Source organism: Bradyrhizobium genosp. SA-3 (assembly GCF_004212635.1).
In the GTDB taxonomy this organism is placed as follows: Bacteria; Pseudomonadota; Alphaproteobacteria; order Rhizobiales; family Xanthobacteraceae; genus Bradyrhizobium.
Map to the genome: position 1 here is coordinate 1 of NZ_PSRT01000036.1, position 57,671 is coordinate 57,671.

A 57,671-nucleotide genomic window follows, 5' to 3' on the forward strand; every position below is an offset into this window, starting at 1 on the left:
GCTCGCGGCCATGGCGGCGCCCGCAGTCTGGCGAGCGCGGCGCGAGCCCGGCGCGCAATTCCTGCTGGCCTGGCTGGTCCCGTCCTGGATCGTGTTCGAGGCCGTGCTGACCAAGCTGCCGCACTATGTGCTGCCGCTGTACCCCGCGATCGCGATCCTCACCGCGGGGGCAGTGGAGCGGCGTGTGCTGTCGCGGTCCTGGCTGATGCGCGGCTCGGCCTGGTGGTTCGCGATCCCCGCGGCCGCCTCGATCATCGCGGTGGTCGGCGCGGTGATGCTGACGCGCCAGCCGGCCTTCGTCGCCTGGCCGTTCATCGCGGCGTCGCTGATCTTCGGCCTGTTCGCCTGGTGGCTCTACGACAACAATCGCGCCGAGCGCTCGTTGCTCAACGCGCTGGTCGCCGCGCTGATGCTGGCGGTGACGGTCTACGGCATCGTGCTGCCGTCGCTGACCCCGCTGTTTCCGAGCATCGAGATCGCGCGCGCGCTTCGCAACGTCGCCTGCGTCGGACCGAAGGCGGCTGCTGCCGGCTATCACGAGCCGAGCCTCGTCTTCCTGACGGGCACGCAGACGCTGCTCACCGACGGCTCGGGCGCGGCCGATTTCCTGCGGCAGGGCAGCTGTCGCTTCGCGCTGATCGAGCAACGCTCGGAGCGTAGCTTCGTGCAGCGCGCCGAGGCGATCGGGCTGCGCTACAAGGTCGGTACGCGCATCGAGGGCTATAATTTCTCGCAAGGGCGCGCGATCGCGATCTCGATCTTCCGCTCGGAAGGCACCGAATAGATGCGGGCCCCGAACGACATTGGGCCGCCTGCAGGCTATCCCGCGCAATTGCTCGCCGTGTCCTGGCATGCGCTGGCGCAGCTCGTGCGCACGCCCTCGCATTCGCGCCGCGCCGAGGCCGCACGGAGGCTGGCGCGGCATTCGCTCTGGATCAGTGCAGCGGGCGCAGCCCTGATCATCGTGCTGATGGTCGCGTTCGATCTGCCCGAGATCCAGCTGATGCCGGCTCGCGGCACGCCAAGCCTGTGGCCAATCCGCATCCTCACCGATTTCGGCAAGGACGAGTATGTGCTGTCGGTGCTGGGGGCTGCGCTTGTGGCTCTGGCATTCGTTGCGGCAGGGCTTCATGGAACCCGCCGCGCGCTGCTCCTCGGCTTCGGCACGCGGCTGCAATTCATGTTTCTGTCTGTTGCCGTCTCAGCATTCGTCGCCGAGATCCTGAAATATCTCATCGGACGCGGACGTCCGTTCGTCGGCGGACAGGCCAATCCGTTCAACTTCATTCCGTTCGAGGGGACGGGGGCTTACGCCAGCCTGCCGTCGGGCCATGCAGTGGCAGCGTTCGCCTTGGCGTTTGCAGTGTCAGCATTGTGGCCGCGCCTGCGCGTGTTCATGTTCACTTACGCAATCGTGATCCTCTTGACGCGCTTGGTGCTGCTCGCGCATCACCCGAGCGACGTCGTGGCCGGCGCCATGGTCGGCACGGTCGGCGCCTTGGCCGTCCGCTATTGGTTCGCGGCTCGAAGGCTGGGCTTTGCCATCCGCGCCGACGGCACGATCGTGCCCCTTCCAGGGGCGGTATCGAGCCGTCTCAAAAGGGTTGCCCACGGGGCATCCGCCCCATAAAAGCGGCTGCCTGCCGGGATGCCGGTTCCTTGGAGGCAGGCCAATTCCAACCACGAGCCTTGATTTGTCGACGTCCCAGCCATCGGTTTCCATCGTCGTTCCCGTGCGCAACGAAGCCGACAACATCGCGCCCTTGATCGAGGAGATCACGGCGGCGCTCGATGGCCGCTGGGCCTATGAGATCATCTACGTCAACGACGGCTCGACGGATGCGACCGGCGAGCGGCTTGCCGGCATCATGAAGCAGCGGGGCAATCTGCGTCAGCTCCGCCATGCGAGATCGGGCGGCCAATCGGCAGCCGTGCGCAGCGGCGTGCGTGCGGCGCGCGGGGTGATCGTCGCCACGCTCGACGGCGACGGCCAGAACAATCCGGCGTTCCTGCCGGACCTGATCGCGGCGGTCGACAAGGGAGCGGGGCGCGTCGGGCTCGCCGCCGGCCAGCGGATCGGGCGCAAGGACACCGGCTTCAAGAAGTTTCAGTCGCGCGTGGCGAACGGCGTTCGCAACGCGATCCTGAAGGATGGCACGCGCGACACTGGCTGCGGCCTGAAGGCGTTCCGGCGCGACGTCTTCCTGATGCTGCCCTATTTCGACGGCCTGCATCGCTTCCTGCCGGCGCTGGTCCGCCGCGAAGGCTACGACATTGCCTATGTCGACGTGATCGACCGGCCGCGCCGTTCCGGCGTGTCGAATTACGGCTTCTTCGACCGGCTGTGGATCGGCATCATGGATCTCGCCGGCGTGTGGTGGCTGATCCGCCGCAAGAAGACGACGCCAGATGTGACCGAGGTGAACGCATGATCATCCAATACGGTCAGGCGCTGAGCAACTATCTCTACGACGTCTTCGTCGCCAAATTCGATTTCTGGCTCGCGTTCGGCCTCGTCGCGCAATTGTTCTTCACCGCGCGCTTCCTGGTGCAGTGGATCGCGAGCGAACGCGCCGGCAACAGCGTGGTGCCGATGGCGTTCTGGTTCTGCTCCATGGGCGGCGGGCTGATGACGCTGGTCTACGGCGTCGTGAAGCGCGAGCCGGTCATCATCCTCGGACAGGCGCTCGCGACCATCATCTATATCCGCAACATCATGCTGATCGTGAAGAACCGCGGCAGCGCCTCGAAGACGCTGGACCGCTGAGCGGAGGCGCTAGCGCGGCAGCGCCGACGCCGCGCCTGACGCGGGCAGGGCGGCTTGATCGGCCTCGTGCCGGCGATAGGGTTCGCCGGCCGCGTCCAGCACGGAGTAGGCGACCGAGCAGATATGTGAGTGGATGCGGCGCAGATCGCGCAGCACATCCAGATGCAGCGACGTGGTCTCGATGGTCTCGGGGCGGCCCTCGCGCAGCCGATCCAGATGGCGCTCGACGGCGGCAAGCTCGGTGTTGCGGAGCGCCGTCTTCTCCACCAGCAGCTTGCGCGCCTCATTGGCGTCGCCCGACATGAAGACGCCGAAGGCGATCCGCAGCGAATCCATCGTGCGCTTGTGGAAAGCGGCGAGCTCCTCGGCCCCCTCGGCCGAGAACTGGAAGCGCCGCTTGATCTTCTTGGTGGCGAGCTCGCTCAGGCTCTTGTCGATGATATCGCCGATATGCTCGAGGTTGATGGCGAAGGAGATGATCTCCATCGCGCGCCGTCCTTCGCTCTCGTCGAGGCTGCCCCGCATGAGTTTCGTCACGTAGAGCTTGATGGCCTCGTCGAGACCGTCGACGAGATTGTCCGTCTTAGAGACCTGGTCGACCAGCGCACGGTCGCCGGTCATCATCGCGGCCATCACCTTGCGCAGCATGACCTCGACGAGGTCGCCCATGCGCAAGGTCTCGCGGGCGGCGTCGGCGAGCGCCAGTGACGGCGTCTCCAGCGCGGTCTCGTCGAGATAGCGCGGGCGGGCCGGATCGGCCTCCTTGACGCGATCCGGCAGCAGCCGGGTCAACAGGCGCGACATGATATCGAGTAGACCGATGAAGAGGACGGCGGTGCCGACGTTGAAGGCGATGTGGAAGGCCGCTGTCATCCGGGCAAGATCGGGCTGCCAGGTGTGCAGGTGCTCGGCGATCACGCCCAGGAAGGGCAGGACCAGGGCAATCCCGATCACGCGGTTGACGAGATTGCCGACCGGCAGGCGGTAGCTCGCGGGGTCGTCGCGCCTGGCGCCCTCGAACACGGGATTGATGGCGCTGCCGAGATTGGCCCCGAGCACCAGCGCGAGGGCCGCGTAAGGCGTCACGAACTGCGAATAGGCCAGCGACATGATCAACAGGACGCCGGCGACGCTCGAATGCACCGCCCAGGTGACGAGAGCCGCGATGACGATGCACAGAATGGGATCGCCTGTTATGGCCGACATCACGACGCGGACGCCGGGCGCGTTCTCCGCCGGCGCCAGCGTGTCGAGCAGAATGTGCAGCGAGAGCAGCATCAGGCCGAGGCCGATGCAGACACGGCCGATGTCCTTGATCCGCGATCGCGGGCCTGAGCGGAAGGCGACGAGCCCGAGCACGAACAGCACCGGCGCAACGGCTGCGATGTTGAACGACAGCACCTGCACGATCAGCGTCGTGCCGACATTGGCCCCGAGCATGATGGCGAGCGCGGCGGCGAGGCTGACGAGACCCTCGGCGGCGAACGAGCTGGTGATCAGCGCGGTCGCCGTGCTGCTCTGGAGCAGGGCAGTGAGCCCGATGCCGGCGGCGAAGGCGCTAAGGCGGTTACTCAGCGCCTTGCCGAGCAGACGCCGCAGGTCGGGACCGAAGGCGCGCAAGATCCCGCTGTGGACCATGTGCAGGCCCCACAACAACAGCGCAACGCCGCCCATGAGATCGAGCAGAACCAACGTTCCCATGCTCCATGTCCGGATTGGAGTCGACTGGTGAGGCTAGCGCCAAACGGCACCGGATCAAATCATTTGTTGGCGCGTCGCCGTTAACGTTTACGGCGCGTGCACGTTCCCGCGGCGCGCGATTGCGCGTCCGCCGGCGCGCTGCCGCGTGCTCGGGCACGATGCCCTGTGAGCAGGCTCACATTGCCGCCTTGAGAGCAGCGAAGCCGCGAACGAGATCGGCCTTGAGGTCGTCGACGCTCTCGAGCCCGATGTGCAGACGCAGAGTCGGACCGCCCGGCGCCCATTTGGTCGCGGTACGGTAGCTGTCGCAGTCGAAGGGAATCACGAGGCTCTCGAAGCCGCCCCAGGAGAAGCCCATGCCGAACAGCTTGAGCGTGTCGAGCATGGTGTCGACCGCCTTCTGCGGCGCCGGCTTCAGCACGATGCTGAACAGGCCGGACGCGCCGGTGAAGTCACGCTTCCAGATCGCATGGCCGGGATCGGTTTCCAGTGCCGGATGCAGCACGCGCGCGACTTCGGGTCTGGCGGCGAGCCAGCGCGCCATGTCGAGCCCCGAACGATGATGCTGCGCCAGCCGCACCGACAGCGTGCGCAGGCCGCGCAGTGCCAGGAAGACGTCGTCGGGGCCGGCACAGACGCCGAGCAGGCGGATGCCTTCGGCGACCATCGGCCAAGCCTTGGCGTTGGCCGAGATAGTGCCGAACATGATGTCGGAATGACCGCCGATATATTTGGTGGCCGCCTGCATGCTGATGTCGACGCCCTGTTCGAGGGAGCGGTGATAGAGCGGCGTCGCCCAGGTGTTGTCGTCGATGACGAGCGCGCCGCGACCATGGGCGACCCCGGCGATGGCGCGGATGTCGGGCATCTCGAACGACTGCGAGCCTGGCGCCTCCACCAGGACGGCACGGGTGTTGGGCTTGAACAGCTTATCGATGCCGTCGCCGATCAGCGGATCGAAATAGGTGGTCTCGATGCCATAGCGGGTGAGCATGCCGTTGCAGAAATTGCGCGAGGGCCGATAGACGTTGTCGCAGACCAGGAGATGGTCGCCGGCCTTCAGCACCGAGAGCAGGGTGGTCGAGATCGCCGACAGTCCCGACGGCACGATGCCGACGCCGGCGCATTGCGGCCCCTCCAGCGCCATCAGCGTCTCCTGGAAGGCCTTCGTGGTGGGGGAACCGTGGCGGCCATACGTGAACTCGCCGCGATGGGCGTGCAGGTCCTCGGCGGTCGGATAGAGCACGGTCGAGCCGTGAAATACCGGCGGATTGACGAACCCCTTCTGCGCCTTGGTGTCGCGGCCGGAGGTGACCAGCCGGGTCTCGGCATGCTGCTGGGAGGGGTGCGAGGAATCCATGCGTCTGCTTTCAAAACCGCGTTTCCGGCGGGCGCGTCGCGCCCGCGGGCTGACCGAAAGGCCGCTGTCGTTAATAACAGAACACAGAAGAGTCCCGTCAACCCCTTGACCCGGCACGCCAGTCGTTCTGTGATGCGCAGGTGCTATTCAGTCGCCGCATGTTGAGGGGCCTGCCGCGACCTTCGATCCATCGCCTGACCGGACTTTGCGCCACAGCCATCACGGCGGGCGCCTTTCGGCGGGGATGAAGGTATGGCCTCCCGGGATCGGTGGGTGTTCGGCTAGGTTTTCGAGCATGAGTCTTGCAAGGCTAGCCTTGGTACGATTAGCCCTGGCAGAGATGACCCCAAAGACAACGTTCCCGACCTTGAGACGATTTTGAAAGGCCCAAAGCCCATGAAACGCGTAACCCTGGCTCTCACTCTGGCTCTCGCCGCCGGCCTCACCGCGCAGGCCGCCGATGCGCAAACGCTCAAGACCGTCAAGGACCGCGGCATGCTGTCCTGCGGCGTCAGCCAGGGTCTGCCGGGCTTCTCATCGCCCGACGACAAGGGCAACTGGACCGGGCTTGACGTCGACGTCTGCCGCGCCATCGCCGGGGCGATCTTCAACGATCCGACCAAGGTCAAATACGTGCCGCTGTCCGCCAAGGACCGCTTCACGGCGCTGCAATCCGGCGAGATCGACGTGCTCTCGCGCAACACCACCTGGACCATCTCGCGCGACACCTCGCTCGGCGCCAACTTCACCGGCGTGACCTATTATGACGGGCAGGGCTTCATGGTGAAGAAGTCGCTCAAGGTGAATTCGGCGCTCGAGCTCAACAGCGCATCGGTCTGCGTGCAGACCGGCACCACCACCGAGCAAAATCTCGCCGACTACTTCAAGGCCAACAACATGAAGTACGAGGTGATCGCGTTCGGCACCAACGACGAAACGGTCAAGGCCTATGAAGCCGGCCGCTGCGACGTCTTCACCACCGACCAGTCGGGCCTGTACGCCAATCGCCTCAAGCTCGCCAATCCCAACGACCACATGGTGCTCCCCGAAATCATCTCGAAGGAGCCGCTCGGGCCGATGGTGCGCCACGGCGACGACCAGTGGTTCGACATCGTGAAATGGACGCTGTTTGCGATGATCACGGCTGAAGAGCTCGGCGTGACCTCGAAGAACGTCGACGAGAAGGCGAAGCTGGAAAGCCCGGAGCTGAAGCGAGTGCTCGGCAGCGACGGTAATTTCGGCGAACAGCTCGGCCTGACCAAGGACTGGGTGGTACGGATCGTGAAGGCGGTCGGCAATTATGGCGAGGTGTTCGACCGCAACGTCGGCTCGGGCTCGCCGCTGGCCATCAACCGCGGTCTCAACAATCTCTGGAACAAGGGCGGTCTCCAGTACGCGCCGCCGATCCGCTGATCACCCTGATCCGCAGCTCGCGGCGATGAGCACCGAGGCCCGTAAACCGCCGCCCCAGATCGCGCTGAAGATCAGGCGCGTGCTGGGCGGCAAGGCAGGCTGGAACGGCATTGCCGTCCAGTTTGCCTTCGCGGCGATCCTGGGCTGGATCGGCTACGAGATCGTCTCCAACGCCCGCGCCAACCTCGAAAACCAGCACATCGCCGCCGGCTTCGGCTTCCTCCGCAACAATGCCGGCTTCGACGTCAATCAGACCCTGATCCCCTACACCGGCTCGGACACCTTCCTGCGCGTGTTCGTGGTCGGGCTCCTGAATACGCTCGTGGTCTCGGTGGTCGGCATCGTCTTCGCCACCGTGATCGGCTTCATCGTCGCGCTGTGCCGGCTGTCGCCGAACTGGCTCTTGTCGCGCGTCGGCGAGATCTATGTCGAGATCATCCGCAACCTGCCGCTGCTGTTCCAGATCCTGTTCTGGTACCTCGCGGTGCTGGCGGCGTTGCCCAATCCGCGGCAGAGCATTTCGCTGCTCGGCATTGCCTTCCTCAGCAACCGGGGCCTCGTCGTTCCCAGCCCGATCGGCGAGAGCGGCTTCGAGCCGTTCCTGGCGATGCTGGCGCTCGGCATCGTCGCGGCGCTGGCCTTGCGCATCTATGCGCGGCGCGCGCTGTTTCAGGAGGGGCGGATGATCCGGATCTGGCCCTATGTGCTGGGTCTGCTGTTCGGGCTGCCGCTCGCCACCATCTTGGCGTTCGGTTTGCCTTTCACCTTCGAGCTGCCGCAGCTCAAAGGGTTCAATTTCGCCGGCGGCTCACGAATCATCCCGGAATTCGTGGCGCTGACCTTGGCGCTATCGACCTATACCGCCGCTTTCATCGCCGAGATCGTGCGCGCCGGCATCCTGTCCGTCCACAAGGGGCAGATGGAGGCGGGGTCCTCGCTGGGCCTGAGCCGCGGCACCACGCTCCGGCTGATCGTCGTGCCGCAGGCCATGCGCGTCATCGTGCCGCCGCTGACCAACCAATATCTCAACCTCACGAAAAATTCCTCGCTGGCAGTCGCGATCGGCTATCCTGACCTGGTGTCGGTATTCGCCGGCACCTCGCTGAGCCAGACCGGGCAGGCGATCGAGATCATCGCCATGACGATGGGCGTCTACCTCCTGATCTCCCTCGTCACCAGCGCGATCATGAGCGTCTACGGTTGGCGCGTCAGCCGGAGCCTCGGCGCATGAGCGATATTGCGACGTCCGCCTTCGTCCGTCGGGACCTGGTCGCCGAGCGTCCCGCGCCGGTCAAGACCACGGGCTTCATCGGCGTGATGCGCACCCGCCTGTTCAACTCGCCGACCAACATCCTGCTCACGATCGTGGGCGCCTTGCTGCTCTGGTTCACCATCGTTCCCTCCGTCAAGTTCCTGATGGTCGATGCGGTCTGGACCGGCAAGGATCGCACGGCTTGCCTTGCCGAGAACGCCGGTTTTGCGGTCGGCGCCTGCTGGCCCTACATCCAGGCCAAGCTTCCGCAACTGATCTACGGCTTCTATCCCGAGGCCGAGCGCTGGCGGGTCAATCTCACGTTCGTCTTGGCGGTGGTCCTGCTGGCGCCGATGCTCATTCCCAGGCTGCCCGCGAAGGGGCTGAATGCCAGCCTGTTCTTCATCGCCCTTCCGGTGGTGGCATTCTTCCTGTTGCACGGCGGCGGCATCAAGGGATTTGGCCTGAGCTGGACCGCCGGCCTGCTGCAACTGTTCGACGAGAGCATCATCGGTGCCGGGCAGGCGCTGCTCAATCTCAGCAAGACGTCCGCCATCGCACCGCTGCTGTGGGCCGTCGGGAGCCTCATCGTGCTGGTCGGCACAGCGATCTCCTGGCTGATCTTTCCGCTCACCTGGCTGCTCGATCATATCCAGGAGACGGGGCAGCCGGTCTGGGCCGATTTCGCCATCACGGCCGCGATTGTCTGCCTGATCGCCTTCGTTCTTGGCGGCGGCATTCGCACCGGGGGGCGGGCACTGGCATCCAGCATCGCCACCTTCATTGGCATCGCGATCGTCATCAAGCTGATGGGCCTCGACCGTGGGGGATTGCCGGTTGTGGCAACCAATCTCTGGGGTGGCCTTGTGGTGACGCTGGTGGTCTCCGTCACCGGCATCGTCACCTCGCTGCCGATCGGTGTCGCGCTGGCGCTCGGCCGCCGTTCCACCATTCCGCTGATCCGGATTTTTTCGATCGCCTTCATCGAGTTCTGGCGCGGCGTGCCGCTGATCACCGTGCTGTTCTTCGCAACCTATATGCTGCCTTTGTTCCTGCCCGGCAATTTCACCGTCGATGGCCTCGTGCGCGCCCTGATCGGGATTGCGCTGTTCACGGGCGCCTATCAGGCCGAGAACGTCCGCGGCGGCTTGGCCGCGATTCCGCGCGGGCAGGGCGAGGCGGCCGCGGCCCTGGGGCTATCCTGGTGGAAGACGACCTCGCTGATCGTGTTGCCGCAGGCGCTGCGCCACGTCATTCCGAACCTCGTCAACAGCTTCATCTCGCTGTTCAAGGACACCTCGCTGGTCTCGATCGTGGCGCTGTTCGATCTTCTCGGCTCGCTCCGCGCCTCGTTCTCGGATCCGAAATGGTCGACGCCGTCGACCGCGTTCACCGGATTTGCCTTTGCCGGCGTCATCTATTTCATCTTCTGCTTTGGAATGTCGCGCTACTCGCTGTTCGTCGAGCACCGCCTCAACGCTCACCGCCGCAACTGATGGAGCTCACCATGTCCGACCCCATCGTCAAGATTTCCGGCCTCAACAAATGGTACGGCGACTTTCACGTCCTGCGCGACATCGACTTGGAGGTCCATAAGGGCGAGCGCATCGTGATCTGCGGGCCGTCGGGCTCGGGCAAGTCGACGCTGATCCGCTGCATCAACGCGCTGGAGGAATTCCAGGAGGGCGAGATCGTCGTCGACGGCATCGAGCTCGGGCCGAACCTCAAGCATATCGATGCGGTGCGACGCGAAGTCGGCATGGTGTTTCAGAGCTTCAATCTGTTCCCGCATCTCACGGTCCTCGATAATTGCACGCTGGCGCCGATCTGGGTGCGCAACATCCCCAAGAAGGATGCCGAGGAGGCCGCCATGAAATTCCTGGAGCGGGTCAAGATCCCGCACCAGGCCAACAAGTTTCCCGGCCAGATGTCCGGCGGGCAGCAGCAGCGCGTCGCGATCGCCCGTGCGCTGACCATGAACCCTAAAGTGATGCTGTTCGACGAGCCGACCTCGGCGCTCGACCCCGAAATGGTCAAGGAGGTGCTCGACACCATGGTCGATCTCGCCGAGGAGGGCATGACCATGCTGGTCGTCACCCACGAGATGGGCTTTGCCCGCGAGGTCGCCAACCGCGTCGTGTTCATGGACGCCGGCCAGATCATCGAGGCCAACACGCCGAAAGAGTTCTTCGCCGCCCCGCAGCACGCCCGCACCAAGCTTTTCCTGAGCCAGATCCTGCGCTGAGCCCCGGGAAATCCCGGGGGCGTCCCCGCTCCAGCTGATCGGCCGGCCCCGGCCGCGAATCAGTTAGACTCTTTCCGGGCAATCCTCCGGAGAGACACCTTGCAGAGCAGCGGCGGCGCGCGCGCATTCCAGAACGCGCGATTGCAGAAGAAATTGATGAAGCAGGCGGATGCCATCCTCGCCGCCGCGGCCGCCGCGTATGGCCAGGGCAGATTTGCCGAGACCGAGGCGCTCTGCCGTGAGATCCTGAAAGCAATTCCGGATCATGTCGACGCCATGCACCTGTTCGGCATGTGCGCGCATGACGGCCGGCGCCTGGAGGAGGCGCAACAATTGCTTGAGCGCGTGATCGAGCTCGATCCGCGCCTGCACGATGCCCATAACAATCTCGCCACCGTGCATTTCGACCTTGGTAACTACGAAGAGGCGCGGCGGTGTCAGGAGAGGGCCATCGCGCTGAAGCCGAATTTCGCGGTGGCGCTGACCAACCTCGGCAATACGCTGATGCATTTAGGGCTGTACGGACAGGCGCTCGAGCTGCACGAACGCGCCATCAAGTTGAAGCCGGATTATGCCGATGCGTTCTGCAATCGCGGCATGGTCGAGATCTTGCTGGGACAAGTCACTCGCGCCAAGGAAAGTTTCGATCGCGCCCTGCTGTTTCAGCCGCGTCACGCCGAGGCCATCGTCGGCAGCGGCATGGTCAGCATGGAGCTGCGGCACCACGAGGAGGCGGCAGCCAAGTTTGCCATGGCGCTCGCGATCAAGCCCGGCGCGCCGAGGATCCTGGCCCAACGCGGGCGCCTCAGTTACGAGCTGCAGCGCCTGGAGCCCGCGCTTGCGGATTTCGAGGCGGCGCTTGCAATTTCGCCCAAGCTCGAACTGGCGCTCCGGGGCAAGGCGCAGGCCTGCCTCGTCATGGGAAAGACCGCGCAGGCGATGGCGGCCGCGACGACCTTGATCGAGCGAAATCCGCGCTCCGAGATGGGGTTGGCGCTGATGGGCTTCGCTTATTCGAACCAGGGCGACATGGACTCCGCGATCGAATATCTCGATCGTGCGCTGGCGATCCGACCGGACTATGGGGATGCGATCAGGGGCAAGATCTTCTTGCAGGACTATCGCGCCGAGGCCGATTTCGTGGTCCAGCAGGCGGTCCGACGAGACTGGTGGGACTTGATCGGCTCCAAGCTGCCGCGAAGGGAGCTGCCGAAGCGGCCGCTTGATCCGGAAAAGCGGATCGTGGTCAGCTATGTTGCTGCCGAATTCCGGCAACACTCGGCCGGGCTCACCCTGCTGCCGGTGCTGCGCCATCATGATCACGCCAGATTTGAAATCATCTGCTACTACTCTTGGCCGGGAGAGGACGAGTACACCGCCAAGTTCAAGCAAATGGCGGACGTCTGGGTCGACGCCTGGCAGCTGTCGGACGACGAACTCGCCGATCGCATTCAGGCCGACAATGTCGACATCCTCATCGACGTTTCGGGCCACACGACGGGTAACAGGCTGCAGGTCTTCGCGCGGAAGCCGGCCCCCATCCAGGCCACGGGCTTCGGACACGCGACGGGCACGGGCATGCAGACCATGGACTATGTGCTCGCGGATCCCATTTTCATTCCGCCATCGGTTCGGCATTTGTTTGCCGAAAAAATCCACGATCTGCCGTGCCTGATCACGATGGAGCCCGTCTCGGATCTGGCGCCTTCCGAGCTGCCGATGCTCCGCAACGGCTACGTCACCTTCGGCGTGTTCAACCGCATCTACAAGATATCGGACGATGCGATCCGTGTGTGGTCGCGCTTGATGCGAGAGCTGCCGGGATCGAAGATCATCCTCAAGCATGGTTTGCTCGATGACCAATTGCTGCGCGATAGCCTAGTCGCGCGCTTCGTGGCGCAGGGCGTTGCCGAGGAGAACATCACCTGCCTGGGCACCACCTCGCGCAACGACCATCTGGCGGCTTTTGCCAAGGTCGACATTTCCCTCGATACGTTCCCGCAAAATGGCGGCATCAGCACCTGGGAATCGCTCTACAAGGGTGTTCCGGTGGTGGCCAAGCTCGGCAACGGGGCGTCGTCGCGTGCCGGCGCCTCCATCGTGGCCGCCGTCGGCCTCGGCGACTGGGTCGCCGAGGATGACGAGGGCTATATCGAGATCGCTCGCAAATTTGCGACGCAGCCCGATCATCTCGCGAAGTTGCGCGCGGAGCTGCCGGCGCAGATTGCAGCCTCGCCCGCCGGCAATGTCGAGATCTACACGCGTGAGCTCGAGGCGGGTTACCGCCAGTTCTGGCGCGATTATTGTGCCGCTGCCTCGGAATGCGGCGAGGTGGCGTAGGCAAGTCGGTTGCGCCCCGGGGCGTTACTGGTCCAGCTGACGGGGCGGCTTCGGCCACGAATCAGTTAGACTCGCTCCGGGCCATCCTCCGGAGAGACACCTTGCAGAGCAGCGGCGCCGGCGCGCGCGCGTTCCAGAACGCGCGATTGCAGAAGAAATTGAAGAAGCAGGCGGACGCCATCATCTCCGTCGCGGCGAGCGCCCATGGCCAGGGACGATATGCGGAGACCGAGGCGCTCTGCCGTCAGGTCCTGCAAGCCGTTCCCGATCATTTCGATGCCACGCATCTGCTTGGCCTGTGCATGCATCATGGTGGCCGTCTGGTGGAAGCGCAACCGCTGCTCGAGCGCGCGATCGCGATCGATCCGCGTTCGCACGAAGCCCATAACAATCTCGCGACCGTGCACTCCGGTCTCGGGCGATTTGAGGCCGCCCGCGCATGTCAGGAGAAGGCGATCGCGCTGAAGCCGAATTTTCCGCAGGCCCTGACCAGCCTCGGTAATACCCTGTTGCATCTGAACCTGCCCGAAGAGGCGATCGAAGCGTACGACCGCGCCATTCGCCTGAAGCCGGACCATGCCGATGCGCTTTGCAATCGTGGCTTGGCTGAACTGACGCTGCGCCAGTTTGACCGCGCCAAGCAAAGCTTCGAGCGCGCGTTGGTGTTTCAGGCGCGGCACGTGGAAGCGCTCGTCGGCAAAGGTGTGGTCAGTATCGAGCTCAAGCACTACGATGAGGCGGAAGCCGCACTCGGCGCGGCGCTGACGATCAGGCCCAATTCGGCGAAGGCCCTGGCACACCGCGGACGGCTCCATCTCGAGCTGTCGCGCTCAGAGCGGGCGGCAGCGGATTTTGATGCAGCGCTGGCGCTTTCGCCCAGGCTCGAAGTGGCCTTGCAGGGAAACGCGCAGGTCGCGCTTGCTATGGGGAACACGGCGCAGGCGATTGCGGCCGTCAAGACCTTGCTCGAGGAAAATCCGCGCTCCGCGATCGCGATGACGCTGCTGAGCGCCTGTTTTGCAAACCAGGGAGAGATCGCAGCCGCGATCGAACATCTCGACGCCGCGCTGGCAATCGCGCCGGACCATGCGGACCTGATCGCGCGGAAGATCCACTTTCTGGACTTTCTTTCCGACGCCGATTTCGCGGTCCAGCAGGCCGCGCGAAAATATTGGTGGGAGGCGATCGGCGCCAGGTTGCCGCAACGGAAGCTCTCACCCCCGCAGCTCGATCCTGAGCGGCGGATCGTGATCGGCTATGTCGCTGCCGAGTTCTGGTACCATTCGGCGGCGTTTGGCCTGCTGCCGGTGCTGCGCCATCATGATCACACCAAATTCGAGATCGTCTGCTATTCGTGCTCGCCGTTGCGAGACGAGATGACGGCCGAATTCAAGTCGTTGGCGGACGTCTGGGTCGACGCTTGGCAGCTTTCGGACGACGAGCTGGCCGATCGTATCCAGGCCGACAAGGTCGATATCCTGATCGACGTGTCCGGGCATTCGACCGGCAACAGGCTCCCTGTATTCGCCCGCAGGCCGGCTCCCATCCAGGTCACGGGCTTCGGGCACGCGACCGGTACGGGCCTTCAGACCATGGACTACGTGCTCGCTGACCCGGTCTTCATTCCGCAATCGGCGCGCCATCTGCTCGCCGAAAAGGTTCACGATCTGCCGTGCCTGATCACGACCGATCCCATTCTGGATGTGCCGCCTTCGGAGCTTCCCATGCTCCGCAACGGCTATGTCACCTTCGGTGTGTTCAACCGCATCTACAAGATCTCGGGCCAGGCGATCCAAGTGTGGGCGAAAGTGATGCGCGAGGTGACCGGATCGAAGATCATCATCAAGCATACTTTGCTCGATGATTCCTTGCTGCGCGACAGTCTGATCGCGCGGTTCGTGGCGCAGGGCATCGCCGAAGAGAACGTCATCTGCATGGGCTCGACCCCACGCCACGAGCACCTGTTAGCCTTCGCGCAGGTCGACATCTCCCTCGATACGTTCCCGCAAAACGGCGGCGTCAGCACCTGGGAATCCCTCTATGCGGGCGTTCCGGTCGTCGCCAAGCTCGGCAACGGCGCCTCGTCGCGCGCCGGTGGCGCCATCGTGGCTGCCGTCGGGCTCAACGACTGGGTCGCCGAGGACGACGAGGGCTACGCCGCAATCGCGTGCAAATATGCGGCGCAGCCTGCACATCTGGCGAAGTTGCGCGCGGAGTTGCCGGCTCGGATCGCAGCTTCGCCGGCCGGCAATGTCGAGATCTACACGCGCAGGGTCGAGGCCGGCTATCGCCAGTTCTGGCACGACTATTGTGCTCCAGCCTCAAGAGGCGGCGAGGTCGCGTAAACAGCCGGCAGCGCAGGCCCCTTGGGCGCGCGCTTTCCGGACGTGAGGAATCTTACGGCAGTCAGACGAACGGCGGCTTGATGTTGCTGCGCTTCTCCAGCCACTCGGGCACGGGAAGGTTCTTGGCGCGCATGAAGTCCGCGTTGAACAGCTTCGACTGATAGCGGCTGCCGGAATCGCAGAGCACGGTGACGATCGTCTTGCCGGGCCCGAGTTGCTTCGCAAGGCGTATCGCGCCGACGATATTGATGCCGGTCGAGCCGCCGAGGCACAGGCCTTCGTGCTGGAGCAGCTCGTAGATCGCGCTGACGGCTTCGGCGTCGGGAATGAGATAGGCGTCATCGACCTTGGCCGTCTCGACGATCGCGGTCGCGCGGTTGAGGCCGATGCCTTCGGTGATCGAACCGCCGGGCGTCGCCTTGGGATCGCCGGTCCTGAAATATTCGTACATGCCGGCGCCGTGCGGATCGGCGCAGGCGATGCGGATGTTCTTGTTCTTCTCTTTGAGATAGCGGCTGACGCCGGCGAGCGTGCCGCCGCTGCCGACCGAGCAGACGAAGCCGTCGACCTTGCCGCCGGTCTGCTCCCAGATCTCGGGTCCTGTGGATTCGTAATGCGCCTTGGCATTGTCGAGGTTGTTCCACTGGTCGGCGAAGAGCACGCCATTGGGTTCGGTCTTGCGCAGCTCATCGGCGAGGCGCCGGCCGACATGCTGGTAGCTGTTGGGATTGGCATAGGGCAGGGCCGGCACCTCGATCAGCTCGGCGCCGCACAGCTTCAAGAAATCCTTCTTCTCCTGGCTCTGCGTCTCCGGGATCACGATCAGCGTGCGGTAGCCGCGCGCGCTCGCAACGACCGCAAGCCCGATGCCGGTGTTGCCGGCGGTTGCTTCGACCACGAGACCACCGGGCTTCAGCTCGCCGCGCTTCTCAGCCTCCAGGATCATCCATTTGCCGGCCCGGTCCTTCACCGACTGGCCGGGATTCATGAACTCGGCCTTGCCCAGGATGGTGCAGCCGGTCAATTCCGAGGCGCGCTTGAGCTTGATGAGCGGGGTGTTGCCGATGGCTTCGACAACGTCATTCTTGATGGTCATATCGGGGGAAATCACTGGCAAAGGGTTGATCAGCTTGGCCAGAACCTAGTGCTTGCAAGGCAAAAGGGGAAGGCTTTTGCGCTGCGGCGAAACCGGTCGAAGCCTCCGCCGCGGCAGGGATATTTATGAGAGCACAGACCCGGCGATGATCTGCGGGCCGCGAGGCGGGATATCGGTGGGAGAATATGGGCGATCTTCGTCGGAGCACGGAAGATATCGATCGTCGTGGGCGGTCCTCGCGACAATCTTCGCCTTCGGCGGCACGTCTCGATGCCGAGATGGGTGGAAGGCGCCTGGAGGCTGAAGGCATATCTGCGTGAGCGGGGGCGCGTTCGTGTTCGGCAATTGACGATCTCGTGAGAGTGGTCCGGCCGGACCTTAAGACCGAGCGGAAGTCGCGTGGGTGCTGATAAGCCGTGCGACAGGATCGAGCCGCGCCGGTGTTGCGGCAATATCACATGAAATCTTAGTAAGCTTGAGCGCGTGTCAGCGCGGCGTTGAAATGCAAGAAGCCGCTGCAAGACAGGGACATCTTGCATTTGCGCGGTCTCCACGTCCGTCTGTTCCGGCGCGCCTCTCGCACCTGCGGGACTGTCCCGCAGTTCCGCGCCCGGCTAATATGGTCTCAGGTTCCGCAGAAAGCATCACAGCTGTGAACGAGTTGTCCAACGCCCCCCGACTGCGCCGCCGCGAATCGGTTAATCCGGCTTCGCGGTGGCGGCTCGATCTGCCCGGCGGGGGGTGGATGTGACACAAGTTGTTCCTGCGATCGCCATGCGGCGGTCTCCGGGGTCTGCGTCCAGGACGCGGCACGCGGCGCGCTGGCTTGCGGCGCTGTGCCTCGCGGCCAGTTCGGGCGCTTGCGTGCTGACGCAGGATCTTCCCGATCCCGCGCTCGATGTTCCCACGCAGTACAAATACGCCGGCAAAGGGGATGCGCCGCCGCCGCTGGATTGGTGGCGCGGTTTCCGCTCCGCGGAGCTGACGCAGCTGATGCAGGAGGCGCAGACCGTCAACCTCGACATCGCCGCTGCGGTCGCGCGCATCGTCCAGGCCGACGCCCAGGCGCGGCAGGCGGGCGCGGCGCTGCTGCCGAGCCTGTCCACGGCCGGATCGGAAACCTATTCACGTACCTCGGGCTCGAGCGCCTCGGGCCTGTCCATCGGCGGACGCGAGGTCGTCAACTATTCGGCCTCGCTGAGCGCGAGCTACCAGCTCGACTTCTGGGGCCAGAACCGCGATGCGCTGCAAACGGCCGAGGAGACGGCGAACGCCAACCGCTTCGATCGCGACACGGTCGCGCTGACGACGCTGGCGGCCGTCGCCAATGCCTATTTCCAGGTGCTGGCCTCGCAGGACCGCATCAGGACCTCTCAGCGCAACATCGCGAGCGCGCAACGCATCCTCGATGCGGTCAAGGAGCGGCGTAAGGCCGGTACCGGAAGCGATCTTGACGTCGCCCAGCAGGAGAGCGTGGTCGCGAACCAGAAGGCCTTGGTGCCGCCGCTGCGCCAGACGCTCGACCAGAACATCAACGCGCTGGCTGTGTTGGTATCGCGCCCGCCGGAGAGCGTGCGCGTGCTCGGCGGCTCGCTGGACCGGATCGCGATCCCGCGCGTCACGCCCGGCCTGCCGTCCGAGATCCTGACGCAGCGGCCGGACATCCGCCGGCAGGAGGCGCAGCTCGCCTCGGCCACCGCGAACATCGGCAATGCCCGCGCGCAGTTCTTTCCGACGATCCAGCTGACCGGCAATGGCGGCTATCAGAGCTCGGCGCTGGTCTCGCTGTTCCAGCCGCATGCCGCTTTCTTCCAGCTCGTCGGCAGCGCCACGCAGCCGATCTTCGACGGCGGCAGGATCCTCGGCAATTTCGAACTTGCCAAGGCGCGGCAGGACGAACTGCTCCAGACCTACCGCAAGACCATCGTCCAGGCCTTTGCCGATGTCGACAACGCGCTGTTCTCGATCAAGCAGACCACGATCAAGCTGCAATTGCAGCGCGATGTCGTCACCGCCTCGCGCCGCGCCTTCGATCTCTCCGAGCAGCAATTGCGCGCCGGCACTGCCGACATCGTGACCGTGCTCAACACCCAACTGACCCTGTTCCAGGCGGAAGACGCGCTATCGCAGGCCCAACTCGCACGGCTTCTCGCCATCGTCAGCCTGTACCAGGCGCTCGGCGGTGGTTGGGAGCCGAGGATGGAGAAACCGGTCAATGCTCTTTAAGCCGGAGGCGAAGCAAGGCGCGAAGGAGGGGACGGCGAAAAAATCGCGCGGCCGCGGCCTGGTCATGACCCTGATCACGCTCGCGATCCTCGGCGGCCTTGGTTATCTCGGCTGGACCGTCACGCATCAGCAGCAGGCGAATAACCGCAACCAGCGGCCCGATCTGCCGGTGCCCGTGCTGGCGGCGAGCCCGCGCGTCCAGGACGTGCCGGTTTATCTCGACGGCGTCGGTGCGATCCGAGCGCTCAATACCGTGACCGTGCGCTCGCAGGTGGATGGCAAGCTGATCGCGGTCAATTTCACCGAAGGTCAGGACGTCAAGAAGGGCGACGTGCTCGGCGAGATCGATCCGGCGATTTATCAGGCGCAGTACGATCAGGCTGTGGCCAAGAAGGCGCAGGACCAAGCCCAGCTCGCCAACCAGCGCATTGACCTTGCGCGCTACGAGCAGCTCGCCGCCACCAATGCCGGCTCGAAGCAGCAGGCCGACACGCAGCGGGCCCTGGTGGCGCAGACCGAGGCGCTGATAAAGGCGGATCAGGCCGCGATCGACAATGCCGCGGCGACGCTGAGCTACACCAAGATCGTGGCGCCGCTCTCGGGCCGCGTCGGCCTGCGCCAGGTCGACCAGGGCAACATCATCCACGCCTCCGACACCACCGGCCTCGTCGTCATCACGCAGTTGCAGCCTATCGCGGTGTGGTTCAGCCTGCCACAGCAGCAGATCATGCGGGTCAACGCCGCGGCGGCGAAGGGGGCGCTCGCCGTCGACGTGTTCGGCAATGACGGCATCACGGTGATCGATACCGGCAAGCTCACCGGCATCGACAACCAGGTCGACCAGACCACCGGCACGCTCAAGCTCAAGGCCGAATTCCCCAACGCCAGTTACCAGCTCTGGCCGGGCCAGTTCGTCAATGTCCGTCTCAAAGTCGAGACCTTGACGCAGGCGCTGGTGGTGCCGACCTCTGCGGTGCAGCGCGGCCCGATTGGCACGTTCAGCTATGTCATCGGCGAGGACAACATCGTCTCGGCCAAGCCCGTGACGGTGACGCAGCAGAACGAGCATGACGCGGTCATCGCCAGCGGGCTGTCGCCGAGCGACAGGGTCGTCACCACGGGTTTTGCCAATTTGTCCGACGGCTCCAAGGTGACCGTCGGCCGCGACGACCAGACCCCCTCGGCCGATCTTGCCCCGCGCAAGCGCTCGCGCGGACCGGACGCTCAGAAGAAGGATGGCGCCAAAGAAGGCCAGAAGGATGGGCAAGGCAAGGACGGCGAGTTCCGCGCCAAGCGCAAGAGCAGCGAGGGCGACCAGAAGGGACAGACCGGACCGGCACCGGGGCCGGGGGCATCGGGAAGTGGAGCCAAGCAGCCATGATCCCGACAACAGCCGCCTGAAGCGGCAGGCGTGTAACCCATGGGTGTCTCCGAACCCTTCATCCGACGACCGATCGCAACCTCGCTGCTCGGCATCGCGCTGCTGATCGGCGGCGCGCTCGGCTACTTCGCGCTGCCGGTCTCGGCGCTGCCGCAGGTCGATTTCCCGACCGTGCAGGTGACGACGCAGCTTCCGGGTGCGAGCCCCGACGTGATCGCCTCGCTGATCACCGCGCCGCTGGAGCGGCAGCTCGGCCAGATCCCGTCGCTGTCGGCGATGAATTCGACGAGCTCGTTCGGCGTCAGCCAGATCTCGCTCCAGTTCGACCTCAACCGCGACATCGACGGCGCGACCCAGGACGTGCAGGCCGCGATCAACGCGGCGGCCGGCGTACTGCCCAAGACGCTGCCTTATCCGCCGACTTACGCCAAGGTGAATCCGGCGGACGCGCCGGTGATGACGCTGGCGCTGCGGTCGGACACGATCTCGCTGCGCGCGATGAGCGATATCGCCGACACCATTCTGGCGCAACGCTTGAGCCAGATCTCCGGCGTCGGACGGGTCTCGGTGCTCGGCGGGCTGAAGCCGGCCGTGCGCATCCAGGCCGACCTGGCGCGGCTGGCCGCCTACGGCATCGCCATGGAGGACCTGCGCACCGCGATCGCCAATGCCAACGTCTCGGGGCCGAAAGGTTCGCTCGACGGCGCGCAGCAATCGTACATCATCGCGGCCAATGACCAGATCGCCGCCGCGGACGCCTACAAGCCTGTTATCATCGCCTACCGCAACGGCTCGCCCGTCACCATCGCCGACGTCGCCCAGATCGTCGATGGTCTGGAGAACGACCGCACCGGCGGCTGGTACCAGGGCACGCCGGCCGTCATCATTGACATCCAGCGCCAGCCCGGCGCCAACGTCATCGACGTCGTCAGCCAGATCCGCGCGGAAATTCCCAAGGTTCAGCGCGCGATTCCGGCCGGCGTGAACCTCACCATCGTCTCCGACCGCACCGTCACCATCCGTGCCTCGGTCCATGACGTCCAGTTCACGCTGATCCTGAGCGTCGTGCTGGTGACCCTGGTGGTGCTGTTGTTCCTGCGTTCGCTGCGCGCCACGCTGATCGCCGGCGTGGCCCTGCCGTTGTCGCTGATCACGAGCTTCGGCATCATGTATTTTGCCGGCTTCAGCCTCGACAATCTGTCGCTGATGGCGCTCACGATCGGCACCGGCTTCGTCGTCGACGACGCCATCGTCATGATCGAGAACATCGTCCGCCACATGGAGAATGGCGAGAGTGCGATGGAAGCCTCGCTCACGGGCGCGAGCGAAATCGGCTTCACCGTGATCTCGCTGACGGTGTCGCTGATCGCGGTTTTCATCCCGCTCTTGTTCATGTCGGGCCTCGTCGGGCGCATGTTCCGCGAATTCGCGTTGACGCTGACCATCGCGGTCGTGACCTCGGCGGTGGTCTCGCTCACGCTGACGCCGATGATGTGCTCGCGGCTGCTCAAGCACGCCCATGAGGAGCTGGCGGTGCCGGGATTGGCCGCGATCAGCCGCTTCATCGACCGCACCGTCGAGTTCTATCACCGGACGCTTTTGTGGGTGCTTGAGCGTCAGCGCGCCACGCTGGTCGTAACCTTCGCCACGCTGGTTGCGACCCTCGTCCTCTATGTCGTCGCGCCAAAAGGCTTCCTGCCGCTTCAGGACACCGCCTCGATCACGGCCGTGACGGAAGCTGGACCCGACGTGTCGTTCGCGGAGATGCAGAAGCGGCAGGCCGAGGCGGCCGCTGCCATCAAGGCCGACCCCGACGTCGTCGGCGTGGTCTCAGTCATCGGCGCCGGCTCGGTGAACCCGACCACCAATGTCGGGCGCCTCGTCATGACCTTGAGACCGCGCGGCGAACGGCGTGACGATGTCGCGGCCGTCGTGATCCGCCTGAAGGAGAGGGTATCAGGCATCCCCGGCATGACCGTTTATTTCCAGCCGGTGCAGGACGTGCAGATCTCGACCCAGTCGAGCCGCTCGCAATATCAGTACACGCTGACCGGCACCGATGCGACGCTGGTCTCGGAATGGGCCGGCAAGCTGGTGGCGGAGATGCGGCGTGACCCGCTGTTCCGCGACGTCTCTTCGGAGGCGCAGGAAGGCGGGCTGCGGGCACAGCTCGATGTCGACCGTACCCGCGCCGGACAGCTCGGCGTGAGTCTGCAAGGAATTACCGACACGCTGAACGACGCCTTCGCGCAGCGGCAGATCTCGACCATCTACGGCCAGGCCAACCAGTACCGCGTCGTGCTGGAGGCGCTGCCGATGTACCAGCGCGATCCCTCGATCCTGTCGAAGCTCTATCTGCCGGGCGCCGCGAGCAGCATCGTCGGCGCGCCGAGTGCCCAGGTGCCGCTGTCGGCCGTGGCGACGCTGAAGCGCACCACGGCGCCGCTTGCGATTTCGCACCAGGCGCAATTCCCCTCCGTGTCCCTCAGCTTCAACCTCGCGCCCGGCGCGGCGCTCGGCGATGCCGTCGAGGCGGTCAAGACGATCGAAACCCGCATCGGCATGCCCAACAGCATCGTCGGCGTCTATGCCGGCGATGCCGCCGAATTCGCCAAGGCGCTCGCCGGCCAGCCCTGGCTGCTGCTCGCCGCCGTGATCACGATCTACATCGTGCTGGGTGTGCTCTATGAGAGCTACATCCACCCGATCACGATCCTGTCGACGCTGCCCTCGGCCGGCGTCGGCGCCATCCTGGCCCTGGTCCTGTGCGGGCAGGATCTCTCGGTGATCGGCCTGATCGGCATCATCCTGCTGATGGGTATCGTCAAGAAGAACGCGATCATGATGATCGACTTCGCGCTCGAGGCCGAGCGCGGGCAGGGGATGTCGCCGAACGAGGCGATCGTGCAGGCTTGTCTCTTGCGCTTCCGCCCGATCATGATGACGACACTGGCGGCCCTGTTCGGCGCATTGCCGCTGGCGATCGAGAGCGGCACCGGCGCCGAGCTGCGCTTCCCGCTTGGCATCTCCATCATCGGCGGCCTGCTGCTGAGCCAGTTGCTCACGCTCTACACCACGCCCGTGATCTATCTTGCACTCGATCGCATCAACCGCCGCCTCGAACAGGCGCTGCCGCCGGCCGAATCCGGCGGCCCGCCGGTCGCGGGCGCGACCGAGGGGATGCAGTGATGGCATCGATCTCGGAGCCCTTCATCCGCCGCCCGGTTGCGACCACGCTGCTGTCGATCGGGTTGTTCCTGCTGGGTGTCGTCGCCTACGAGTTCCTCCCGGTTGCCTCGGTCCCGAATGTCGACTTTCCCGCCATCTTCGTCTCGGCCAGCCGCCCCGGCGCCGATCCGTCCGTGATGGCCGCAACGGTGGCCTCGCCACTGGAGCGGCGGCTCGGGGAGATCGCCGGCATCAACCAGATCACGTCCACGAGCTCGCTCGGCACGACCAACATCCAGCTCCAGTTCGACATCGGCCGCAACATCGACAAGGCCGCCCGCGACGTGCAGGCGGCCATCAACGCCTCGCTCATCGATCTGCCGAGCGACCTACCGACACTGCCACGCTTCCGCAAAGCCAACACCGCCGGCGCGCCCGTCTTCGTGCTGGCGCTGACCTCGAAGACGCTGTCGGCCAGCGCGATCTACGACGTCGCCGATACGGTCATCGCCCAGCGCATCTCGCAAGTGCCTGGCGTCGGCGACGTCACGGTCTCCGGCGCCGATCAGCCGGCCGTGCGGGTACAGCTCAATCCAGTCGCGCTGTCGAACGCAGGCATCGCCACCGACGACGTCAGGACCGCGATCATCAATGCCAATCCGCTTGGTCCCGTCGGCATCTTCAACGGCGAGCGCCAGAGCGAGACTCTGGCGCTCAATCGACAGATGCGCACGGCGAAAGAGTTTCGCGACATCGTCATCAAAAGCTCGAACGGCAATTTCGTGCGGCTCTCCGACGTCGCCGATATCGAGGATTCCGTCCGCAACGCCCGCTCGATCGCCTGGTTCAACAAGCAGCCGGCGGTGCTGATCCAGATCACCAAGCAGGGCGATGCCAACGTGATCGATACCGTGGATCGCGTGAAGGCGTTGATCCCGGCATTGAAACAGTGGATCCCGGCCGGCGTCGAGATATCCACCCTGGTCGATCGCACCGGCACGATCCGCGCCAGTGTCCTGGACATGCAATGGACCTTGCTGGCGACCGCGTTCCTCGTCATGATCGTGGTGTTCGTGTTCCTGCGGCGGCTGACGCCGACGATCGCGGCGGGCATCTCGGTGCCGCTGGCCTTGGCCGGTACCTGTGCCGGCATGTGGATTGCGGGCTTTTCGATCGACAATCTGTCGCTGATGGCGCTGGCGATCTCCGTCGGCTTCGTGGTCGACGACGCCATCGTCATGATCGAGAACATGTTCCGCAATCTCGAGCACGGCATGCGGCCGTTCCGAGCGGCGCAGGAGGGCGCGAAGCAGATCGGCTTCACCGTGGTCTCGATCAGCCTGTCGCTGATCGCGGCGTTCACGCCGCTGATCTTCATGGACGGCATCGTCGGCCGGCTGCTCCGCGAATTCTCGTTGACGCTGACCTTCGCGATCCTGATCTCGACGCTGGTGTCGCTCACGGTCACGCCGATGATCTGCGCCCACTACATCCGGCAAACCACGTCCGGCACCGCGACTTTGTTCGATCGCCTGATCGAGGGCTCGCTGTCACGGATCGTCGCCTTCTACACCCGCACCCTGCGCACCGTGCTGGAATTCCCGCTGCTGACGCTGCTGGTGTTCTTCGCCACCATCGGCCTCACGGTGACGCTCTACATCAAGGTTCCCAAAGGCTATTTCCCGACCGACGATTCCGGCTTCGTGATCGGGGCGACGCGCGCCTCGGCCGACATCTCGTTTCAGTCGATGCTCGGCCTGCAGCAGCGGCTCGCCGAGATCGTGATGCAGGATCCGGCCGTCGCCGGCATCGGCTCGACCGTCGGCAGCGGCGGGGGCCCCGGAGCGGCGACCTCGAACCGCGGCACCATGTTCATCAGCCTGAAGCCGCCGGAGGAGCGCGACCACATCTCGACGCAGGTCGTGATCGACCGTCTCAGGCGCGCATTGTATCCCGTGCCCGGCATCCGCCTCTTCATGTTCGCCGCCCAGGACGTGCGCGCCGGCGGGCGACAGAGCGATTCCGACTACCAGTACACGCTGACCAGCACCGATCTCGGCCTGCTGCAGAAATGGGCGCCGATCGTGGCCAAACGCATGGAGAGCGTCGAAGGCATCACCGACATTTCCAGCGATCGCGATCCCGGCGGGCTTCAGCTGACCTTGTCGATCGACCGCCAGAAGGCCTCGGCGCTCGGCGTGAGGGTGCAGGACATCGACAATGCGCTGAACAACGCTTTCGCGCAGCGGCAGATCGGAATTATTTACACCCAGCGCAACCAGTACATGACCGTGCTGGAGATCGACCCGAAATTCCAGGTCGATCCCTCCAACCTCGATCGCATCTATGTCGCCGGCGCGGGCGACGCGCAGGTACCGCTGTCCGCCGTGGTCCATGCAACGCGTGGGCTCGCTGCGCTCGCGGTCTATCACTCGCAGTCGTTCCCCTCGACGACTGTGTCGTTCAACCTCTTGCCCGACGTGCCGCTCCAGGCCGCGACGCAAAACATCCAGCGTGCGGTCGAGGAATTGCACATGCCGGAAGGCATCCGCGGCAGCTTTGACGGCAATGCCGGCGATTTCGCCAAGACCAGCGGCCGCCAGCCACTCTTGATCCTCGGCGCGCTGGTCGCGATGTATATCGTGCTCGGCGTGCTTTATGAGAGCCTCGCCCATCCGCTCACGATCATCTCGACGCTGCCTTCGGCCGGCCTCGGCGCGCTGCTTGCGCTTCAATTGACCAATACGCCGCTGACGGTGATCGCCTTCGTCGGCATCATCCTGCTGATCGGCATCGTCAAGAAGAACGGCATCATGATGGTGGACTTCGCGCTCGATGCCGAGCGCCAGCGCGGGCTGTCCTCGGCGGAGGCGATCTTCGAGGCCTGCCAGGCGCGCTTCCGCCCGATCCTGATGACGACGATGGCGGCGCTGTTCGCCGGCATTCCGCTGGTGGTCGCGACCGGCCCCGGCACGGAACTGCGGCGTCCGCTCGGCATCACCATCATCGGCGGCCTGTTCGTCTCGCAGATCCTGACGCTCTACACGACGCCGGTGATCTACCTTCTGATCGACCGTCTGCGGCGGCGAACCGCGCCGCGCCCGCTGGCCACGCCGGCGGAATAGGTTGTTGAAGCGCCGCATCGAGCGTATAGCGGCGCCATGTCCAACGCGCCCGACACCGCCGCCGCGCCGGCCGAGCCGATCCCCGAATGCCCGCACTGCCAGAAGCCGATGCCGCTGTGCATCTGCGACAGCGTCACGCCCATTGAAAATCGGCTGTCGCTCCTGATCCTCCAGCACCCGCAGGAGCAGGACAGGGCGCTCGGCACCGCGCGGCTGCTCGCGAAGCATTTCGCAGATGCCACTGTGCGGGTCGGCCTGTCCTGGCCGAGCCTGTCCAAGGCGTTGGGGCGCCCGGTCGAGAATGCCGCGCGCTGGGCCGTGCTCTATCTCGGCTCGGCCCGCGCGGCCGATCTCGACGCCGAGGGCGAGATCGTCGCGCTCAACCGCAAGGGCGAGGTCGCGGAGAACCAGCGCGCGATCCTCGGCAAGCTCGAAGGCGTGGTGCTGCTCGATGGCACCTGGAGCCAGGCCAAGGCGCTGTGGTGGCGCAATCCCTGGATGCTGAAATGCCAGCGCGTGATCCTGAACCCGGCGCACCCCTCGCGCTACGGGCGCCTGCGTAAGGAGCCACGCCGCGACGGCCTCTCGACCATCGAGGCGGCGGCGACGATCCTCGCGGGCCTCGAGCGGCGTCCTGATATCGCCGACACCCTGCACGCCAGTTTTGAGCGACTGTTGACCCGCTACCGTGAGGTACAGGCCGAGATGCCGGAATTGGCGCCCAGACCTGCCCCGAAGCGCGGCCGCCGCGACTTCCGGCGTCGCAAACGAGCCTGACAGGCTGGAGCAAAAGCATAGCGCTCGAGGGCTCCATCAAGGCGTTGGAAGTCGCCTGGAAAGTGGGGCGAAGGCGGTTGCCTAAAGCCTTCATCCCCTATATTGCTCCGGCCTTACGGGGCCACGTGGCGGAGTGGTTACGCAACGGTCTGCAAAACCGTGTACACCAGTTCAATTCTGGTCGTGGCCTCCATCAAGCCTCTGATTCTTCAGCTTAAAATTCACTTCGGCTCAGGTTCCGCGAGCATCGCGTTCGATCTGCTCGCGCCGGATTTGCCCGGGGCCCGGCGGAAACCCGCGATTCAGGCCCGTTGGCATAGAGTTCGCATCGGTTGGGCGGAATATCCGATCAACCGAGCGCTGGAGAAGCCGTGGGCGACATCGTCCGATTTGTCCCGAAATCCGAGCTGGAGCGGGCTCGCCTCATTCGCGAGGCGCGCGCGATCTATGACAGCATCTTTCCGCCGGCCGCACCCGACCGGGTGCCGCAGGACGGCGAGGAGCGCGTCAAGACTTGATCATCGCTGTGCCGGGTTTTTGCGGCGAGCGCCTCCGGTAAAACGCCCGCGAGGCGGGCGCTTCCATTCGCAGCGAAGGTGGGCTCAGCAGGCTGCGTACCAGCCGTCCGGAAAGGGCAGCAGGGGCCAGGCGCCCTCGTTGTCATTGGCGGCTTTGGGCGTTGCAGCGTACGACCACGAGCGGGGCACGAATTCCTCCTCCGGCATGGGCGCGAAATCTTCGTGGATCATGACGTCCCGGACAGCATCCAGCAGCAAGTTGAATTCGGCTTCGCTCATCACACCCTCGCAGAACGCGGATGGCGCAATGTCGCAAAGCCGGTTTGTTTCCCGATTGATCCGATCGTTCGCATTTTAACGATCCGGCGATCGGGTCCCGATTGGTTAGCGATTCCTGAAAATTCGCTTGGGAACTCTAGATTCCTCCGCCTTGCGAGCAGTGTGAATAAAATCACATCCTCGCAGCTTTATTTCCCGCACCGTCTGTCGCGACACCGGCCAACGCAGCCGGGGGCAGGGCAGAACGGGAGAGCAGTCATGGAGGCGAGGTTCTTGCGGTTTGCAGGTGTGAAGAGCCGGGCGCGCCGTGCCTCGACCGTCGGGCTGTTTCTGACGCTGTTTGCCTCCGCCGCCCATGCGCAGGGAACGCCGGAGCAACGCCGGGCCTGCACGCCCGACGTCTACCGCCTCTGCGCCGGCGAAATTCCCAACATCCGTGCCATCACCGCGTGCCTGCGGCGCAACCGGGCCAGCCTGAGCGAAGCCTGCCGCAGCGTGTTCGACCAGGCCGGGTAGCCTCTGTGGATTTGTGCGCAGCAAGTGGCTTGCGCGCCACGCAAATCCGCCGATCCGTGTCTGTGAATATGCTGCGGGCAAGCTGTTGATTAATGGTGAGCGCGCTCAACGGACGCGACGCCAAGTCTGGCGGTTCGGAATCCCGTGACGCGAGGCCAGAGTCCCCCGGATTCGCGTTCCATCCGGCCTACAAGCCTTGGTGTTGCCCGACAGGCAAAACACGCCACTATTTGGTCAATCGTGATCGGCGAAAATATTCGCCTTTACAGAATTTCTGATTTGGCGCATTGTCGCGCCACCTCATCCCAGTCAGAGGGGCGTATCGCGATCGTCACGAAACGCGGGATGGGCCGTGGTGGACGCTGGCAGCACCGGCGCGATGAGGCAATCGCAGGGCGGGAGACCGTGAGCGATCGCCACGCGCAAACGACCGGTGCGACCAGCGTGCGGCAAAACCGTGTCGTCCTGACGCCCGGGGCCTGTGCGTCAAGTCTTGCGGTGATGCGTTTCGTCCAACCGGGCGCGCGCATCAGCGATCTGCAAGGCGACGGGGGCAATAGTGCATCGCTCCCCGGGGAGAGCTCGGCATAAGCCGTCAAACCACTGCGCAGGGAAGGCCGGGTTGTTTCCGGCTCCACCTGTATGCCGCTGTGCAGATTCTTGTAGCACACGCTTTCGCACAGTGGACCGCGGGTGCCCAGCCGGCACCCGGTCTTCCCTGCGCCCTCTGACAAAAGAGGGTGTCGAGATGGAGCATGACTCGGGTGAGAAGAGCCGCGAGGACGCGTAGGTGTGTCTGCGACAGAGATTTGCGTTGGTAGAGAGAGCTGTTGCGTCCAACTCCGTCACTGCGAGCGAAAGCGAAGCAATCCAGAATCCCTCCGCGGAAAGACTCTGGATTGCTTCGTCGCAAGAGCTCCTCGCAATGACGTGGAGAGAGCGGTGTGCCTCAACCTCAGTCTCGTGCCCCGGACGCTGCGCAGCACCAGGCGTCATCGAGCGGCGCTCGTGGCCTGGGACCGGCTCTGCGCTGCAACGCCTTTGGCGTTGCCGCTTGTCCGGGACACGAGAGTGGCGGGGGTCGATCATGGGTTTGCCGAACGCTCCCCGCATTTCGCCTCAAATTGCAACTCTTGCGTGCAGGAAGTCTTGATCCGCTGTGATCTAGAGGTGATCGCCCGGCTTGAACGCGGGCCCGGACCACGGCGACTAACCGATAGAGTGCACAGGGATCAGCGGACCGTGATTGAGACTCCTCTTCCTAAAGTACCAAAATAGTGCTTTAGTGCTTTCCATGAGCCCGTCGCCCCGAAACGCTCCGTCTGCGCTGCGTTACAGGCTTGCCCCTGATCCGGCCGCCAGGGCCGCGCTGGAGGCGACGTTCCAGGCTTATGACCACATGATGGAGATGCTCGACGAGGTCGCGCGGAGCCATAACGTCGGTTCCAACGTGGTCCTGCTCCATGCCCATGCCTATGAGCCGATCCGTAAACAGACCGCGCTGCCCTCACGCCTGGTGACGCTGGGCCTGCGCGACCGTGCCGACTATCGCGCGGCGCAGGGCCGCCGCCTGCCGCTCGACGACAAGCTCGCCAAGATCAAGGGCCCGGCCACCATTTCGATTGCAACCGTGCAAGGCCGCTTCAGCGTGCCGTTCGACTATGCCGGCTACGCCGAAGGCTGGGGGCGGAGCGTGCCCGCGCACCTGATCCGCACCGACGACGGTTTCGAAGTTCACTACGGCGTCACGCCGAACATTCTGCCAGAGGAGGAGAACGCTATGGATACCATCGCTGCCGCCCCCGACAATTTCCTGTCCCGGGTCGGGCGTCTGATCGCCGGGATTGCCTATGACGCGATCGAGCAGGCGGAGGGCAAGAACAAGCTCAAAGTGGTTGGCCAAGCCATCCGCGAGATCGAGCGCGCCGAATGCGAGGCGCGCGATGCGCTCGCGGCCGCGCGCGCCGAGGAATACCGCCTCAACGCGCGCCGCACCGAGATCGAGCGCGAGATGGCCGACCTCGCGCCTAAAATCGAAGGGGCGATCACGGACGGGCGCGACGATCTCGCGCGCGCCGGCATCGCGCGGCAGATGGATCTGGAGGCGCAGTTCGAGGTGCTCTCGCGCGCCATCGACGAGAACAACGAGAAGATCGAGCAATGCGTGACGTCGCTGCGCGCCGTGCTCTCGGCGCTCCAAGACGCCGAGCAGCGCCGCGCCGATCTCGAAAAGAGCGAGGCCGTCGCAGGCCAGCAGGCGTCGGCATCACCCCGCAAGCAGGGCGGCGGTTATGCGGCCGCGAAGGCGCTGCGCGCGGGCAGGGCGGTGGCACGGGTCACCGGCGTGCCGCCGGGCATCCCGTATTCGAGCGACATCGACGAGCTCAGCACGTTGCATCGCGACAAGGAAATTGCAGCGAGGCTGGCCCGGTTGAAGTCGCGCTCCTGAGTGCCGTGTCATGAGCGCTCTGCTCGAACACGTCATGTCGCCGGAGGTCAGGCCGTTCGCGATCGCGGCGGCCATGATCGTCATCGTCGGCTCGATCGAGGTGGTCTCGATGCTGGTCGGGGCTTCGCTCAGCGAAATGCTCGGCACCAACATCGATTTCGGCCACCCCAGCGACAATGGCGTGATCAACGCGATCTCATGGATCAATGTCGGTGGCGTGCCGCTGCTGATCTTCCTGCTGCTGTTGCTCGGCGCCTTCTCCATCACAGGCTTCCTGATCCAGGACGTCGCGCGGATGGTGGCCGGTCCGTTGCCGGCGACGGTCGCCTCGATCGGGGCGGTGGCCGTATCGGTTCCGTTGGTCCGCGGCGCCAGCCGTGCGATCGCGCGGGTCATTCCCAAGGACGAGAGCTACGCCGTCGGCCTCGGCGATCTGGTCGGCCGGGTTGGTGAGGTCGTCGTCGGTCCGCTCGACCAGGGGCCGCCGGGCCGCGTCAGCGTCGCCGACGTCCACGGCAATCGTCACTTCGTCTGGGCCGTCGCAGCACCTTCATCATCGCCCCTGCCGCAGGGAACCATGGTTCTGCTGGTCGATCGCGATGGCACCCGCTTCGTGGCGGTCAAGGCCGACGATGAACTCAAACCCTCCAAGCCCACTCTAAGCAGCTAGCACGCCATTATCGGAGAAAGTCATGTTCGACATTGCAGTCCCGGCCATGATCGGCGTCGCGCTGATCGTCGTCCTGGGGATCGTCTTCACCATTCTCTACAAGCGCGCCACCCGCGACGAGGCCTTCGTGCGCACCGGCCTCGGCGGCAAGAAGGTCGTGCTCGACGGCGGCGCCACGATCCTGCCGATCTTCCACTCCTATGCCAGCGTCAATCTGAAGACGCTGCGGCTCACCGTCGAGCGCAAGGAGCGGGAATCCCTCATCACCAAGGACCGCCTGCGCGTCGATATCGTCGCCGAGTTCTACGTACGCGTCCGTCCCGACGAGGAGAGCATCGCGCTTGCAAGCCAGACGCTGGGCGCGCTGACCAACGATGCCGAGGCGCTGCGCAACCAGGTCGAGGCGAAATTCGTCGACGGCCTGCGCTCGGTGGCCGCGACCATGACCATCCTGGAGCTCCAGGAGAAGCGCTCGGACTTCGTCAAGCACGTGCAGTCCACGGTCGAGTCCGATGTGAAATCGAACGGCCTCGAGCTGGAGTCGGTATCCCTGACGAAGCTGGACCAGACCGACGTCAAGTTCTTCAACCCGGAAAACTTCTTCGACGCCGAAGGTCTCACCCAGCTCAAGACCATTACCGAGACCCGCCGCCGCGACCGCAACGCCATCGTTCGCGACAACGAGGTGGCGATCGCGCAGAAGGATCTCGAAGCACGGCAGCAGACCCTGACCATCGAACGCACCAAGAAGGAGGCCGAACTCTCGCAGGAGCGAGACATCGCCAACAAGACCGCGAGCACCCGCGCCGAGGTCGCGACCGCGACACAGACCGCGCGCCTGACCGAGGAGAACGCTCGCATCGACACCGACAGGGCTGTCGCAGAGAAGGAGGCGGGCGCCAAGCAGGTCAAGGAAACCGCCGTGATCGAGTCGGATCTGGCGATCAACAAGCGCAGGACCGACGCGCAGCGCGAGATCCAGATCGCGACCCAGGAGAACGAGATTCAGATCGCCGCCAAGAGCAAGCAGACCTCGGAGGCCGTCGCCGAGGCCAAGACCGCCGAAGCGCTCGCCGTCTCCGCCGAGGAAAAGGTCGTGACCGCGCGCGCCGTCGAGGTCGCCGATCGTGCCCGTCTGACCCAGGTGCTTGCCGCGCGTACCGAGGCCGAGCGCAAATCGACCGAGGTGATCGTGGCGGCCGAGGCAGACAAGAAGGCGGCGCTCGACCGCGCCGAGGCGATCACGACGCTGGCCACCGCCGAAGCGGAGTCCAACAAGATCAAGGCGGTCGGCGTCCGCAACATCGGTGAGGCCGAGGCCGCCGTCATCACCATGAAGAACGAGGCTCAGAACAAGCTCGGCAGCAACGTCATCGATTTCGAGATCGCCAAGAAACGGATCGAGACCATGCCGGAAGCGCTCGCCGAGATGGTGAAGCCGATCGCCAACCTCAAGGACGTCCGCATCCTGCATACCGGCGGCGCCTTCGGCGGCAATGGTAACGGCGCCGGCGGCAATGTCGGATTCGGCGAAGGGCTCGCCGGCGAGCTGCTCAAGGTGCATGCGCTGCGTCCGATGATCGACGAGATCTTGCGTCAGAGCGGCTTTGCGCCGGGCGAAGATCCCGTGAAGGCGTTGGTCGGCGCCGTGACGGGGAAGGGCAACGGCGCTGCGGTGCCGGCGGTTGCGCCCGCAGCGGAGAAAACAAACTCTGCCGATCTATGAATGCCCGTTCATTGCTGCGGAGAATTCGAAACGATAAGAACAGGCCGTGCGTGTCTCGCGTCGCGCACCTCTTCCGGAGTGCTGGTCGATGGGTGTCTTGAACCTGTCGATTGCGCTCCGGACGGATCTTTCGAGGCAACGTCATTTGTTGCCGCGGCGCCTGCGCCGATCGACGCCAGGCGCCGAAGCCTGTTTCGATCGGGAGATTTTCAATGAAGTATTTTCTGTCTGGACTGGTCGCGATCGGACTTGCGATCGCCGCCGCACCGTCGCTCGCGGCTGACGCCCGCAACGTCACCGTCGTCAATGAGACCGGGTATGCCATCAAATTCCTCGGCTTCAACGCGCCGGACGATGGCCTGGACGAATGGGAGAACGAGCTCGACAAGGTTTTGCAGAACCAGGCGAGCACCTATGTCGAGTTCGACGAGGACGACGAGGGATGTGTCTGGAACATTCGCGTCGACTGGCAGAACTATGACGAGGCGGTGCTGTGGAAGAACGTCAACCTCTGCAGGATCACCGCGCTGCGGCTGCGCTATGACTCCGGCACCAAGACCACCTCGTTCCTCGCCGAGTAGCCTGACCTGACATGGGGCCGCTTTCCGGCCCTTCCTCAGCCGCCTTGCGGAAGATGACGAATTCGTCTTTGCAAGCGCAACCGGCTTTGTTATACGCAGCCGCGCGCGAACGACTGGTTCGCCTTTTCCTCGGTAGCTCAGCGGTAGAGCATCCGACTGTTAATCGGATGGTCGCTGGTTCGAATCCAGCCCGGGGAGCCAAATTCCGCTTATCTTTCAATGCTTTGAGGCCGCGCTCTGATGTGACGCGCGATCTGCAAGCACCGTCTGGTGCCCAATCCCGCGGAATCGGGTTCAAGCAGACGTGTCCAGCAGCGCCGTCGCGCCATGAGGACGGCGCCAAATCGACTCAATTCAAATCGAGCTTGGCCAGTGCCGGATCCTTACGGAGCTGATTCCCATGCCAGACATCCAGGTCGACCGTACTCATATGGCCCCCTCGATTCTGCCGGCCGACGTTCCCGAGCTCAGCGACGATGAATGCCTCGCTTGCCTTGCGCGTGCGGTCGAGGCGCCCGACTCGGCGCGGCTGGACGAGGTCGCCGCTCTGATCGGCCGCCTCGCGGTGGCGATCGAGTGATCCGTCTCGCCCTGATGATGCGGTGAGCTGCCAAGCCAGAGGGCTCCTCGCAGCCAACGGCCATGTTGCGTTTTGGCCGGGCATGTTCCAAAGATGCCGCCAACTCATCTCCGCGGCATCGTCCGCATTTCAGGGTCCGCAAATGTCCGGTTTCTCGACCGCGCGCCAAAAAATGGTCGATGGCCAGGTGCGCACCAGTGACGTCACCGATCGTCGTATTCTCGATGCCATGCTCACGGTTCCGCGCGAGGCCTTCGTGCCGGCCAGCAGACAGGCATTGGCTTATCTCGACCTCGATCTCGACGTGAGCGAGGGCGGCGCCAAGCGGTTCCTGATCAAGCCGCAGCTGACCGGCAAGCTGCTGCAGGCCGCCGAAATTGGTGAAGGCGACAATGTGCTGGTCGTCGGCTGCGCCTCTGGCTATCTCGCCGCGCTGGCCGCCAAGCTTGCGCGCCAGGTCACGGCGACGGAATGTGATTCGGCTCTGGCCGCGAAAGCCAAGGACGCCTTCGCCGCCCTGGGGCTCGCCAATGTCACCTGCAAGGTCGCTGCCTGCAGCGAGGGTGATCCCTCCACCGCTCCTTATGACGTGATCATCCTCAACGGCGCTGCCGAGACAACCCCGGCGGGGTTGCTCGGGCAGCTGAAGGAAGGCGGGCGCCTGGTGGGAGTGTCGGCCGAATCCAAGCCGCCGCGGGCCGTGGTCGTGACCCATAGCCACGGCGAATTCGGCCATCGGGCGCTGTTCGATGCCGCCGCCCCGGTCCTTCCGGGGCTGGAACGGGCCGCTGCCTTCGTGTTCTGAGGTCCCAAAGCCTAAAAATCCCGTTCTGAATCAGAAGTGTGGCCGGGATGCTGCACGTGAAGAGTTTCCACCGCGAACTACCTTGAGGTGGTTCCGTCGCGGCAATCCCCGTCCTATGTTGCGGCGGGGCAACGACTCCTCCACTGGTAGACGGTAACCCAGCTCGCGGGCACGAGCCGGGCGTTAGAATGAACGGAATTTCAGGGATGCATGGGGTGAAGCTCTTCACCGGAGCTGCGGTTTCGGTCCTGCTGCTGTCGCTAGCCGGGCCGATGCCTGCCTTGGCGGATACGATCGAGTCCGCGCTGGTGCGCGCCTATCAAAACAATCCGCAGCTCAACGCACAGCGTGCCCAGGTGCGCTCGACCGACGAGAACGTGCCTCAAGCCTTGTCTGGCTATCGCCCCAAGGTCTCGCTGACGGCGAGTGCTGGTTATCAATATCAGGATACGCTGACTGCGCCGGGCAGCACCCCAATCAACGGGACCACCGTTCCCCGCAGCGCGGGTTTGACCGTTTCGCAGACGCTGTACAACGGCAACCAAACCGGCAACAGGACGCGCGCGGCAGAGAGCCAAGTGTCCGGTGCTCGCGAAGCGCTGCGCAGCCTCGACCAGAGTGTGCTGCTTAGTGCCGCCACGACCTACATGGACTATCTGCGCGACGCCGCCACGCTGGAAGTTCAGCGCAGCAACGTGCGCGTGCTCGAGCAGACGCTGAAGCAGACCCGTGACCGCTTCAATGTCGGCGAAGTGACGCGTACCGACGTTGCCCAATCGGAAGCGCAGCTGGCTGCCGGCAAAACACAGGCGCTTACCGCCGAAGCGAATCTCACCACGACGCGCGCGAACTTCCGTCGTGTCATCGGCAACGAGCCGACGAGCCTCGCGCCGGGCTCGCCGGTCGACCGGTTTCTGCCTGCAACGCTTGCGTCCGCCGTCCAGCTCAGCCTGGTCGAGCATCCCAACGTTACAGCCGCAATGTTCGGCATCGATGTCAATTTCTTGCAGGTCAAGGTCGCCGAAGGCGCGCTGCTGCCAACAGTCACGTTGCAGGCCAGCGCAACGCAGGCCAATGAACAATCCCTGATTCAATACAGGGCGTTTAGCGCCGCCGCGGTCGCGCAGGCCTCGTGGCAGCTCTATGACGGCGGCAACCAATATTCGCTGATCCGCCAGTCCAAGGAAAATCTGGCGCAGCAGCGTCTTAATCTCGAAAACACGCGCGACCAGACGCGTGCGACCGTGGTGCAGTGGTGGGGGTCGTTGCAGGCCGGCAAGGCGCAGGTGCAGTCTGCGCAGGCGCAGGTCGCGGCGTCCGAGATCGCGCTGAACGGCGTGCGCGAAGAAGCGAAAGCCGGTCAGCGCACCACGCTCGACGTCCTCAACGCGCAGCAGGCGCTGGTCAATGCGCGCGTCGCGCTGGTCACCGCGCAGCATGATCGCGTGGTTGCATCCTATAACGTCCTCGCGGCCATCGGCCGCCTGTCGCCGCAGGTGCTCGGCCTCGCGACCACGGTCTATGATCCCACCGTGCACTACCATCAGGTCCGCGACAGCTGGGCCGGCGTACGCACGCCCGACGGACGCTGATTTCCGTAAGTATCCGGTCGCCTCGCCAAATAGCCGAGGCCGACCGGCGCTTTGCTTGCAATCATCAAAATCCCTGACATAGCCTTGCCAAGAAGATGCGGGTCGATTCGCCCGCATCGATGCCGTGTGCGTAAAGCTTGAGTGCCGCGGGCAGGGGCGCACCGCCGCACGTTGAGCCGTGATCTGGGGACAAGTCGGGCTGCCGCGACGAAAATGTCGGGCCGCCTGTCCGGAACCGGCCAATCCTGTCGTGCTTGGTGTAAAACAACGCATGCGAGGGCGTTGATGATGTGGAGTCGGAGATGACGCAGCCTGCAAAGGTCACAGAACCCTCGATGGAGGAGATTCTGGCCTCGATCCGGCGCATCATTGCCGACGATGAGGCCAAGCCGCCGCCGACAGAGGCCGCCAAACCCGAGAAGGCTGCGGCGCCCGCCGCGCCGCCAAAGCCGCAGGCGATGAACGACATTCCGCCATCCAAGGTCGCTCCGCCCAAACCCACCGCCGAAAAGCCCGCGCCGCCGCCGGCCGCAAAGCCGGCGCCGCCAGCACCCGCACCTGCGTCGGACGCATCCAACAGTCAGGACGACATCGACGCGCTGCTGGCCGGGCTCGACGCGGCCACGCCTGCGCCCGAGGTCCGAGCTCCAGAGCCCGAACCCGAGCCGGAGCCCGACGTGCTCGAATTGACCGACGAGATGGCGATGGACCCGACACCGCCTCCGCCGCCACCCAGCTTCCGCAAGGTCGAACCGCGCGACGATCTCGAATTCGCCGAATCGCCGCCGCCGCGCACCGCGCCGCCGCCGTCTTACGCGCCAGTGGACTTCGATGCGCCGCCGCTGCCGCCGCAACAGCCGATCCTCGCGCAATCGACGGTCTCCGCGGTCGAATCCGCCTTCAACTCGCTGGCCCACACGGTTCTGAGCAGCAATGCGCGAACGCTGGAGGATCTGGTCAAGGAGATGCTGCGTCCGATGCTGAAGTCCTGGCTCGATGACAACCTGCCGGGCTTGGTTGAACGCATTGTGAAGGCCGAAATCGAGCGGGTCTCGCGCGGCGGCCGCTGAGACGGGCCGTGCGGCCCCGATAAAGCCCTGCTCCTGCGTCATATTCGGCCTGCGGCCCGGGCCGAAAATGCTCGCCGTTGAGCTTCCCGTTGACTTGAGCCCCGCGCGCGGCTTTCTAGCAGCCCCATGATCGAAAAAAATTACCAGCCCGCCGATATCGAAACCCGCATGTCCGTGGTGTGGGAGGACAGCCTCGCCTTCAAGGCCGGCCGCCCTGACCGCCGCGACGCGGTGCCGTTCACCATTGTGATCCCGCCGCCGAACGTGACGGGCTCGCTGCACATGGGCCACGCCCTCAACAACACGCTTCAGGACATCCTGTGCCGGTTCGAGCGCATGCGCGGCCGCGACGTGCTGTGGCAGCCCGGCACCGACCATGCTGGCATCGCGACGCAGATGGTGGTCGAGCGCCAGCTGATGGAGCGCCAGCAGCCCGGCCGCCGCGAGATGGGCCGCGAGAAGTTTCTGGAGCGGGTCTGGCAGTGGAAGGCCGAGAGCGGCGACACCATCATCAACCAGCTCAAGCGGCTCGGCGCCTCCTGCGACTGGTCGCGCGAGCGCTTCACCATGGACGAGGGCTTGTCGAAGGCCGTCCTCAAGGTGTTCGTCGAGCTGCACCGCGAGGGGCTGATCTACAAGGACAAGCGGCTGGTGAACTGGGACACCAAGCTGCTGACCGCGATCTCCGATCTCGAAGTGCAGCAGACCGAGGTCAAGGGCAGCCTCTGGTATCTGCGCTATCCGATCGATGGCAAGATTTTCAGCCCCGAGGATCCCTCGAGCTTCATCGTCGTCGCCACCACGCGCCCCGAGACCATGCTCGGCGACACCGGCGTTGCCGTGCATCCCGATGACGAGCGTTATCAGAAGCTGATCGGCAAAAACGTCATCCTGCCGCTGGTCGGCCGCAATATCCAGATCGTCGCCGACGAGTATTCCGATCCGGACAAGGGCTCGGGCGCGGTGAAGGTGACGCCGGCGCACGACTTCAACGATTTCGAGGTCGGCAATCGCCACGGCCTGCGCAGGATCAGTGTGCTCGACAGGGAAGGCTGCCTCGATCTGCTCGGCAACGAGGATTATCTGCGCGACCTGCCCGAAGGTGCCTCGCAATTCGCCGAGGAGTTCAACAAGGTCGACCGCTTCGTCGCACGCAAGCGCATCGTCGAGCGATTGGAATCGTTCGGCTTCGTCGAGCGGATCGAGCCGCACACCCACATGGTGCCGCATGGCGATCGCTCGAACAGCGTGATCGAGCCGTATCTGACCGACCAGTGGTACGTCGACGCCAAGACGCTGGCCAAGCCGGCGATCGCGGCGGTGCGTTCGGGCGAAACGTCGTTCGTGCCGAAGAACTGGGAAAAGACCTATTTCGAGTGGATGGAGAACATCCAGCCCTGGTGCATCTCGCGCCAGCTCTGGTGGGGTCATCAGATCCCGGCCTGGTACGGTCCGGATGGCAAAGTGTTCGTCGCCGAGACCGAGGAGGAGGCGATCAGCCACGCCCTCGGCTATTACGTCGAGCAGGAAGTCATCACGCCGGAGCAGGGGCGCGAGATGGCGCTGGACCGCAACAAGCGCGACGGCTTCATCACCCGCGATGAGGACGTGCTCGACACCTGGTTCTCCTCGGCGCTGTGGCCGTTCTCGACGCTCGGCTGGCCCGAAGATGCGCCCGAGGTACAGCGTTACTATCCGACCAATGCGCTGGTGACCGGCTTCGACATCATCTTCTTCTGGGTCGCCCGCATGATGATGATGGGCCTGCACTTCATGAAGGAGGTGCCGTTCTCGACCATCTACATCCACGCCCTCGTCCGCGACGAGAAAGGCGCCAAGATGTCGAAGTCGAAGGGCAACGTCATCGATCCCCTCAACCTGATCGACGAATATGGTGCCGACGCGCTGCGCTTCACGCTGGCCGCGATGGCGGCGCAGGGCCGCGACATCAAGCTCGCCACCAGCCGCGTCGAGGGCTACCGCAATTTCGCGACAAAGCTCTGGAACGCCTGTCGCTTCGCGGAGATGAACCATTGCGCCGTGCCCGAAGGTTTCGAGCCGGCGAAGACGAAGGAGACGCTGAACCGCTGGATCGCGCATGAGAGCGCGCACACCACGCGCGAGGTGACCGAGGCGATCGAAGCATATCGCTTCAATGACGCCGCAGGCAGCATCTACCGCTTCGTCTGGAACGTCTATTGCGACTGGTATGTCGAGCTCGCAAAGCCCGTGCTGCTCGGTCCCGACAGTCCCGCCAAGAACGAAACCCGCGCCATGGTCGCCTGGGCGCGCGACGAGATCCTCAAGCTCCTGCACCCCTTCATGCCCTTCATCACCGAAGAGCTCTGGGAGGTGACGGCGAAGCGCGACGGATTGCTCGCATTGGCGGCGTGGCCACTGAAGCGGGCGGAACCGACGCCCGAGCAGCTTGCGATGCTCGCGGCGACGACGGGGCCGACCGATCCGCTCGTCTCGCCGGCCTGGGTGCTGCCCATCTTCGACCATGCCGACTTCACCGATCCCGCGGCCGAGGCCGAGATCGGCTGGGTGATCGACCTCGTCACGCAAATCCGCTCGGTGCGCGCCGAGATGAACATCCCGCCGGCAAGTCTGACGGCTCTGGTGCTCGCCGGCGCCTCGACCGAGACCAGGGAGCGCGCGCCGCGCTGGACTGATGTCATCAAGCGCATGGCGCGGCTGTCCGACATATCCTTCGCCGACCGCGCGCCGGACGGTGCGGTTCAGCTGCTGGTGCGCGGCGAAGTGGCTGCGCTGCCGCTGAAGGGCGTGATCGACGTCGCCGCTGAGCGCACGCGCCTGGACAAGGAGATCGGCAAGGCCGATGCCGACATCAAGCGCGCCGAGTCCAAGCTGGCGAACGAGAAATTCGTTGCTAACGCGGCCGAGGAGGTCGTCGAGGAGGAGCGCGAAAAGCGCGAGGCGGCACTGGCGCGCAAGGCCAAGCTGCTCGAGGCGCTGGAGCGGCTGAAGCAGGCGTCGTAGCCCTATTTCGGAAACGGCTTGCTCAGAAACTTCGAGCCCTTGATGCCGTAGCGCCAGGGCAGCTCCACCGCCTTCGTGATGCCGATCCGGATGCCGGTCGCGACCTCGACATCCTCCGTCCGCGCATGCAGCGCAATCGGTGGCCGGTCGAGGGGCAGGGTATTGTACGCGACGGTGATGCCGAGCGCTTCGGTCAGTTTGCCCGGGCCCGAGCACAGCGCGTGCATGTCCTGAAGATGGCGGCGGCGTCGCATCGCAGCCAAGCCATGGGTCGGCTCCAGCGCGCGGATCAGCACGGCGCTGGCCGAGCCTTCCTCCTCGCAGACGAAGTTCACGCACCAGTGGATGCCGTAGGAACGGTAGACATAGGCATAGCCGGGCGGACCGAACATCACCTGGTTCCGCTGCGTCGGCCCGCGATAGGAATGCGCGGCCGGGTCGGTATGATGATAGGCCTCGACCTCGACGATGATTCCGCCGACGCCATCGACCAGCATGGTGGCGCCGATCAGGTCGGGCGCGACCTCGTGGACGCTGCGGCCGAAAAAGGTCCGCTTCAGCGGCTTGCCAAGCCGCAATGGAGAGGCATTCGATCTTGGAGCCATTCGAGGTGAGAATCGCCTGAGAACAGAGCAGGATATTGCCCATATCTGCCATGTTCTCTGAAGCGGGGCGAGCCGGGTTGCGATGCTTGGCCAGACCGACTAGGTAGGACCAGAACAGACCGGACACCCCATGGTCGTTATTGTCGATACCATCTCGAACCCGCTGCGCCCGCGCCACCCCGAAAAGGTGAACCGGCCCGATTCCGCTTCGCCGCCGAAGCCGGACTGGATTCGCGTGCGCGCGCCCAACACCCGCGGCTATGCCGACACCCGCAACATCGTACGGGCCAACGGCCTGCACACGGTATGCGAGGAGGCGGGCTGCCCAAATATCGGCGAGTGCTGGGACAAAAAGCACGCGACCTTCATGATCATGGGTGACACCTGCACCCGTGCCTGCGCCTTCTGCAACGTCAAGACCGGCCTGCCCAACGCGCTCGATGCCTCGGAGCCGCAGCACGTCGCCGAGGCAACCGCCAAGCTGGGGCTGGCACACGTCGTCATTACTTCGGTCGACCGCGACGACCTCGCCGACGGCGGCGCCGAGCATTTTGCCCAGACCATCCGTGCGATCCGCGCCGCGTGTCCTTCGACCACGATCGAGATCCTGACGCCGGACTTCCTGCGCAAGGAGGGCGCACTCGAGATCGTCGTTGCGGCGAAGCCCGACGTCTTCAACCACAATCTCGAGACCGTGCCGTCGCGCTATCTCACGGTGCGGCCCGGCGCGCGCTATTTCCATTCGATCCGGCTGCTGCAGCGGGTCAGGGAGCTCGATCCCACCATCTTCACCAAGTCCGGCATCATGGTCGGGCTCGGCGAGGAGCGCCACGAGGTGCTCCAGGTGATGGACGATCTGCGCTCGGCCGAGGTCGATTTCCTCACCATCGGCCAGTATCTCCAACCCACTCGCAAGCATCACGCCGTGATGCGCTTCGTGCCGCCCGACGAGTTCGCCTCCTACGAGAAGGTCGCCTATACCAAGGGGTTCCTGATGGTGTCGGCGAGTCCGCTCACCCGTTCGTCGCATCATGCGGGCGAGGATTTTGCGAGACTGAAGGCAGCGCGGGCCGCGATCGCGCGCTGAGTTCCAATGCATCGAGTTTCAAGCAAGCACCGCGTCAATCACAGCGCGTCCGAGATGTTTGATCTGGTCGCCGACGTCGAGCGCTACCCGGAATTCGTGCCGCTGTGCAGCGCGCTGAAGGTGCGTCAGCGCATGGCGAAGCCCGATGGCACCGAGGTGCTGGTCGCCGACATGACGGTCTCGTTCAAGCTGGTCAAGGAATCCTTCACCAGCCGGGTGACGCTCGACCGCGCCAATTTGAAGATTCTCGTCGAATATCTGCAAGGTCCGTTCAGCAATCTGGAAAACCGCTGGACGTTCGAGCCCAAGGGCGAGGGCGTCTGCGACGTCGGTTTCTTCCTCTCCTACGAGTTCAAGAGCCGCATGCTGGCGATGCTGATGGGCTCGATGTTCGACGCTGCATTCGCGCGATTCTCCACTGCGTTCGAAAAGCGGGCCGACGCGATCTACGGCCGGCCCAAATTGGCGTCGTCCTAGTCTTCCCGGCGGGCACCGCTCTCTCCGCCGTCATTGCGAGGAGCTCTTGCGACGAAGCAATCCAGAGTGCGTCCGCGGCGGCAGTCTGGATTGCTTCGCTGCGCTCGCAATGACGAGGCTTCAATCCACCGCCTTCACCACATCCGGCGGCTGCGAGGCGTAGTACGCCGCGGCCTGCTCGATCTCCTGCGGCGTCATTGCGCGCGCGATGTTGCGCATCTGCTGGCTGATGTCGTTGCGCCGTTCGCCGGAGGCGAAGGCCTGGAGCTGCGCCTTCATATAGGCCTCCGACTGGCCTTCAAGCCACGGGCTGCCGGTCTTGTTGTCGAGGCTGCCATGGCAGGAGCCGCAGGGCGCGATGCCGCGCATCGGCGCGCCGTAGATGACGATGTTCGGTTTTGGAAGCTGCGGCGTCGGGTGGTAGGCCGGCAGCCGCGGCAGGTAGGCGTAGTAGATCGAGAGATCAGCGATCTCCTGGTCGGTCAGGTTGACGGCAAACGGCGACATCACGGCATTGCTGCGTGCGCCGGAGCGGAAATCGTGCAGCTCCTTGTAGATCACGGCCGCATACTGGCCGGCGAGGTTCGGCGAATCCGCGCGGCTGATGCCGGTCGGGCCGTGGCAGATGGCGCAGCGCTGCGCCAGCGTCGCACCGCGGCCAATCGCTTCCTGGCTCGAGCGTGACAGCGTGGACGAGGTCAGCACGACCTCCGACAGGCGCTTGCTCAGCTCGGGCGCCGTCACGCTCAGCGCTCGCTGCGGCACGCCGGCGGCGCTACAGATGGCGTCCCAGACATTGGCGAACTGAACCCAGGGCTGCGCGAAGGGCAGCACGATGAAGCCGGCAAGCGCCGTCACGATCAGGATCGCGGCGGTGATGCCGACTCCAAGCGTGAAATGCCTGTTGCGGAAGGTGAAGAGGTCGCGCTTGCTCATCACTGCGCTCCCACATAGACGGCCGGCACCGACGTGCCCTCGCTCAGCGCCAGCGTCACGATTGGATAACCGTAGTTGGTGAGGGTGAGGCCGATCATCAGTGCCACCCATAGTGCATAGCTGTTGAGTGCGACCGGCACGGTCGCCGGCTGGTGCACGGCCAGCGCAAACCGGTAGGGGCCGGCATCGGCCTGAGGCGCACGCATGCCGCGCGCCAGGATGGCGATGGACATGATTCCCGAGGCCAGCAGGATGAATCCGCCGATCGCCGAGAACGTGACCGAAAGCGCCTGCGGCGCGATCGCGGGATCGCCGAAGTCGAAATAGGCCATGCGGCGCGGCATGCCCAGGATGCCGACCCAATGCCACGGGAAGGTGGTGACGATCATGCCGACGAACCACAGCCAGAGCTGGGTGCGGATCAGGCGGAGATCGGCCAGCTCACGGCCAGTCAAATGCGGCCACAGATCATAGGCGATCGCAAAATACATGATCACGATGGCACCGCCGAAGATCAGGTGGAAATGGCCGGTGATCCACTGCGTGTTGTGGATGGACGTATCGAGCTGATAGCTCATGTTGATGAGCCCGCCGGCGCCGCCGAAGCCGAGCATCACGAAGGAGAAGGCAAGCGCCAGCATCATCGGATTGTCCCAGGGCAGGGCCCTGATCCAGCCGAACATGCCGCGCCCCCCGCGCAGGCGTGCGGCGATCTCGACCGAGGCGCAGATCGTGAACACGGTCAGCAGCGTCGGCAGTGCCACCAGCGCCGTGAAGGCCGAATGGATGAACTTGAAGCCGGCGCCGACTTGCGGATCGGCAAAGGTGTGGTGCATGCCGATCGGCATCGCGACCACGAGGAACAGGATGAAGGAGATCCGCGCCATGGTGTCGGAATAGACGCGGCCGCCGATCGCGCGCGGCACGATGGTGTAATAAGCGATGTAGGTCGGCATCAGCCAGAAATAGACGATGGCGTGCAGCGTCCAGGAGAAGAACACGCGGGCAAGCCCTGCGTCGATCGTGGTCTTCAGCCCCGCCGCGACGGGAATGATCTGGAGCAGCAGCTCGAGCGCGGCGCCGACCGCGGTCCAGGCCCACAAGTAGGAGCCTGCGACATTGGCGAACATGGCGAGCGGCACCGGCGCGCCGGGATGGGCCTTTCGCCAGACGCGCAGATTGATCGACATCAGCGCGACCCAGATCCATGAGCCGACCACGACCAGCACGACGCCGAGATAGTAGAAGACGTTGCCGATCAGCGGCGGATAGAAGGTGTAGAGCACCGAGGCGCGTCCCAGCGCGACCGGGATCACCGCCATGATGCTGCCGGCGACGATCAGCCAGAATCCGGCCCAGGCCCAGCGCAGGCCGACCAGGCGCTGCTCCAGCGCGGACTCGCTGATCGCATAGCCAAACGCCATCGCGACCAGGGTCGGGAAGACGTAGCCCATCACCGTGCCGTGCGCGGTCAGCGAGCGGTAATAGAGCTCGGGATTGGACAGCCAGGTGCCGATCGGGCTGCGGATGAACATCTGCCAGGCGCCGAGCGTGAGGGCTATGCCGAACACGGCGAAGGCCAGCCAGAAATGGGCGAGGATGAGCTTCCTATTGACCAACACAGCTCAGCCTCCCGCCGCCCTTCGCCCGATCGGCGAATTCGGTCTTGTCGATCACCTTGACCTTGCCCCACATGCCCTCGTGGCCGAAGCTGCAAAACTCCTGGCAGGGCATCAGATAGTCGCCGGTATTCGTGAAGCGCATGAGCTGCTCGGAGATGTAGCCCGGCACCAGCATGGTGTTGACGTTGGTGCCCTGGATCAGGATGCCGTGGACCACGTCGGCGCTGGTGGCGCGCAGCGTGATCGGCGTGTCGGCCGGGACCACGATGCAGGCGGGCGTGAAGGAATATTGCTGGCCGATCGCGCGCACGGTCACATTGCCATTGGCCTCCAGCACGCTGCCGAGATTGCTCTCGACGAATTCGCCCGACAAATGCAGCCGCGACGGATCGGTGATTTCGACGCGCGGCTGCGGCATGGTCGCACGATGGATGCCGGCAAAGGCCGCCAGCAGGGCCATGGCCACGATGATGATCACGGCAACCGTGGCCCACCGCCGCTCGACGCGGGCCGCGATCTCGGCGCTTGAATGGGCTTCCTCCGTGCTCATTGCAGCGATCCGCGCGGCAGGAAGACGAACAGGTAGAAGGCAAGCCACATCGCGACCACGCAGGCTGTCGCGATACCAGCGAGCACGATCGCGCCGGACGGCCCTTGCGCGACGACCTCCTCGACGGCCTGATCGGCGGCGGCTGGGCTGGTCGGCGGATCGGAATTGATCATAGCGGCCTCAGTTCAGGGGTGCGGAGCGCAGCTCATTGGCCTCGCGCGCCGAGACCGGCGTGCCGCGATTGCCCCAGGCGGTGCGAATGTAGGAGACGACGGCGGCGACCTCGTTGTCGGAGAGGAGGCCTGCAAAGGGCGGCATGCCGTAGGGCATCGGATTGCCCTTGGTGCCCGGCGGATAGCCGCCATTGAGCACCATGCGGATCGGATTGACCGCCGATTGCATCTCGATCGACTGGTTGTTGGCGAGCGGCGGCCAGTGCGGCGGCTTGCCCTCGCCCTGCATGCCATGACAGCTCGCGCAATTCTTGTCGTAGACGGTCTTGCCGAGGCTGATCAGCAGGCTGCTCTCGGTGGTCGGCAGCGTCGAGCTTGCCGGCGGCGGAGGCGAGGGCTCCGCGATGCCCTTGAGGTACACCGCCATCGCCTTGGTGTCCTCGTCGCTCAGATATTGCAGGCTGTTGTGCACGACCTCGGCCATCGGGCCATAGACGACGCCGCGCATGGAGACGCCGGTCTGGAGCAGGTCGGTGATGTCCTTGATGCTCCAGTCGCCGAGCCCGGCTTCGCGGTTCGACGTCAGCGAGGGGGCGTACCAGTTCTGCATCGGGATCAGGCCGCCCTTGAAGGCGTCCGATTGCGAGGTGCCGCCGAGCGCGTTGATCGGCGAATGGCACATTCCGCAATGGCCGAGGCCCTCGACCAGATAGGCGCCGCGATTCCATTCCGCCGATTTCTTCGGATCCGGCTTGAACTCGCCTTCGCTGAAGAACAGCGTGCGCCAGCCGAGGATGAGCTGACGGTTGTCGTAAGGAAAGCGCAGCTCGTGCGGCTTGTTCTTCTGGTTCACCGGCGCGATCGAGCGCAAGTACGCGAAGATCGCGTCGCTGTCGGTGCGCGTGACCTTGGTGTAGGACGCGAACGGCATCGCCGGATAGATCAGCCCGCCGTCCGGAAAGCGGCCGCTGTGCATGGTCTTGTAGAAATCGTCCGCGCTCCACTTGCCGATGCCTGTATCGGGATCCGGCGTGATGTTGGAGGTATAGAGCGTGCCGAACGGGGTCGGCATGGCGCGGCCGCCCGCGAACAGGCGGCCCTCCGGCGCGGTATGACAGGCGGTGCAGTCGCCGGCGCGGGCAAGATATTCGCCGCGTGCGATGATGTCGCCGGTCTTGTCCTTGTCTTGCGCCTGCGCGGCCGAGGTGAGCGCGGCGAAAGCAAGGAGCACAATCGACAATTTGGAGCCCATCATCCGCCTCGTCAGTTGGGCTGGCTGCCGCAGCCGAACGGCAGCGCGTAGGTGCCTTTCGGCACGGGGGCCGGATTCGCCGGTGCCGGCCGCGTCGCGAGCCACGCCGCAACGGCGGTGACGTCAGTCTCGGTCAGATGACCGGCGACGAGCTGCATGCAGTCGGGCGACTTCGCGGTTCGCGTGCCGTAGCGCCAAGCGCCGAGCTGAGCGCTGATGTAGTTGGCGCGCAGGCCAAGCAGGCCGGGGATACCGGGCTGCATTCCCGTGAGCCCTGGACCATGGCAGCTCACGCAGGCCGGAATGTTGCGACCTGCATCGCCGCTGGTGGCCAGCAGTTCGCCGTGCGCCAGCACTTCTTTGCTGACCTCGCTCGGCGCGGGCGACGGCAGCGGCGGATGCTCGCTGGCAAAATACTCCGCCATCGCCTGCAGATAAGGATCGGGCAGAAATTCCAGCAGATAGTTCATCGGCGGGTATTTGCGCCGGCCGTTGCGGAAGGCGAGCAGCTGGTTGTAGAGATAGCCGGCCGGCTTGCCGGCAAGGCGCGGAAAATAGACGTCGCTGGTGCCTTCGCCCTTGTTGCCGTGACAGGGCGTGCACGCTTCGACCCGCGCCGCCATCGTGTCGGGCGGTTGGTTGGCCGTTTGTGCGGCCGCACCGTCAATGGCGGCCAAAGTGGCAATGGCCAGAGCAGTGGTGCGAGCGAGCACTCTCGTCCCCCTCCAAAACAGGACCGGTTGATTCCGGATCACAAAGTAGGGGAGCATTTTGCGCCAATATGGTCCCGCGCAAGATCGGGCACGCGTGATGACGTCTGGTCGCGGTCTCTGCATGAGCGATCCCGATCGAATTCGCCAAAACTTGCGTGCTTTTTGAAAACTGGGCATGACACCGCACTCTCGCGACAGTTCCTGCCCGAGGCCTGCTTCGTCGTCTCGCCCTCCGATGTCAGAGGGCGCAGGGAAGACCGGGTGCCGGCTGGGCACCCGCGGTCCACTGTGCGAAAGCGTGTGCTACAAGCATACAGGTGGAGCCGGAAACAACCCGGCCTTCCCTGCGCAGTGGTTTGACGGCTTATGCCGAGCTCTCCCCGGGGAGCGATGCACTATTGCCCCCGTCGCCTTGCAGATCGCTGATGCGCGCGCCCGGTTGGAACGAAACGCATCACCGCAAGACTTGACGCACAGGCCCCGGGCGTCAGGACGACACGGTTTTGCCGTACGCTGGTCGCACCTGTCGTTTGCGCGTGGCGATCGCTCACGGTCTCCCGCCCTGCGATTGCCTCATCGCGCCGGTGCTGCCAACGTCCACCACGGCCCATCCCGCGTTTCGTGACGATCGCGATACGCCCCTCTGACTGGGGATGAGGTGGCGGGAGAATGCGACAAATCAGAAATTCTGTAAAGACGAATATTTTGGTGTGAGCCGATTGACCGAGCCGTGGGGTTTTTTGCCCGACGGGCAACGCAACGGATTGTAGCTTGCTGCCCTGAAGGAGCGAACCGTAGTCCGGGCTACGGCACCCGTGTTCCCCCGACATCCGCCGGGATCATTTCGCGCCGTCGCGGGTTCTCAACGGATTGTCCGGGTTGGAGCCGCCATGACCATCAATTTTGACACGCTGAAAGCATCGCTCGTGCTGTATGGCTTGAACGCGATCTACGCGATGCTTCTGCTCGCGGTCGGCTGGTATCTGTCCGGCGCACTGCAGCGTTTCGTCACGCGCGTATTGAGCGTCACGCACCGCGTCGATCCGCTGGTGACCTTGTTCGTTGCCAGCGTCGTTCGCTATGCCGTGCTCGCGGTCGTCGGCATCGCCGTGCTTCAGCTCTTCGGCATCCAGACCGCGAGCCTCGTTGCCGTGCTGGGCGCGACATCACTCGCCATTGGTCTTGCGCTTCAGGGCACGCTCTCCAATCTCGCCGCCGGCGTGATGCTGCTGTTGTTCCGGCCCTTTCACATCGGCGATGACGTCGAGGTGGCCGGCAAGGCGGGGAAGGTGAAATCCCTGTCGCTGTTCATGACCGAACTGCTCGCGCCCGACAACACGCAGATCCTCTTGCCGAACGGGCAGGTATGGGGCGCGGCCATCATCAACCACAGCGCCTATCCTGGCACGGGCGAGATCAAGGTGACGTTTCCGGTCAGGGCCGGCTCGGCCAATGCGCTCGCTGACAAGATTCTGAAGGAGCTGCGCGACGATCCCCGCATCGACGACAGGACCGCCCCCTCGGTCAATGTAACAAAGGTGATCGCTGCCGATCCCGCAGCGCCCGTCGTGGAGTTGACGGTGAGCGCAAAGGTGAAGCCGTCCGATGCCGATGCCATCAAGCAGCGGGTGCTCGATCATGCGAGTGCGCTGCTTGCGGCGGCCTGAGAGCGCCTTTAGCCCCGCGGCGAGCGCGGCGGCCTGCGCTTCACCGCATGCCGGCGCGGCGAGCGGGTGACGCGGGGACGAAGGCGGCTTGCGGCTGCGGGACGCGGCTTGGCCTGGGCTTGTGGGCCGCGGGCGAGGTCCATCAGCATGCGCAGTGCCTCGACCACGGAGCGGGCACGCACGGCGCTGCGGCCGATCGCGCCGAAGCGGTGCTCGCGATGGATGATGCGGCCGTCGCGCGCCGCAGCGGCAAAGTGCACGAGACCGACCGGCTTGCCGGGCGTGGCGCCGCCGGGGCCGGCAATGCCGGTGATGGCGACCGCGAGATCGACATCGGCGCGCTCGAGGGCGCCGATCGCCATCGCGGTTGCGGTCTCCTTGCTGACCGCGCCGAAATTGCTGAGCGTGCTCGCCTCGACCCCGAGCATCGCGCGCTTGGCGTCGTTGGAATAGGTGACGAAGCCGCGGTCGATGACATCAGAGGAGCCGGGGATATCGGTCAGCGCGCCGGCGACCAGGCCGCCGGTGCAGGATTCGGCCGTCGCGATCGTCAGCTTGCGCATCCGGCACAGATCGAGCAGCGAGCGGGAGAGGGCGCGTGCGTCGCTGCCGCCCATGGCTTAGACGCTCCAAGTCTTTTCGTTAAACGGAAGACGGATGGTGGCGCTCGCGGTGGCCGCGATGCCTTCCTCACGGCCGGTGAAGCCGAGCCGCTCGCTGGTGGTCGCCTTCACCGCGACGCGCGAAATGTCGACGCCGGAAATCTCGGCGATGCGCGCGCGCATGGTGTCACGCAAGGGACCGATCTTCGGCCGCTCGCAGATCATCGTCACCTCGAGATTGGCGACGCGGCCGCCGCGCTGGGTGACGCGCTCGATGGCGTATTTCAGGAACTGGTCGGAGGAAGCTCCCTTCCACTTCGCATCGCTCGGCGGGAAGTGCGAGCCGATGTCGCCGTCGGCGAGCGCGCCGAGGATGGCGTCGACCAGCGCATGCAGGCCGACATCGCCATCGGAATGGGCAAGGAAGCCTTTCGTATGGGCGACGCGCACGCCGCAGATCATGACGTGGTCGCCGTCGCCGAAGGCGTGCACGTCATAGCCGGTGCCCGTCCTGATGTCGCCGAGCTGGGCGGCCAGGCGCGCTTCCTCGCGCACGAAATCCTCGGGAGTGGTGAGCTTCATATTGGCAACATCGCCTTCAAAGGTTGCAACCGTCAATCCTGCCCATTCGGCAATGGCGGCATCGTCGGTGAAGTCCGAGCGTCCGTCCTTCGCCGCGCGACGATGCGCCTCGAGGATGACGTCGAAACGAAAGGATTGCGGCGTCTGCGCGATTCGCAGCCGCGCGCGGTCCGGCGTGTCCTCGATATGACCGCTCTCGCCGGTGAGCTTGATGGTGTCGGTGACGGGGACGACGGGGATCGCAGCGCCGGTGCGGCTCGCCGCCTCGATCGCACGGGAGATCATGCTCGCCGAGACGAAGGGGCGGGCGGCGTCGTGGATCAGGACGATGTCGGGCTTGTGCTTGGCCAGCGCTTCCAGACCCGCGAGCACCGAGGCCTGACGGGTGGCGCCACCATTGGTCGGCGGCTCGTGCTTGAGCCCTGCGACCGCGGCCGTGAACATGGCGCTGTCGTCGGGGTTCACCACCGGTTGCACCGTCGACACGTCGGGGTGACGGCTGAAGGCTTCCATGGCGCGATAGATCACGGGCACACCGCCGATCTCGCGATATTGCTTCGGCCCGCCGGCGCCGGCGCGCAAGCCCCGACCGGCTGCGACGAGGACGACCGCGGTGCGTTGTGATTTCGCCATAGGACTCAAATACTCAGTTGGTGATGAAGAGTCGGGGAGTGGGGTGATTTGACGGCATGCCTCTAGCACGGCAGGCCCGCAAAAAAAGGGGGTTTCCCCGCTTTGTGGGAAACAGCATTTTGCTGCACTGCACTTGAAAGATCTGCAGAACTGTCTAAACTGTAGGCATGACGCTTGACTGCACAAGAATTGTGCGCAAGATAGGTCATGGCAGGCGCGATGAGGCCCTGTCCAGTCAACGAGACCCCTGTGACCGGCTCGGCAGTATCCGGCTCTAAGCCGTTGAAAATAGGCGATATTGATGTCGCCACCCCGGTCTTCCTGGCGCCGATGTCGGGGGTGACTGACTCGCCCGTTCGGCGGCTGGCCGCCGAGCTGGGGGCAGGTCTCGTCGTGTCGGAAATGACCGCCAGCGATGAGCTCGCCAACGGCCACCGGATGTCGCGGTTGCGCTGCGAAGCCACGGGGATCGGCCCGCACGTGGTCCAGCTCGCCGGCTGCGAGGCGCATTGGATGGCTGAGGGGGCCCGGATCGCCGAAGCCGAAGGCACCGACATCATCGATATCAACATGGGCTGTCCGGCCCGCCACGTCACCGGCGGCCAGTCCGGCTCGGCCCTGATGCGCGACCTCGACCACGCCGTCAGCCTGATCGACGCGACGATTGCGGCGGTGAAGGTGCCGGTGACGCTGAAGATGCGGCTCGGCTGGGACGACCGCAGCCGCAACGCGCCGGAACTGGCGCGGCGCGCGGAAGCATCAGGCATCAAGCTCGTCACCGTGCATGGCCGCACCCGCTGCCAGTTCTACAAGGGCGAGGCCGATTGGGATGCGATCCGCGCCGTGCGCGAGGCGATCTCCATTCCGCTCGTCGTCAATGGCGACATCACCACTTATGACAAGGCGCTCGCGGCGCTCGACGCCTCCGGCGCCGATGCCGTGATGATCGGCCGCGGCGCGCAGGGCCAGCCCTGGCTGCCCGGCCAGATCGGTCGCCGCCTGAAGGGCGGTGAAGAGGAAGCAACGCCGGCGCTCGAGACGCAGCTGCATTATGTCCGCACGCTCTATGAGGGCGTCTGCACGCTGTACGGCCTGCGCATCGGGCTCAGGCACGCGCGCAAGCATCTCGGCTGGGCGCTCGATATCGCGGCGGATGCGAGCGGCGCTTCAATCGAGAAGCTGAAGGGGTGGCGTCAGAAGATCCTGACCTCGGAGGATCCGCGCCTGGTCCACCGATCGCTGCAAGACGCCTTCGACGACTTCGCATGGAGCGCTGCTGCATGAGTTCAGCCGCTGAACATCGCCGGCCGTCCGACAGCGACGCGATCCTGGATGCGCTCCCCAATCCCGTGCTGATGATCGGGCCGGACGGCAAGATCGTCGCCGCCAACATCGCGACCGAAGCCTTCTTCGAAATCTCGACGCAGTTCCTGAAGCGGCAGTCGCTGAAGGAACTGGTGCCGTTCGGCAGCCCTTTGCTGGCACTGATCGACCAGGTGCGCTCGTCGAACTCGCCGGTCAATGAATACAAGGTCGATCTCGGTACGCCGCGCATGGGCGGCGACCGTCAGGTCGATCTGCATGTCGCCCCGCTCACGGAGCGGCCCGGCCACATCGTGGTGATGCTCCAGGAGCGCACCATCGCCGACAAGATGGATCGCCAGCTCACCCATCGCAGCGCTGCGCGCTCGGTGATCGCGCTGGCCGCGATGCTGGCGCACGAGATCAAGAACCCGCTATCCGGCATCCGCGGCGCGGCGCAGCTCCTGGAGCAGCAGGCCTCCTCCGAGGACCGCATGCTGACGCGCCTGATCTGCGACGAGGCCGACCGTATCGTGACGCTGGTCGACCGCATGGAGGTGTTCGGCGACGAGCGCCCCGTGGTGCGCGGCCCGGTCAACATCCACTCGGTGCTCGATCACGTGAAGCGGCTGGCGCAGTCCGGCTTTGCCCGCAACATCCGCTTCATCGAGGATTACGATCCCTCGCTGCCGCCGGTGCTGGCGAACCAGGACCAGCTGATCCAGGTGTTCCTCAATCTCGTGAAGAATGCCGCCGAAGCCCTGATCGACGTGCCCGACGCCGAAATTCAGCTCACCACCGCGTTCCGCCCCGGCGTGCGCCTGTCAGTCCCCGGTCAAAAATCCCGGGTATCCCTGCCGCTCGAATTCTGCGTCAGAGACAACGGACCAGGCGTGCCGGACGACCTTCTGCCCAACCTGTTCGATCCCTTCGTGACCACCAAACAGACCGGCTCGGGCCTGGGTCTTGCACTGGTCGCCAAGATCGTCGGCGATCACGGGGGCATCATCGAATGCGAATCTCAGCCGCGCAAGACCACCTTCCGCGTGCTGATGCCGATGTATTCCACATCGGTGAAACATGCCGATCAAAGCAGTCGCGACGGCTCTGCCGGGAAGTTGTCGTCTGCGTCACAGGGGGCAAAATGAGGATTAGCGATGCCCGCAGGTAGCATTCTCGTAGCTGATGACGATACCGCCATCCGCACTGTTCTCAATCAGGCACTGTCCCGCGCCGGCTACGAAGTGCGGCTGACCGGCAATGCCGCAACGCTGTGGCGTTGGGTCAGCCAGGGGGAGGGCGATCTCGTCATCACCGATGTGGTGATGCCCGACGAGAACGCTTTCGACCTGCTGCCGCGGATCAAGAAGATGCGGCCGAATCTGCCCGTCATCGTCATGAGCGCGCAGAACACGTTCATGACGGCGATCCGCGCCTCCGAGCGCGGCGCCTATGAATATCTGCCAAAGCCCTTCGACCTGAAGGAACTGATCGCCATCGTCGGCCGCGCACTCGCCGAGCCGAAGGAGCGGGTCTCGACGCCAGACGAGGACGCCGAGATGGAGGCGATCCCGCTGGTCGGCCGCTCGCCCGCGATGCAGGAAATCTATCGCGTGCTGGCGCGTCTGATGCAGACCGATCTCACCGTGATGATCACGGGCGAGTCCGGCACCGGCAAGGAGCTGGTGGCGCGCGCGCTGCACGATTACGGCAAGCGCCGCAACGGCCCGTTCGTCGCCGTCAACATGGCCGCGATCCCGCGGGACCTGATCGAATCCGAATTGTTCGGCCATGAGCGCGGCGCCTTCACCGGCGCCAACACCCGCGCCTCCGGCCGGTTCGAGCAGGCCGAGGGCGGCACGCTGTTCCTCGACGAGATCGGCGACATGCCGATGGAGGCACAGACCCGTCTGTTACGCGTGCTGCAGCAGGGCGAATACACCACCGTCGGCGGCCGCACCCCGATCAAGACCGACGTGCGCATCGTCGCGGCCTCCAACAAGGATCTGCGCGTCCTGATCCAGCAGGGCCTGTTCCGCGAAGACCTGTTCTTCCGCCTCAACGTCGTGCCGCTGCGGCTGCCGCCGCTTCGCGAGCGCATCGAGGACCTGCCGGATCTAGTGCGGCACTTCTTCACGCTGGCCGAGAAGGACGGCTTGCCGCCGAAGAAGCTGGACGCGCTGGCGCTGGAGCGGATGAAGCAGCATCGCTGGCCGGGCAATGTGCGCGAGCTCGAAAACCTTGCCCGGCGCCTCGCCGCGCTTTATCCGCAGGACGTAATCACGTCGTCGGTCATCGACGGCGAGCTCGCGCCGCCTTCGGTCAGCCCGGGCGCCGCGGTCCAGCAGGGTGTCGACAATCTCGGCGGCGCGGTGGAGGCTTATCTGTCCTCGCACTTCCAGGGCTTCCCGAACGGCATGCCGCCGCCGGGCCTCTATCACCGCATCCTCAAGGAGATCGAGGTGCCGCTGCTCACGGCCGCGCTTGCCGCCACCCGCGGCAACCAGATCCGCGCCGCGGACCTGCTCGGCCTCAACCGCAACACGCTGCGGAAGAAGATCCGGGACCTCGATATCCAGGTATATCGGAGCGGGGGCTAGGCTTTCACAACGGACGGTGGCTCAGCTTCCCCACCCAAGGCGGAGCTGAGCCTGTCCGGATCGCGTTGGCCATTGCGGCTGACGCGGTGAGCAGAAGTCCGGATCGGACCGAAATGTTCCGCTCGCACATTCAAATTGGTCATTCGGCCGCAAGGCTCGGCATCACATCTATCTGACCACTCGGCCGGATGCCGGCATCACGCTGGCGACATTCACCGGCGGCTGCTGGAGGCCCAGGCCGTTGACCAGGAGGTCGGCGGCCACAATCAGCAGAAGAACGGCCGAGACCATCGTCGCGAGAAAAAATCTATCCATGCCCGTCAAACCGGGATGGCTGGAATCCGTTCCCGTCCAACCGCCATGTCTTGTGGATGGGCGCGTCGGTCGCAGCCGAGACGCCGCGGAATTGTCGCAATTCGGCAACAATGTGGTACGAATACATCAGTATCCGCGCGCCCGCGGACCCGTTTTCAGCACCCATTGCCGGAATGACCAGCGCAGATACCTCGGCCGCATCCTTTGACACGGCCCCAGCCGAAGAGCCCAAGCGCTGGTCGCTGCGGCGCTGGCTGGCACCCTTTGCCGTGGCCCTGGCGCTGCTGTCGGCCTTCCTCACCTTCCTGGTTCTGACCGGCCTCACCAAGATCGAGCCGACGCCGGAGGTTGTCCGCTCGTTCTATCTGATCAATGCGGCCACGATCCTGCTCCTGGTCGGGATTATCATCCGGGAACTCTGGCAGCTGATCCTGGCCCGGCGGCGGGGCAGGGCGGCCGCGCGCCTCCATGTCCAGATCGTCAGCCTGTTCTCGATCGTGGCGGTGCTGCCGGCGGTGCTGGTCGCCGTCGTCGCCAACGTCACCATCGAGCGCGGTCTCGACCGGCTGTTCTCGGGCCCGACCAAGGAAGTGATCCAGAATTCGCTGACGATCGCGCGGGCCTACATGCAGGACCATGCGCAGCTGATCCGCGGCGACATTCTCGGCATGGCCAACGACATCGCGCACGCCCGGCCGCTCTACGACCAGGACCGCCGCTCGTTCCGGGAGATGCTGACCGCCAGCGCCGGCTCCCGCAATCTGCCGGGTGCGATGATCATCGACAAGAACACCAACATCCTGGAATCCGCCGACACCGGCATGCGGCTGGCCTACTCGCCGCCCGCGCCGGACTTCCTCAGCAACGTCAACGAGAACGAACCCGAAATCGCGGTGCTACCAGATGCGAGCTTCGTTGCCGCGGTGATCCGCCTGCGTGCCTTCAACGACACCTTCCTCTACGTCGCCCGGCCACTCGATCCGAACGTCGTCAACCAGCTCAAGCAGACCGAGGTCAGCGTCGCCGAATACGCCCAGATCGAGTCGCGCCGGCTCGGCATCCAGGTCGCCTTCGCGCTGATGTTTGCCGTGATCGCGCTGACCATCCTGATGGCCTCGGTGCTGATCGGCCTCAACTTCGCCAACTCGCTGGTCTCGCCGATCCGACGGCTGATGAATGCGGCCCACACGGTCTCGACCGGCGACCTGCATGTCCAAGTGCCAGTGCACCAGTCGGAAGGCGACCTCGCGCAGCTTGGTGAGACCTTCAACAAGATGACGCAGGAGTTGCGCAGCCAGCGCGACGAACTCGTCAACGCCAGCGACCTCATCGACAGCCGCCGCCGCTTCATCGAGGCCGTGCTGTCCTCCGCGAGCGCCGGCATCATCGGCGTCGACGCGTCCGGCAGCGTCGGCATCCTCAACCGCTCCGCTGAGAAACTGATCGGGCACTCCGAAGCGGAGACGCTCGGCCACCCGCTCTCCGACGTGCTGCCTGAGCTCGACGAGATGATGAAGGCGGCGCGGGAAGGGACCCAGCGCCTGGTGCAGGGCCAGATCACGATCACCCG

At 64.9% G+C, this 57,671-nt stretch carries 47 protein-coding genes, 2 tRNA genes and 1 pseudogene (1 of these 50 running past the window's edge); 35 read left to right on the forward strand and 15 right to left on the reverse strand.

The features are described 5' to 3' along the window. The 4 genes and pseudogenes from CWO91_RS14630 to CWO91_RS14645 form a co-directional block, all read left to right on the forward strand. Positions 1–784 (forward strand): annotated as a pseudogene (locus CWO91_RS14630) (glycosyl transferase); the annotation flags it as partial. After that, positions 785–1,630: a phosphatase PAP2 family protein gene (locus CWO91_RS14635; RefSeq protein ID WP_130214068.1), complete on the forward strand. Its 846-nt coding sequence runs from the start codon at positions 785–787 to the stop codon at positions 1,628–1,630. It abuts the pseudogene before it with no gap. Between the two features lie 64 nt (positions 1,631–1,694). After that, a complete protein-coding gene (locus tag CWO91_RS14640; protein ID WP_130214069.1) occupies positions 1,695–2,432 on the forward strand; it encodes a glycosyltransferase family 2 protein in 738 nt (245 codons plus the stop codon). Beyond that, entirely contained in the window at positions 2,429–2,767 is a 339-nt protein-coding gene (locus tag CWO91_RS14645) for a lipid-A-disaccharide synthase N-terminal domain-containing protein (protein WP_091894846.1), read from the forward strand. Before CWO91_RS14640 ends, CWO91_RS14645 begins: the two co-directional genes overlap by 4 nt. 9 nt (positions 2,768–2,776) lie before the next feature. Here the strand turns inward: CWO91_RS14645 and CWO91_RS14650 are convergent, their stop codons facing one another. After that, on the reverse strand, positions 2,777–4,468 hold the full coding sequence (locus tag CWO91_RS14650; RefSeq protein ID WP_130214070.1) for a Na/Pi cotransporter family protein: 1,692 nt from the start codon (positions 4,466–4,468) through the stop codon (positions 2,777–2,779). A 175-nt stretch (positions 4,469–4,643) separates the two neighbouring features. After that, positions 4,644–5,828: a cystathionine beta-lyase gene (gene metC, locus CWO91_RS14655; protein ID WP_130214071.1), complete on the reverse strand. Its 1,185-nt coding sequence runs from the start codon at positions 5,826–5,828 to the stop codon at positions 4,644–4,646. A 396-nt stretch (positions 5,829–6,224) separates the two neighbouring features. Between metC and CWO91_RS14660 the strand changes: the two genes are divergently transcribed. The 6 genes from CWO91_RS14660 (at position 6,225) to CWO91_RS14685 (ending at position 15,423) form a co-directional block, all read left to right on the forward strand. After that, positions 6,225–7,241, forward strand: coding sequence for an amino acid ABC transporter substrate-binding protein (locus CWO91_RS14660; RefSeq protein ID WP_091894838.1), 1,017 nt, complete (start codon positions 6,225–6,227; stop codon positions 7,239–7,241). A gap of 25 nt (positions 7,242–7,266) precedes the next feature. Next, positions 7,267–8,472 (forward strand): amino acid ABC transporter permease, encoded by a 1,206-nt coding sequence (locus tag CWO91_RS14665; protein ID WP_130214072.1) that lies wholly within the window; start codon positions 7,267–7,269, stop codon positions 8,470–8,472. Continuing rightward, positions 8,469–9,989: an amino acid ABC transporter permease gene (locus CWO91_RS14670; protein ID WP_130214073.1), complete on the forward strand. Its 1,521-nt coding sequence runs from the start codon at positions 8,469–8,471 to the stop codon at positions 9,987–9,989. The genes CWO91_RS14665 and CWO91_RS14670 overlap by 4 nt, the downstream gene beginning before the upstream one ends. Before the next feature lie 11 nt (positions 9,990–10,000). Continuing rightward, entirely contained in the window at positions 10,001–10,738 is a 738-nt protein-coding gene (locus CWO91_RS14675) for an amino acid ABC transporter ATP-binding protein (protein ID WP_091894905.1), read from the forward strand. Between the two features lie 99 nt (positions 10,739–10,837). Next, on the forward strand, positions 10,838–13,078 hold the full coding sequence (locus CWO91_RS14680; RefSeq protein ID WP_165405460.1) for a tetratricopeptide repeat protein: 2,241 nt from the start codon (positions 10,838–10,840) through the stop codon (positions 13,076–13,078). A 101-nt stretch (positions 13,079–13,179) separates the two neighbouring features. Then, entirely contained in the window at positions 13,180–15,423 is a 2,244-nt protein-coding gene (locus tag CWO91_RS14685; RefSeq protein ID WP_245471252.1) for a tetratricopeptide repeat protein, read from the forward strand. A gap of 61 nt (positions 15,424–15,484) precedes the next feature. On the opposite strand, the gene CWO91_RS14690 is transcribed toward CWO91_RS14685, so the two are convergent. Continuing rightward, on the reverse strand, positions 15,485–16,519 hold the full coding sequence (locus CWO91_RS14690) for a cysteine synthase A (RefSeq protein ID WP_130214075.1): 1,035 nt from the start codon (positions 16,517–16,519) through the stop codon (positions 15,485–15,487). Positions 16,520–17,260: 741 nt separating this feature from the next. Here CWO91_RS14690 and CWO91_RS14695 point away from each other — a divergent pair. The 7 genes from CWO91_RS14695 (at position 17,261) to CWO91_RS42940 (ending at position 27,714) form a co-directional block, all read left to right on the forward strand. Next, positions 17,261–18,745 carry an efflux transporter outer membrane subunit gene (locus tag CWO91_RS14695; RefSeq protein WP_130214076.1) on the forward strand — a complete coding sequence of 495 codons (1,485 nt, stop codon included), beginning with the start codon at positions 17,261–17,263 and terminating at the stop codon, positions 18,743–18,745. Beyond that, the gene (locus CWO91_RS14700; RefSeq protein ID WP_130214077.1) at positions 18,735–20,126 is read left to right on the forward strand and encodes an efflux RND transporter periplasmic adaptor subunit; all 1,392 of its coding nucleotides are present in this window, start codon (positions 18,735–18,737) and stop codon (positions 20,124–20,126) included. Before CWO91_RS14695 ends, CWO91_RS14700 begins: the two co-directional genes overlap by 11 nt. Positions 20,127–20,165: 39 nt before the next feature. Next, a complete protein-coding gene (locus tag CWO91_RS14705; RefSeq protein ID WP_130214078.1) occupies positions 20,166–23,315 on the forward strand; it encodes an efflux RND transporter permease subunit in 3,150 nt (1,049 codons plus the stop codon). Beyond that, complete coding sequence (locus tag CWO91_RS14710) at positions 23,315–26,419, forward strand: efflux RND transporter permease subunit (RefSeq protein WP_130214079.1); 3,105 nt, start codon at positions 23,315–23,317, stop codon at positions 26,417–26,419. Before CWO91_RS14705 ends, CWO91_RS14710 begins: the two co-directional genes overlap by 1 nt. 36 nt (positions 26,420–26,455) lie before the next feature. Beyond that, entirely contained in the window at positions 26,456–27,196 is a 741-nt protein-coding gene (locus tag CWO91_RS14715; protein ID WP_130214080.1) for a tRNA-uridine aminocarboxypropyltransferase, read from the forward strand. A gap of 119 nt (positions 27,197–27,315) precedes the next feature. Further along, positions 27,316–27,389, forward strand: a tRNA-Cys gene (locus CWO91_RS14720). A gap of 178 nt (positions 27,390–27,567) precedes the next feature. Beyond that, positions 27,568–27,714, forward strand: a complete 147-nt coding sequence (locus CWO91_RS42940) for a hypothetical protein (RefSeq protein ID WP_165405461.1) — start codon at positions 27,568–27,570, stop codon at positions 27,712–27,714. Between the two features lie 84 nt (positions 27,715–27,798). Here CWO91_RS42940 and CWO91_RS14730 read toward each other — a convergent pair whose 3' ends face one another. Next, the gene (locus CWO91_RS14730) at positions 27,799–27,993 is read right to left on the reverse strand and encodes a hypothetical protein (RefSeq protein ID WP_130214081.1); all 195 of its coding nucleotides are present in this window, start codon (positions 27,991–27,993) and stop codon (positions 27,799–27,801) included. A gap of 258 nt (positions 27,994–28,251) precedes the next feature. Here CWO91_RS14730 and CWO91_RS14735 point away from each other — a divergent pair, with 258 nt between their 5' ends. The 9 genes from CWO91_RS14735 (at position 28,252) to CWO91_RS14790 (ending at position 36,912) form a co-directional block, all read left to right on the forward strand. Continuing rightward, positions 28,252–28,509 carry a hypothetical protein gene (locus tag CWO91_RS14735; protein WP_130214082.1) on the forward strand — a complete coding sequence of 86 codons (258 nt, stop codon included), beginning with the start codon at positions 28,252–28,254 and terminating at the stop codon, positions 28,507–28,509. 1,285 nt (positions 28,510–29,794) lie between these two features. Next, on the forward strand, positions 29,795–30,958 hold the full coding sequence (locus CWO91_RS14755; protein ID WP_130214085.1) for a PspA/IM30 family protein: 1,164 nt from the start codon (positions 29,795–29,797) through the stop codon (positions 30,956–30,958). 10 nt (positions 30,959–30,968) lie between these two features. Continuing rightward, on the forward strand, positions 30,969–31,628 hold the full coding sequence (locus CWO91_RS14760) for an OB-fold-containig protein (protein WP_128944213.1): 660 nt from the start codon (positions 30,969–30,971) through the stop codon (positions 31,626–31,628). 22 nt (positions 31,629–31,650) lie between these two features. Next, positions 31,651–33,354, forward strand: coding sequence for a flotillin family protein (locus CWO91_RS14765; protein ID WP_130214086.1), 1,704 nt, complete (start codon positions 31,651–31,653; stop codon positions 33,352–33,354). 212 nt (positions 33,355–33,566) lie between these two features. Continuing rightward, positions 33,567–33,935, forward strand: a complete 369-nt coding sequence (locus CWO91_RS14770) for a hypothetical protein (RefSeq protein ID WP_130214087.1) — start codon at positions 33,567–33,569, stop codon at positions 33,933–33,935. A 126-nt stretch (positions 33,936–34,061) separates the two neighbouring features. After that, positions 34,062–34,136: transfer RNA gene (locus CWO91_RS14775), tRNA-Asn, on the forward strand. 199 nt (positions 34,137–34,335) lie between these two features. Then, positions 34,336–34,515 (forward strand): hypothetical protein, encoded by a 180-nt coding sequence (locus tag CWO91_RS14780; protein ID WP_128933926.1) that lies wholly within the window; start codon positions 34,336–34,338, stop codon positions 34,513–34,515. A gap of 142 nt (positions 34,516–34,657) precedes the next feature. Continuing rightward, positions 34,658–35,320, forward strand: coding sequence for a protein-L-isoaspartate O-methyltransferase family protein (locus CWO91_RS14785; RefSeq protein ID WP_165405462.1), 663 nt, complete (start codon positions 34,658–34,660; stop codon positions 35,318–35,320). A gap of 206 nt (positions 35,321–35,526) precedes the next feature. Beyond that, on the forward strand, positions 35,527–36,912 hold the full coding sequence (locus tag CWO91_RS14790; protein ID WP_130214106.1) for a TolC family outer membrane protein: 1,386 nt from the start codon (positions 35,527–35,529) through the stop codon (positions 36,910–36,912). A gap of 64 nt (positions 36,913–36,976) precedes the next feature. Here the strand turns inward: CWO91_RS14790 and CWO91_RS44260 are convergent, their stop codons facing one another. Beyond that, positions 36,977–37,381: a hypothetical protein gene (locus CWO91_RS44260; protein WP_245471255.1), complete on the reverse strand. Its 405-nt coding sequence runs from the start codon at positions 37,379–37,381 to the stop codon at positions 36,977–36,979. Between CWO91_RS44260 and CWO91_RS14795 the strand changes: the two genes are divergently transcribed. After that, positions 37,281–37,982, forward strand: a complete 702-nt coding sequence (locus CWO91_RS14795; RefSeq protein ID WP_245471254.1) for a PopZ family protein — start codon at positions 37,281–37,283, stop codon at positions 37,980–37,982. The two genes, CWO91_RS44260 and CWO91_RS14795, sit on opposite strands and share 101 nt — an antisense overlap. Before the next feature lie 126 nt (positions 37,983–38,108). Then, on the forward strand, positions 38,109–40,985 hold the full coding sequence (locus CWO91_RS14800) for a valine--tRNA ligase (RefSeq protein ID WP_130214089.1): 2,877 nt from the start codon (positions 38,109–38,111) through the stop codon (positions 40,983–40,985). 2 nt (positions 40,986–40,987) lie between these two features. On the opposite strand, the gene CWO91_RS14805 is transcribed toward CWO91_RS14800, so the two are convergent. Continuing rightward, positions 40,988–41,590 carry a DNA-3-methyladenine glycosylase gene (locus tag CWO91_RS14805; protein ID WP_130214090.1) on the reverse strand — a complete coding sequence of 201 codons (603 nt, stop codon included), beginning with the start codon at positions 41,588–41,590 and terminating at the stop codon, positions 40,988–40,990. A 130-nt stretch (positions 41,591–41,720) separates the two neighbouring features. Between CWO91_RS14805 and lipA the strand changes: the two genes are divergently transcribed. Both lipA and CWO91_RS14815 read left to right on the forward strand, forming a co-directional pair. Continuing rightward, on the forward strand, positions 41,721–42,677 hold the full coding sequence (gene lipA, locus CWO91_RS14810; RefSeq protein ID WP_130214091.1) for a lipoyl synthase: 957 nt from the start codon (positions 41,721–41,723) through the stop codon (positions 42,675–42,677). 6 nt (positions 42,678–42,683) lie between these two features. Further along, positions 42,684–43,154 carry a type II toxin-antitoxin system RatA family toxin gene (locus CWO91_RS14815; protein WP_130214092.1) on the forward strand — a complete coding sequence of 157 codons (471 nt, stop codon included), beginning with the start codon at positions 42,684–42,686 and terminating at the stop codon, positions 43,152–43,154. 120 nt (positions 43,155–43,274) lie between these two features. On the opposite strand, the gene CWO91_RS14820 is transcribed toward CWO91_RS14815, so the two are convergent. Genes CWO91_RS14820 through CWO91_RS14840 form a run of 6 tightly spaced genes read right to left on the reverse strand, consistent with a single transcriptional unit; the run spans position 43,275 to position 48,310 of the window. After that, positions 43,275–44,090 (reverse strand): c-type cytochrome, encoded by an 816-nt coding sequence (locus CWO91_RS14820; RefSeq protein ID WP_165405464.1) that lies wholly within the window; start codon positions 44,088–44,090, stop codon positions 43,275–43,277. Continuing rightward, on the reverse strand, positions 44,090–45,712 hold the full coding sequence (locus tag CWO91_RS14825; RefSeq protein WP_130214094.1) for a b(o/a)3-type cytochrome-c oxidase subunit 1: 1,623 nt from the start codon (positions 45,710–45,712) through the stop codon (positions 44,090–44,092). Before CWO91_RS14825 ends, CWO91_RS14820 begins: the two co-directional genes overlap by 1 nt. Then, complete coding sequence (locus CWO91_RS14830) at positions 45,699–46,262, reverse strand: cytochrome C oxidase subunit II (protein WP_130214095.1); 564 nt, start codon at positions 46,260–46,262, stop codon at positions 45,699–45,701. The genes CWO91_RS14825 and CWO91_RS14830 overlap by 14 nt, the downstream gene beginning before the upstream one ends. Next, positions 46,259–46,435, reverse strand: coding sequence for a hypothetical protein (locus CWO91_RS42945; protein ID WP_027542758.1), 177 nt, complete (start codon positions 46,433–46,435; stop codon positions 46,259–46,261). Before CWO91_RS42945 ends, CWO91_RS14830 begins: the two co-directional genes overlap by 4 nt. A 7-nt stretch (positions 46,436–46,442) precedes the next feature. Beyond that, a complete protein-coding gene (locus CWO91_RS14835; protein WP_165405465.1) occupies positions 46,443–47,687 on the reverse strand; it encodes a cytochrome c in 1,245 nt (414 codons plus the stop codon). An 11-nt stretch (positions 47,688–47,698) separates the two neighbouring features. Next, positions 47,699–48,310, reverse strand: a complete 612-nt coding sequence (locus tag CWO91_RS14840) for a c-type cytochrome (protein WP_433995559.1) — start codon at positions 48,308–48,310, stop codon at positions 47,699–47,701. Between the two features lie 980 nt (positions 48,311–49,290). Here CWO91_RS14840 and CWO91_RS14850 point away from each other — a divergent pair. Next, positions 49,291–50,067 (forward strand): mechanosensitive ion channel family protein, encoded by a 777-nt coding sequence (locus CWO91_RS14850; RefSeq protein ID WP_130214097.1) that lies wholly within the window; start codon positions 49,291–49,293, stop codon positions 50,065–50,067. Positions 50,068–50,075: 8 nt separating this feature from the next. Here CWO91_RS14850 and CWO91_RS14855 read toward each other — a convergent pair whose 3' ends face one another. Further along, complete coding sequence (locus CWO91_RS14855; RefSeq protein WP_128944204.1) at positions 50,076–50,684, reverse strand: CinA family protein; 609 nt, start codon at positions 50,682–50,684, stop codon at positions 50,076–50,078. A 3-nt stretch (positions 50,685–50,687) separates the two neighbouring features. After that, on the reverse strand, positions 50,688–51,884 hold the full coding sequence (locus CWO91_RS14860; RefSeq protein ID WP_130214098.1) for a bifunctional 2-C-methyl-D-erythritol 4-phosphate cytidylyltransferase/2-C-methyl-D-erythritol 2,4-cyclodiphosphate synthase: 1,197 nt from the start codon (positions 51,882–51,884) through the stop codon (positions 50,688–50,690). Positions 51,885–52,166: 282 nt separating this feature from the next. On the opposite strand from CWO91_RS14860, the gene dusB reads away from it, so the two are divergent. The 3 genes from dusB to ntrC are packed head-to-tail and all read left to right on the forward strand — an operon-like array spanning position 52,167 to position 55,786. Next, complete coding sequence (gene dusB / locus CWO91_RS14865; protein WP_208753024.1) at positions 52,167–53,168, forward strand: tRNA dihydrouridine synthase DusB; 1,002 nt, start codon at positions 52,167–52,169, stop codon at positions 53,166–53,168. Then, on the forward strand, positions 53,165–54,334 hold the full coding sequence (locus tag CWO91_RS14870; protein ID WP_130214099.1) for a two-component system sensor histidine kinase NtrB: 1,170 nt from the start codon (positions 53,165–53,167) through the stop codon (positions 54,332–54,334). The genes dusB and CWO91_RS14870 overlap by 4 nt, the downstream gene beginning before the upstream one ends. 9 nt (positions 54,335–54,343) lie before the next feature. Next, a complete protein-coding gene (gene ntrC / locus CWO91_RS14875) occupies positions 54,344–55,786 on the forward strand; it encodes a nitrogen regulation protein NR(I) (protein ID WP_091895433.1) in 1,443 nt (480 codons plus the stop codon). Positions 55,787–55,954: 168 nt separating this feature from the next. Here ntrC and CWO91_RS42950 read toward each other — a convergent pair whose 3' ends face one another. After that, positions 55,955–56,101, reverse strand: coding sequence for a hypothetical protein (locus CWO91_RS42950; RefSeq protein WP_165405467.1), 147 nt, complete (start codon positions 56,099–56,101; stop codon positions 55,955–55,957). A 173-nt stretch (positions 56,102–56,274) separates the two neighbouring features. Between CWO91_RS42950 and CWO91_RS14880 the strand changes: the two genes are divergently transcribed. Further along, positions 56,275–57,671: the 5' portion of a sensor histidine kinase gene (locus tag CWO91_RS14880; RefSeq protein ID WP_165405468.1), read on the forward strand. The gene runs 1,027 nt beyond the window's last position; 1,397 of the gene's 2,424 nt are visible here — the first part of the coding sequence; its start codon is at positions 56,275–56,277; its stop codon lies beyond the right edge, outside the window.

Excerpts from the sequence above, each read along its gene's own strand:
- CWO91_RS14645 (WP_091894846.1), top strand. The coding sequence starts at position 2,429 with ATGATCATCCAATACGGTCAGGCGCTGAGCAACTATCTCTACGACGTC.
- CWO91_RS14815 (WP_130214092.1), top strand. The coding sequence starts at position 42,684 with ATGCATCGAGTTTCAAGCAAGCACCGCGTCAATCACAGCGCGTCCGAG.
- CWO91_RS14665 (WP_130214072.1), top strand. The coding sequence starts at position 7,267 with ATGAGCACCGAGGCCCGTAAACCGCCGCCCCAGATCGCGCTGAAGATC.
- ntrC (WP_091895433.1), top strand. The coding sequence starts at position 54,344 with ATGCCCGCAGGTAGCATTCTCGTAGCTGATGACGATACCGCCATCCGC.
- CWO91_RS14690 (WP_130214075.1), bottom strand. The coding sequence starts at position 16,519 with ATGACCATCAAGAATGACGTTGTCGAAGCCATCGGCAACACCCCGCTC.
- CWO91_RS14780 (WP_128933926.1), top strand. The coding sequence starts at position 34,336 with ATGCCAGACATCCAGGTCGACCGTACTCATATGGCCCCCTCGATTCTG.
- CWO91_RS14660 (WP_091894838.1), top strand. The coding sequence starts at position 6,225 with ATGAAACGCGTAACCCTGGCTCTCACTCTGGCTCTCGCCGCCGGCCTC.
- CWO91_RS14635 (WP_130214068.1), top strand. The coding sequence starts at position 785 with ATGCGGGCCCCGAACGACATTGGGCCGCCTGCAGGCTATCCCGCGCAA.
- CWO91_RS14785 (WP_165405462.1), top strand. The coding sequence starts at position 34,658 with ATGTCCGGTTTCTCGACCGCGCGCCAAAAAATGGTCGATGGCCAGGTG.
- lipA (WP_130214091.1), top strand. The coding sequence starts at position 41,721 with ATGGTCGTTATTGTCGATACCATCTCGAACCCGCTGCGCCCGCGCCAC.
- CWO91_RS14735 (WP_130214082.1), top strand. The coding sequence starts at position 28,252 with ATGGAGGCGAGGTTCTTGCGGTTTGCAGGTGTGAAGAGCCGGGCGCGC.
- CWO91_RS14805 (WP_130214090.1), bottom strand. The coding sequence starts at position 41,590 with ATGGCTCCAAGATCGAATGCCTCTCCATTGCGGCTTGGCAAGCCGCTG.
- CWO91_RS14670 (WP_130214073.1), top strand. The coding sequence starts at position 8,469 with ATGAGCGATATTGCGACGTCCGCCTTCGTCCGTCGGGACCTGGTCGCC.
- CWO91_RS14840 (WP_433995559.1), bottom strand. The coding sequence starts at position 48,310 with ATGGCGGCGCGGGTCGAAGCGTGCACGCCCTGTCACGGCAACAAGGGC.
- CWO91_RS44260 (WP_245471255.1), bottom strand. The coding sequence starts at position 37,381 with ATGTCGTTCATCGCCTGCGGCTTTGGCGGCGCGGCGGGCGCCGCAGCC.
- CWO91_RS14830 (WP_130214095.1), bottom strand. The coding sequence starts at position 46,262 with ATGAGCACGGAGGAAGCCCATTCAAGCGCCGAGATCGCGGCCCGCGTC.
- CWO91_RS14715 (WP_130214080.1), top strand. The coding sequence starts at position 26,456 with ATGTCCAACGCGCCCGACACCGCCGCCGCGCCGGCCGAGCCGATCCCC.
- CWO91_RS14730 (WP_130214081.1), bottom strand. The coding sequence starts at position 27,993 with ATGAGCGAAGCCGAATTCAACTTGCTGCTGGATGCTGTCCGGGACGTC.
- metC (WP_130214071.1), bottom strand. The coding sequence starts at position 5,828 with ATGGATTCCTCGCACCCCTCCCAGCAGCATGCCGAGACCCGGCTGGTC.
- CWO91_RS14765 (WP_130214086.1), top strand. The coding sequence starts at position 31,651 with ATGTTCGACATTGCAGTCCCGGCCATGATCGGCGTCGCGCTGATCGTC.
- CWO91_RS14835 (WP_165405465.1), bottom strand. The coding sequence starts at position 47,687 with ATGGGCTCCAAATTGTCGATTGTGCTCCTTGCTTTCGCCGCGCTCACC.
- CWO91_RS14700 (WP_130214077.1), top strand. The coding sequence starts at position 18,735 with ATGCTCTTTAAGCCGGAGGCGAAGCAAGGCGCGAAGGAGGGGACGGCG.
- CWO91_RS14760 (WP_128944213.1), top strand. The coding sequence starts at position 30,969 with ATGAGCGCTCTGCTCGAACACGTCATGTCGCCGGAGGTCAGGCCGTTC.
- CWO91_RS14870 (WP_130214099.1), top strand. The coding sequence starts at position 53,165 with ATGAGTTCAGCCGCTGAACATCGCCGGCCGTCCGACAGCGACGCGATC.
- CWO91_RS14800 (WP_130214089.1), top strand. The coding sequence starts at position 38,109 with ATGATCGAAAAAAATTACCAGCCCGCCGATATCGAAACCCGCATGTCC.
- CWO91_RS42945 (WP_027542758.1), bottom strand. The coding sequence starts at position 46,435 with ATGATCAATTCCGATCCGCCGACCAGCCCAGCCGCCGCCGATCAGGCC.
- CWO91_RS14675 (WP_091894905.1), top strand. The coding sequence starts at position 10,001 with ATGTCCGACCCCATCGTCAAGATTTCCGGCCTCAACAAATGGTACGGC.
- CWO91_RS14710 (WP_130214079.1), top strand. The coding sequence starts at position 23,315 with ATGGCATCGATCTCGGAGCCCTTCATCCGCCGCCCGGTTGCGACCACG.
- CWO91_RS14820 (WP_165405464.1), bottom strand. The coding sequence starts at position 44,090 with ATGAGCAAGCGCGACCTCTTCACCTTCCGCAACAGGCATTTCACGCTT.
- CWO91_RS14850 (WP_130214097.1), top strand. The coding sequence starts at position 49,291 with ATGACCATCAATTTTGACACGCTGAAAGCATCGCTCGTGCTGTATGGC.
- CWO91_RS42950 (WP_165405467.1), bottom strand. The coding sequence starts at position 56,101 with ATGGATAGATTTTTTCTCGCGACGATGGTCTCGGCCGTTCTTCTGCTG.
- CWO91_RS14770 (WP_130214087.1), top strand. The coding sequence starts at position 33,567 with ATGAAGTATTTTCTGTCTGGACTGGTCGCGATCGGACTTGCGATCGCC.
- CWO91_RS14650 (WP_130214070.1), bottom strand. The coding sequence starts at position 4,468 with ATGGGAACGTTGGTTCTGCTCGATCTCATGGGCGGCGTTGCGCTGTTG.
- CWO91_RS14790 (WP_130214106.1), top strand. The coding sequence starts at position 35,527 with ATGCATGGGGTGAAGCTCTTCACCGGAGCTGCGGTTTCGGTCCTGCTG.
- CWO91_RS14860 (WP_130214098.1), bottom strand. The coding sequence starts at position 51,884 with ATGGCGAAATCACAACGCACCGCGGTCGTCCTCGTCGCAGCCGGTCGG.
- CWO91_RS14855 (WP_128944204.1), bottom strand. The coding sequence starts at position 50,684 with ATGGGCGGCAGCGACGCACGCGCCCTCTCCCGCTCGCTGCTCGATCTG.
- CWO91_RS14705 (WP_130214078.1), top strand. The coding sequence starts at position 20,166 with ATGGGTGTCTCCGAACCCTTCATCCGACGACCGATCGCAACCTCGCTG.